The organism is Caballeronia choica (assembly GCF_001544535.1).
Lineage (GTDB): Bacteria > Pseudomonadota > Gammaproteobacteria > Burkholderiales > Burkholderiaceae > Caballeronia > Caballeronia choica.
In genome coordinates this window covers 1-57,352 of the sequence record NZ_FCON02000001.1, presented here as the reverse complement: position 1 = coordinate 57,352, position 57,352 = coordinate 1, and the positions used below count along the sequence as shown (strand labels likewise).

Genomic DNA, 57,352 nt, shown 5'->3' with positions numbered 1-57,352 from the left:
TGCGGGTCCGTGGCGGGAGGTGGGCCACCGTGAGGATTCGGAAGGGAGGCGAGTCGAACAAAACTCTCTCCGAATATTCTTCGAGTTTCATCAAAATTCGGCCCACCCTCATTCATGCCGAAATTTATACCAGCTGTGGTCAATCCAGATTCGCTTTGCTTTTTACCACCAACAAAACCCGCACTCGGTACCGATCCACCGAAAAATTCTGATGCCTTTATCCGTGGAAATATCGAAGCGGGCGGGTTGGCCGCAATAGAGATATCGCGCTCCAACTTATTACCGCTGTCGACGATACTGACCTCTTCGAGATTGAAGACATCTTTCAGGTTAGCTTCCACATAAAACTCATCCTGCAACAGAAGATCATGATCAAAAATGAATTTGAGATTCCTGGCGTATTCAGTCGGGGTTTTCGGTCGGGAAATCATATGACTCACCTCTTCGCCCGCTTGTGGGGAAACGGACTGCATTGTCGGAGGGGCTGTCGGCTGCGCAAAGACCAGGCTGCTCGTCATTGTCGCTGCCGCCATAACGGTTGTTGCGATGTATCTCATCTGCAATGGTTCTCCTTGGAGTAAATTGGACTGCCAGTCATTTATCCGCACTAGTTGTATTTCCTACCGTGCCGCCCGACAAGACCGCACGCCGCTATTTCTGCACAAGCTTTCCATCCCTCTGTCTATCTTTTGTCTATTTCAATAATCACAGCGTCAAGCTGACCAGCCGGATTAAAGCCAATCGTGGTTGATTTTTCAGTTTTATCCTCGGCCCAATGACGTTTCCATGTTTCGTTTCCATGGGGAGCTGTGGCGGGAAGAGGTCCGCCATGAGGAGACGGCGTAGGTGTGAGACGAATAAATTCATCCCCGAAGATTCTCTGCGTTGCAGCGAAGTCAGGACCGCCCTCAAACATGCTGAAATTTACGCCGGCCTTAATCGAACCGTCATCATGAATTGTTCTTCCAGCCGTCAATTGAGCGGTTGGAGTAAAATCAGTACGCCCCGGAATCGGCACCCACGGGAATATCGATACGAAGTGGCTCGACGAAACGGAAATCCGACGATTCCCGCTGCCATCATTGTCTTTGAAGAGACCAACCTCTCCGAGATTGAAAATGTCTTTTAAGTTAGTTTCCGTATAATACTCATCCTGCAAGAGCAAATCGTGATCAAAAATGAACTTGAGATTCCTAGCGAATTCAACCGGTGTTTTCGGTCGGGAAATCATATGACTCACCTCTTCGCCCGCTTGCGGGATAACAGACTGCATTGCCGGAGGAACCGCCGGCTGCGCATAAGCCAGGCTGCTTGTCATTGTCGCTGCCGCCATAGCGGTTGTCGCTACGTGTCGCATCTGTAGTAGTTCTCCTTTGGACAAAAATGGATTGAGAGCACTTGTTTCTAATTACCCGTTCTGTTGGAGCTTTGCCTCCCGTGCCGCCGGGTAAAAGTGTGTCCCAGTTCATGGACGGGCATGGTGGCAAAAAAAGACTGTCATGATTTTCCATTCATTAAAATTTAGTTTTGGCTCAATTTAACATTAACGCCGGACAGCTCGCCAGCCGCGTTGAAACCCAGCGTTATCATGCTTTTTTTGCTTCCCCCAATAAATTCATATCGCCATGTTTCATTTCCATGAGGTGCTGTCGCGGGAATGAATATGCGGTGAGGGTTGGGTTCGGGCTGAAGTCGAATAAAGTTATTTCCGAATATGCTTCGGGTTTCATCGAAATTCGGCCCGCCCTCACTCATGCCGAAATTTATGCCCGCTATAATCGATCCAGATTCATTATTCTTCTTACCGCCAACAAAGACCGCACCTGGGAGTGAACCATCGAACATTTCCGACGCCTTTATCCGTGGAAAGATCGACGAGGGCGGGTTGGCCGCAATAAAGATATCGCGCTCCAACTTATCACCGTTATCGACGATACTGACCTCTTCGAGATTGAAGACGTCTTTCAGGTTAGCTTCCGTATAGAACTCGTCCTGCAAGAGCAGATCATGATCGAAAATGAACTTTAGATTCCTCGCAAATTCAATCGGTGTCTTAGGTCGAGAAATCATAAGACGCACCTCTTCGCCCGTTTGGGGGGAAACAGACGGCATTGCCGGAGGCGCCGTCGGCTGCGCAAAGACCAGACTGCTAGTCATTGTCGCGGCTGCCATAACCGTTATTGCTGCGTGTCTCATCTCGCATCCAAGTAGGAGTTCACGCGGACACTGACGCCGTCGTTCGGCTCGTCCGACTTCGGTGCGATCGCACGCGATTTCACGGCAGCCACACGAGCGCCCAACCGCGCCAGACGTCCCGTTTCGCCAAGATATGCATCTACCGCCGCGAAGTCGGCACTACATTCCGTTGCATGGGCCATGTGAGTGGCTTGCCCCCCGGCCACCTCACCGATCCGGCGCGCAACACACCGCGGCACCTCGAATTGCTCGACGTTCAATTTCACAGGTTGATGTCTCGCTGATTGTTTTTCGTATCCTTCGTAAACTAACCATGCGTCCCCGTTTTCCTAACCAGAAAATTCCTATTTACCAACAAGACCCTTGGCCACCCCCCGCCCATGAATTCCCCGCCCCCGCGGTGATACACTCCCACGACACTTTCCCTCTCCTTTTTCCATGAAATTCTGTTCCGTCTGCGGCCACGAGGTCGGCCTGAGCATTCCGCCCGGCGACAACCGCGAACGCTTCGTGTGCGGTAACTGCGGCACCGTCCATTATCAGAATCCGCGCAACGTCGTCGGCACGGTGCCGGTCTGGGACGACAAGGTGCTGCTTTGCCGGCGCGCAATCGAACCGCGCTACGGCTACTGGACGCTGCCCGCGGGCTTCATGGAAATGGACGAGACCACGAGCGAAGGCGCCGCACGCGAGACGCTGGAAGAAGCGGGCGCGCGCGTCGAGATCCAGAGCCTCTTCACGCTGCTCAACGTGCCGCACGTGCATCAGGTGCACCTCTTCTACCTCGCGCGTCTGCTCGACATCGACGTCGACGCGGGCGAGGAAAGTCTCGAAGTGAAGCTCTTCGACGAAAGCGAAATTCCCTGGGACGAGATCGCGTTCCCCACCGTGGGCCAGACGCTGCGCTTTTTCTTTGCCGACCGCGCCGCCGGCACCTACACGCTGCATACCGGCGACATCTTCCGCACCCTGCGCGACGGCTGACGGAACCGAACATGGTCCCGTGGCTCGCCTCCGACGATCCGTTTCCGCCCGTCGAGCGCGCGCTCGGCGCGATGAGCGGCGCGCCGGGCCTGCTTGCGGCGAGCGCGGACTTGCTGCCGTCGCGGCTCATCGATGCCTATCAGCGCGGCATTTTCCCGTGGTATTCGGACGGCCAGCCGGTGCTGTGGTGGAGCCCCGATCCGCGCATGGTCCTCTTTCCGGCCGAATTCAAGGTCTCCGCTTCGATGCGCAAGACGCTCAGGCGGGTGCTGCGCGATCCACAGTGGGAAGTGCGGGTCGACGACGATTTCGCCGCGGTGATGCGCGCCTGCGCCGATACGCTGCGCGAAGGCCAGCGCGGCACCTGGATCACCGCCGATATCGTCGAGGCGTACTCGTCGCTGCATCGCGCGGGCAATGCGCACAGCATCGAAGCGTGGTTCGACGGCAACCGCGTGGGCGGTCTCTACGGGGTGTCGTTCGGCAAGATGTTCTTCGGCGAATCGATGTTCGCGCACAGGAACGATGCATCGAAAATCGCGCTCGCCACACTCGTCGGACACTTGCGCCGCCATAAAATTGAGATGATAGACTGTCAGCAGAACACGTCGCATCTGGCGTCGCTGGGCGGCCGCGAGATACCGCGCAGGGGTTTCGTTTCGCACTTGCGCCGCGCTGTCGTCGAGCCGCCGATCCCCTGGCGCTTCGACAAATCCGTCCTCCTCGAGGTGCTCGCGCGCTAATGCACTGCTAACGCACGCGAAGGCGCCAGCCAGATACGACGCATGACTCGATGACTCCCTCGCGCGGATGGCGTATCCGCGCAGTGTCCGCGACCGAGAGAAGACGCCTGCGAGAGCCGCCAACGTGACTCACCCCAACGAGCTGCCGCTTTCACCGCTTTCCGCGCTGCAATTCTATGCAACAGCGCCCTACCCTTGCAGTTACCTGGAAGGGCGGGTCGCGCGCTCGCAAGTCGCCACGCCGAGCCACCTGATCAATTCCGATGTCTACACCGAACTCGTCAAGGCCGGCTTCCGGCGCTCGGGCGTGTTCACCTATCGCCCGTATTGCGATGGCTGCCGCGCGTGCGTGCCGGTGCGCGTGCCGGTCGAGCGCTTCATGCCGAACCGCACGCAGCGGCGCGTGTGGAAGCAGCACGGCAGCCTGGTCGCGAGCGTCGCGCCGCTGCATTACGACGAAGAACATTACGCGCTCTACATGCGCTACCAGTCGGCACGGCACGCGGGCGGCGGCATGGACCGCGACAGCCGCGACCAGTACGAGCAGTTCCTGCTGCAAAGCCGGATCAACTCGCGGCTCGTCGAATTCCGCGAGCCGGTGCATCCGGGTCATCCGGATACGCCCGGCGAATTGCGGATGATCAGCATGATCGACATCCTCGGCGACGGGCTCTCTTCGGTGTACACGTTCTTCGAGCCGGGGCTCGCGCGCACGAGTTTCGGCACCTACAACATCCTCTGGCAGATCGAGCAGGCGAAGAGCCTCGATCTCCCGCACGTCTATCTCGGCTACTGGATCCGCGAAAGCGAAAAGATGGCATACAAGGCGAATTTCCGGCCGCTGGAAGGTCTCGTCGACGGCAACTGGTCGCTGCTCGATCCATCGACGATGCACTCCGCCGGGACGCCGCCGATGCCGGGGAAGATGTCGCGTAACGAGCGCGGAGTGCCCTGAGTCGTGGTGGCGTAAACACCCCCCACCCCCGACGCGCCAGCAGACAGGGGCAACGCCCCCAAAGCCGCTAAAATAGCGGGTCTCAATTTTCGCCGTCGCCGGCTCATTCCCTCGTGTTCAGTTCTCTTTATCCGCTCGCGCGCGCCCGGCTCTTTCGCATGGACGCCGAAGACGCCCACCACCTGACGCTGCGCATGCTTGGCGCCGCGGGCCGCACCGGGCTCGCGGGCATGCTCGCGAAGCAGGTGCCCGAAACCCCGCGCACCGTCATGGGCCTCACTTTCCGCAATCCCGTCGGGCTCGCCGCGGGTCTCGACAAGGACGGCGCGTGCATCGACGGGCTCGCCGCGCTGGGCTTCGGCTTCGTCGAAGTGGGAACGGTCACGCCGCGCGCGCAAGCCGGCAATCCGCGCCCGCGCATCTTCCGCCTGCCCGACGCCGAAGCCCTCATCAACCGGATGGGCTTCAACAACGGCGGCGTCGATCAGTTCGTCGCGAATGTGAACGCTGCGCGCTACCGGGGCATCCTCGGGCTGAACATCGGCAAGAATGCCGATACGCCGATCGAGCGCGCCGCCGACGACTATCTCTACTGTCTCGAACGCGTCTACCCGTTTGCGAGCTATGTGACGATCAACATCTCGTCGCCGAACACGAAGAATCTGCGCCAGTTGCAGGGTGCCGACGAGCTCGATTCGCTGCTCGGCGCGCTGAAGGAGAAGCAACAGCGCCTTTCGGATATGCACGGCAAGCTCGTGCCGCTCGCCCTGAAAATCGCGCCCGACCTCGACGACGAGCAGATCAAGGCGATTGCCGACACGCTGCTGCGTCACAAGATCGACGGCGTGATCGCGACCAACACCACGCTCTCGCGCACCGCCGTCGCCGGCATGAAACACGGCGACGAAGCCGGCGGCCTGTCGGGCCGGCCGGTCTTCGAGGCGTCGAACAACGTGATCCGCAAGCTGCGCGCGGAAGTCGGGACCGAGGTGCCGATCATCGGCGTCGGCGGGATTTTTTCGGGCGCGGATGCGCGCGCGAAACTGGCGGCGGGCGCGTCGCTCGTCCAGCTCTACACGGGCCTCATCTACCGCGGACCGGCGCTCGTGACCGAATGCGTCGAGGCGCTGGCGTAATATAGAAATAAACAAACGATATTTAATGAGCGATTGTAGTTTGACTATCATCGCCTCACTTGAAGCTTCACAGAACCAACCAAGAGGGAATCAACATAATGAAACTGTCTCTGCTGAAGAAAGTGCTGGTGGCCGGCCTGATCGGCGCGTCGCTGTCGGCGGTCGCGCATGCGGAAGACCTGCTCGACACGGTCAAGGCGCGCGGCACGCTGCGCGTGGGCCTCGAAGGCACCTTCCCTCCGTTCAACTCGAAGTCGCCGCAGGGTGAACTGGTCGGCTTCGACGTCGATATCGCCAAGGCGGTCGCCGCCAAGCTCGGCGTGAAGCCGGAATTCATCACGACGGAATGGAGCGGCATCATCGCGGGCCTGCAGGCCGGCAAGTTCGACGTGATCGTGAACCAGGTCGGCATCACCGATGCCCGCAAGCAGACGCTCGACTTCTCGCCCGCGTACACGTATTCGAACGCACAACTGATCCAGCGCAAGGACGACACGCGCGAGTTCAAGTCGCTCGAGGAACTGAAGGGCAAGAAGCTCGGCGTCGCGCTCGGCACGAACTACATGGACATGGCGAAGGCCGTGCCCGGCATCGACGTGAAGACGTATCCGGGTGCGCCCGAATACTTGCGCGATCTCGCGGCCGGGCGTCTGGATGCGGCGCTCAACGACCGCCTGATGCTTGCGTACCTGACGAAGAACTCGCAACTGCCGCTGCGTCCGGGCTCGAACGTCGGCGCGGGCAATCCGTCGGGCATTCCGTTCAAGAAGGGCAATCCGAAGTTCCAGAAGGCCATCGACGATGCGATGACCCAGCTCGAACAGGACGGCACGTTCAAGAAGATCTCGGAGAAGTGGTTCGGCATCGACGTGACGAAGCCTGCCTGACGCGCCTGATCGCCCAGGGCCTGCGAAGTCGCATGGCACGGCAAGCCCGTCAGGTCTGAAGGAACCGGAGGGCGGCATCCGCTGACGATGCCGCCCTGCTCTTTTTTGCGCCCGGTTTATGATGTGCGCTTTCTCGCGTGAGAGCGCCATCGCTGGCTAACGTTACCTCTACATGTCCACGACATCCCTGCTCGTCCAATCCGTCCCGGCCCTCGCACAGGGCGCGCTCCTGACGATCAAGTTCGCGCTCTATTCGATGTGCTTCGGCCTGATCGCGGCCGTCGTGCTGGCGCTGATGGGCATCAGCCGCAGCCGCGTGATGAACGCGATCGGACGCTGCTACGTGAGCGTGATGCGCGGCACGCCGCTGCTCGTGCAGATCTTCGTCATCTATTACGGGCTGCCGAGCCTCGGCATCTCGCTCGAACCGACGCCTGCCGGCGTGATCGCGCTGTCGGCGAACGTGGCGGCGTATCTGTCGGAAAGCATGCGCGGCGCGATTCTCGGCGTGCACAGCGGGCAATGGCTCGCGGCCTACAGCCTCGGACTCTCGCGAACGCAGACGCTGCGCTACATCATCGCGCCGCAAGCGCTTCGGATTGCGGTGCCGAGCCTGTCGAACAGCCTGATCAGTCTTATCAAGGACACGTCGCTCGTCTCGGTGATCACAGTGACCGAACTCTTGCGCAGCGCGCAGGAAGTGATCGCAGCGACCTATCAGCCGCTGCCGCTCTATCTCGCGGCGGCGTTCGTCTACTGGGTGCTGTGCAGCGTGCTCGAATTCGTGCAGCGGCGCTTCGAACGGCGTCTCGCGTTGCCGGGGCGGCATTGATCGCGCTTTTCAATCGCAGTAGTTGCTCATGAAAAAACCCCAAAGATTGGACGTGCGTCCAACCTTTGGGGTGCGGGCTTTTTCGTTTGTACGGGAAGCGCGTGAGCGTTATCGGGTCGCGGACAGAACGAACGCGCTCGAACGCTGCGGCGTCACGCCGGCGAATGTCAACTGACCGTTGATCACGGTCGCCTCGATCGGCATCGCAACGCCATTGCCGGCCGAGCATGCCGCGCTCGTGAAGAGGAGCGAACCGTCGAGCACGTGCTTGCCCGTCGAACGCGGCTTGACGCTGCCCGTGAACGTGCAAGCGCCCTGCGATCCGGTCAGTGAACCATCGGCGGCGAAGGTGACGGTGGTCGCCGTCGTCACGGTCGCGGGATTGGTCCAGGTGCCGAGCACGTCGGAGACGGCGAGCGGCGTGTCGTAGACGGTGTTGTAGGTGCCGTTGAAGACGAGCGGCGGGACGGCGGGCAACAGGTTGACGTTGGTCGTCGCGGCCAACGATGTCTTCGCGGTGAACGAACCTGTCACGGTCGCGGCGATCAGCGCGCCGCTGCTTGCAAGCGCGACCGTCGCGGGATCGGTGAATGAACCGTCAGCCGCGGTGACGATGCCCTGCGTCATCCACACGAAGTTGCCGCTCGACGTGTAGACGCTGAAGTATTCCCCGTTTTCGAGAACGAGCGTCTGCGCGGCGAGTCCCGAAGTGGTAGCGCCGTTCCAGATACCTTCCGGCAATGCGTGAGACGTCTTCGGCACACAGTTCTTTTCGAGGTTCGCGCCGCCCGTGCAGACCTGATCGCTCGAACCGCCCCCGCACGCAGCGAGAACGGGCAATGCCAACAGCATGAGTTTCGACAGAATTTTCATAGGGACGTAGGTTCGACGTTGGCTGCGCGAGCGGGATACGGTTGGGCAGCGCCGCCGTCAGAAATGAACGCGGCGCCGGTACGCGAAGTTAACGGCGAACGACGCCGGAACTTTAGGAGGACCTGCTGGACAGGCAATAGCTGGCGCTTGCAGAACCTCACTCAGTCTCGAAAGGAAACCGCACGCCAAGATCGCGCCGCGCCGCATCGGTAATCGCGATCATGCGCATCGAGGTTGCGTGCGACATCACCGGCGATTCGATCGCCCCGGCGCGCAGCAACTCGCAGAAATGCGCGGTCTCGTAATTCAGGCCGCCACCTTCGAACGGCGCATCGAGTTCCACCTTGCGGCCGTCGAGATACATGATCGTTGCGCGGGCCGGGTTCCACCAGTTCTCGTGGATCGTCACGGTGCCGCCCGTGCCGGCGATCAGCGCATCGCCGCGGCCCTGCAGGTCGAGCCCGCAGAAGAGCTGCGAGATGCCCCGCTCGTGGCGCACGTTCAGGCTCGCGAAGGTGTCGACACCGGTTGCACCGATCCGTCCGATGGTCTGCACGTCGAGCGCTTCCCCGAGCCAGTCGACGGCGAGAAACGCCTCGTAGATGCCGATGTCGAGCAGCGCGCCGCCGCCGATGTCCATCGAGAACGACGGATGCGTGGCGGGGACGTTCGCGATCGAGCAGCCCGCGCGCACCAGCCCGATGTCGCCGATCGGATCGGCTGCCAGATGCGCGCGCAGTTGCGTGTAGAGCGGATAGAACGGCGGCTTCATCGCTTCCATGAATAGCCGCTTTGAAGCGCGCGCTGCGTCGATCATCGTCTGCAGGGCGCGCGCGTTCACGGCCGCCGGCTTCTCGCACAGCACGGGCTTGCCCGCCGCGAACGCCCGCAGCGCGTACTCGGGATGACTGTCCTGATGAGTCGCGATATAAACCGCATCGACTTCGCCGAGGAGCGCATCGAAGTGCTCGAAGGCGCGCGCGCCGAACGGCGCGGCCAGCGCTCCGGCGCTCTCGGCACGCCGCGACCAGACGCCCGCGAGCACGGTGCCCGGCACATGGGCCAGTCCGTCGGCGAAGCGCCGCGCGATGCGGCCCGCGCCGACGATGCCCCAGCGGATCGTATTGTCGTTGCCCATCGAAAGTTCTCCCGGTGTTGTGAAAATCGTTGCGCCGCATTGTGCCCGAAAGGCGGGCGCGGACGACGGGGAGAAAGTGGCGCGCCAAAAACAAAAAACCGGGGCAGGCCCCGGTCGTCGCATCCAGCGAGGGAAGAATCGGGCAGCGGCCTCAGATGCCCGCTGGCGCCCCTACGGCCGGCGGATTCTCGCCGCTTCTCTCCAGCGAAAACGCGCGCCCGACTTCCTCGGCGGCGAGATCGATGAGCGCGAGCGTAGCCCGCTCGGCACCCGGCGCGTCCTTGGCTTCGATCGCCTCGACCACCTTGCGCTGCGCCGCCAGCGTGGCCTCGCGCACGGCCTCGATGCCGTCGACGATCGGGTTCACCGTCACCAGCGCGCCGCGCACGATCGCGGTCATCTGGCGGAAGAACTGGTTGCCGCTCGCCGCGACGATGCGCGTGTGCAGCATTTCATCGGCAGCCTGGTATTCGGGCTCGCCGACGGTCAGCCGGGCGAGCGCGTCGAACGCATCGCGAATCCCGGCGACCTCGTCAGGCGCCGCCCGCACGGCGGCAAGCGCGGCCGCCCGCGGCTCGATCAGCATGCGGAATTCGATTACATCGCGAAGAAACATCTGGTCGGGCTTGGCACGAAAGCGCCAGCTCACGACATCCTCGTCGATCAGCCGCCAGTCGCTCATCGGCCGGATGCGCGTGCCGGTCTTCGGCCGCACGTCCAGCATGTGGCGGGCGAGCAGCATGCTGAGCGCCTCTCGCATCACGGTGCGGCTCACGTCGAATTCCTTGGACAAAATGTCCTGTGGCGGCAGTATCGCGCCATATTTCTGCTCGACGATTCCGGAGACGAGTCCGTCCATCACTTTCGCCACCAGCGATCGCTCTTTGTTTTCATCCATCACGCTTCTCCCCTTGCGCCTGACCGTAGCCGTATGCCTCTCGCGCATCGCCTTCGCGCTTCCCCAAGCTGTGAAGGGCACGGCGAGAGCCCGTACGGGCATTCGCCGCGCTAGATACGTTGCGTCTTCGTTGAGCCGAAAGCCAGTTGGGAAAGTCCTGACAGGGTATTCCCTCTGGATTGCCCGCGCTCAAGCGTCATCCGCTCATATCGCCCCGCGCTCTTTGTGTATCCATTACCGTTTTGCACTATCGACCGCACTCGACACGACCGGCAGCCACACTCGCGCTTCATCCAGTTCATCGGACGATTGGCGGCGTTTCATCCGCGCACGCGCCGCCGTTCGTCAGGGAACCTGAAGAACGACAGCGCGATTGTTCCGCTTGCGAGGGGACCGCCGGATCATTTCGGAAATCGAACCGGTGACGCAATCATTTGAACAAGCATCCAGCAGGCCTTCTGTGCGCACCCGAACGCTTCCGTGTGCTGAACGCTGTATTGTCCGATCAAGATGTGCTTGACGCACTGCGGCGACGGGGCGATGAGCGCTTCGTGGGACCGGGCGCGAAATGGCCGTCCTTGTAGATGGCGCGAAGATGGCGGCGCAATGACAATGGGTATGAGCAATGAAGCAATCGGTATGAGCAATGAAGTCGAGGTCGCGATGGAGCCGGTGTCCGCCGCTCACACCGCACCGTCCGGCGCGCGGTGCGTGCGCGGCGCGCCCTGCCTGCGCTCGATCGACGCGCGCTCGGCGAGCGTGCGCTGGTAGATCGCCATGTACTCGTGCGCCACGCGATCGACCGACAAGCCCTCCAGGTTGCGCTTCGCGCGCGCCCCGAGTTCGGCCCGCGCGTGCGTGTCCATCAGGAGCCAGCGCAGCTTCACCGCAAGCTGCTCGGGGTCGCCAGGCGCGACGAGCACGCCGGCCGTGCCGCCGTCGAGCAACTCGGGAATCCCGCCGACGCGCGTCCCGACGATCGCGCAGCCCGCCTCGCGGGCCTCGCTCAGCACGAGCGGACACGGGTCCTCGAGCGAGGCGAGCGCGAACACATCGGTCTGGGCGAGATACGGACGCGGATCGGCAACGAAGCCGGTGAAATGCACCGACTCCGCGATGCCGAGTTGCGCGGCAAGCTCCTCCATCGACACGCGTTCGGGACCGTCGCCCACGAGGTACAGATGCGGCTCCTTGATAAATTCGCGCTCCAGTTCCGCTTGCGCGTGCACCCGTTCGAAAGCGTGCAGCAGATCCGCGATTCCCTTGCGCCGAAACATGCCCGCCACGCTCAGCACGTTGGGATGCTTCAGGCGCACGGGACGCGCGGGCGGCCGGCAGATCAGGCGCGGCGCGTCGACGGCGCCGTTGCGCACGACCGAGAGCCGCTCCGGCACGACGCCGCGCTCGAGGAGCGCGGTCGCGACGGCATCGCTCACCGCGACCATGCGGTCGCCGGTACGCACGATCGACGGGCTTTTATGGAATTCGTGATGCACCGTCGTCACGAGCGCGAAGCGCCGGCGCATGCCCGCGAAACGCGAGACGAGCGCGCCGGTCATCATGTGGGCATGGACGATGTCCGGATCGAAACGATCGATGAGACGATTGAAGCCCGCGACCATCGACGGCACGCGCCACGGCTGGCGCGACTGCTGCAACAGCACATGATTGATGCCGTGGCGCCGCAACAGCGGCTCGAAGCCGCCGCCGGACGAGGCCACCACGACGTCATGGCCCGCGCGCGCCTGCACGCAGGCAAGGTCCACCATCATGTTGACGGTGCCGTTGCCGATCGTTTGCGCATGGTTGGCGAGGTGGACGATTTTCATTGAGGTCCGGATCGAGCGACGCGGAACCTCGTCGCTGCGGATCGTTCAGAGGAGTTCGAAGGTGTCCTTGTAAGCGCCCGGTCCGGCGCTCTGCGTTTTCATCAGGCCCGCCGTGTCGCGCGACTGGCGACTCTTGCGCGTGAGTCCGATGTACGGCATGCCGTGCTCGAGGAACGGCCCTTCTGTCTTCCGAAAACCGAACGCTTCGTAGAAGCCGCGCAGGCTGACCGGCGCCGACAGCCGCACGCCGCGTCCCGGCCAGCGCTCGGCGGCAACCGCGAGCACGCGCTCGATCAGCACCTCCGCGGTGCCGTCACCGCGCCGCAGCGGGCTTGTCAGGATCTTGTCCACCACCACTTCGGGATCTTCGGCATCGCCTTCGTGAATGCGCGCATAGGCGAGCACCGGCATCGGCCGCGTCATGTCCTCGGCGGCGAAGACATGCACGCCGGTCTCGTCGCGGCCATCGGCGTCGAGATGCACATGCGACTGTTCGACCACGAACACCGCGCTGCGCGCGCGCAGGATCACGTACAGCTCGCGTGCCGTCAGTTGTTCGAAGTCCAGCGTTTTCCAGTTCATCTGATGGTCTCCATGCAGCCGGCGACACGCCGACGTAGCGACGTTCACACGTTACGTCCGCCACTCCCGGCTTTCAGTGCGCCATCGCACCGACGCTCCAGCATGCGGCTTCGTTAAATAGGCCGACCGCACACGGGCCGCGGGGAACGGCGCGTCGCGCGAACCACCCGTCACGTATGACTTATCGGCATGCCAACTGCGCCCTCGCAGCGCATCGCCGATGCGCGATTGCGCTCGCGCAACCCTCCCCCTTCATGGGAAACTCCACATGAACACCGCCACCGATGAAGGCAGCGTCGCGCATGCGAATGGCTCGCGCTGCGGCATCGAGATCACGACGGTTCGCCTCGAGGTACCTGCATGAGTGCGTTCCATGTCACGGGTGCATCCGGCTCCGACGAGAGCCGCGCGCGCGTGATCCGTCTCGACCCATTGCGGTTGCGCGCGCGGCGCCATCACGCGCATGCGCTGCATCGCGGCGAGCGCATCTGGCACGACACCGACAGTCACGTCGACCTGTGGATCGAACTCCTGCACGGCTATGGCTTCGAACCGCGCGCGGCACTCGCGTTCACGGTGACGCAGGACTTCGAGGACGACCAGTTCACGCTGCCAAGACTCCCGCTCGACGACATCGACAAGCTCTACGGCCTGCAGGTGCAGGAGCTTTCCATCTTCGATTCGCTTGAGGAGCGCGCGCTCACGCAGACGCGCCGCGCGAACACGGTGCTGATCGAAGTGGATGCGTTCTACCTGCCCGACACGCGCGCAATCTCGTATCACCGCGCGCATGCCAAAACGACGATCGGCATCGACGTCATCGATCCCGACACCCGGCGGCTCGGGTACTTCCACAACACGGGCTATCACCTGCTCGGCGGCGACGACTACGACCGCGTGCTGCATCGGCCCGGCGGCAATGGCGCGCCGCCTGACGCGCTCTTTCCGCATGTCGAGTTCGTCAAGCGTGCGCGGCCGCCGGTCGCGGGCACGGCGCTCGCCGAAACGTCTGCGGATATCCTCTGCACGCATCTGCCGCGGCGGCCCGCGAGCAACCCGGTGAGCCGCTGGCGCGCGGCGTTTCCCGGCCACGTCGAGACCATGCTCGAACGTGGCGAACCCTATGTGCGCGACTACGCACTCAATGTGATGCGGCAACTGGGGTCGAACTTCGAGTTCCTCGCCCAGTATCTGCACTGGATGCGCAAGCAGGGCTTCGACATTCCGGGCGATGCGCATGCGGCCGCGCAGAAGATCGCGAGCGAATCGATGGTGCTGCAATGTCGTCTCGCCCGTTCGGTGTCGCGCCGACGACGCGATCATTGCGAGGCATCGTTCGACCTGCTGGAAGACGCTTACGAGCGGGTCGTGCCGTCGCTTGCGGGTATCGTCTGCTGATTGGAGCCGGCAGTCTCTCGACGGTCACGAAAGCGGCAAGATTCGCGTCGCGCGAAGGGGTTGTCGCCAACTGAAACATTTCCGCACGGGTCCAGGAAACCCCGACCGATCCATGGGCTTCGATTCAGTGTGCACTGCGCAAACGTTATGTCATCGCGCGTCGTCGTTCTGGAACGCTCGCGAGTGCGTTCCCGAGCTGGCACCGAAGCTGGCGCCGTTACGTTCGGCGTGCGCCGTGACGCGCGCGACCCGGTGACCTTTCGCAGACGTACTGGTCGCGCGCATCGGGAAAGCGCCCCTCACGCAACGTTTCGGGGCCGGTCCGCAAGCGGCGAAACAGCACGCCAGGCACCGCGCTCAGCTTACTGCCACGGGCGTTCGCCCGTATCGCGTGCGACCAGCCAGCGCAGGGGTCGGATAGTGCGCGAAGATGATGGAACACGAATGAATCAATTTTCAATATCCCTACAAATGTCGGTATCGCTCAGAAGGGACGCATGCTCCTCAGGCTTATCGGACGGGCAGGCAAAAACTGTAGGGCACGCGAATCGGACATTGCGCAGAGGAAATAAGGGGTAAAGCACATCGATTCGTAAGACCACCGATGTTCAAGACTGAAACAAAAACGCTTCGCTGCGCTGCGTCACGGATGGCCCGCTTTTAATGGCGCCATGGTGGCATTGGCGTTGCCCCGACTGGCACGGTCCTCGCTAAAAGAGGTTCGCAGCCAAGGCACGACGCAAACAACATCCTCTTACAAGCGATCGGGCTGCGAAACGGGGCTGGCGATGAAATGTTTCAGATGCGGTCGCAACCGACACTTCTCGAAACGCGTCGCGCCAGTAATAAAAAGTGAAGCGCACTGCGCGAAGTTACGAGAGAAAAAATCATGCTGACCCTTCAGTCCGACCTGCATGGAAACCATTTACTGGGGGCGCTTCCGGCGCACGAATGGCAAGCACTCACACCGCATCTTGAACTCGTCCAGCTCCGTACCGAACAACTGCTGTGTGATTCGGGTCAGCGCATTCACCACGTTTATTTCCCCACCACCGCGATCGTTTCGCTGCTGCACACGATGGAAGACGGCGGTTCCGTCGAGATCGCGGCAGTGGGCCGCGAAGGCATGACGGGCGTGCCGGTTCTCACGGGCGGCGAAACGATGCCGACGCGCGTCCAGGTTCAATGCCCGGGCTTCGCCTACCGCATGAGCGCCCAGGCGCTGCGTGAGCAGTTCGCCCGCTCGGACTTCCTGCGCCGCCTGATGCTGCTCTACATGCAGGCGCTTCTCACGCAAGTCGCGCAGACGGCCGCCTGCAATCGCCATCACTCGCTGAACAAGCAACTGTGCCGCTGGCTCCTGATCGAGATCGACCGCACCGCATCGAACGAGCTGCAAGTGACGCAGCAACTGATCGCCGACATGCTCGGCGTGCGCCGCGAAGGCGTGACGGAAGCGGCCGGCAAGCTGCACGACGCGGGCCTGATCCATCACAGCCGCGGCTGCATCAAGGTGATCGATCGCGAAGGGCTGGAAGCGCGCGCATGCGAATGCTACGGGCTCGTGAAGCGCGAGTTCGACCGCCTGCTGCCGCGCCTGCGCGCGACGGAACCCGCCCAGTCCACGACCAGCGCCTGAGAACGTGCATCCATGAGCGGCCAGCCTGGAGCGACCATGATGTTCAACCGGACGGCGCGATGCCTGGACGTTGCCTTCATCGTCGCAGGCGGATTGATCGCGCACACGATGCGCTTTTCATCGTCGCTCGATTTCAGCGACACTGAAAAGCTCCTCATCGCGTTCAACTGCGTCCTGGCGCTGCTGCTGTTCCCGACCTTCGGCGTGTACGAAACATGGCGCGGCAAGGCGTTGCCGGCGATGCTCGCACGCGTCGCGCTGGCCTGGATGTCGGTCGTCGCGACGGCGCTCCTGCTCGCCTTCACGCTGCACCGGATGGACGCCGTCTCGCGCCTCTGGTTCGCCTACTCGACGTTGTTTTCGGGCGCGCTGATCATCGTGTCGAAGTGCGTCGTCTATCTCGCGTTGCGCGTGATGCGCAGTCACGGATTGAATCAGCGCACGGTGGCGATCGTCGGGGCGCAGGGCTTCGCGCGCACCCTGCTCGCGCACCTGAACCGCACGCCGGGGCAAGGCTTCACGCCCGTGTGCCTGCTCGATACGAGCGGCAACGAAGCGCTGCATGCGAGCGGACTCGGCAATGCCCGTTCGGGGCGCCTGCCGGTGCTGAACGACTTCGACGAATTCGTGGCCAAGGTGCGCGCCGAAGGCATCAACGAAGTGTGGCTCGCGTTGCCGCTGTCCGAGGAGCATACGATCTACCGCTTCGTCCACGCGATGCGCCACGATTTCGTGAACCTGCGCCTGATTCCGGACACGCGCAGCATGACGCTCTTCAATCATTCGATGACCGACGTCGCCGGCCTGCCGACGATCAATCTCACGACATCGCCGGTCAGCACGCTGCAGATGTGGCCGAAGCTGCTCTTCGACCGCTGCTTCGCGGCGGCCGCGCTTACCGCGCTCGCACCGCTTTTGATCGGCATCGCGATCGCGATCAAGGCGACGTCGAAGGGGCCGGTGCTGTTTACGCAGTTTCGCAAGGGCGCGGATGGCCGGCCGTTTCGGATCTACAAGTTCCGCTCGATGGCGATGCACACGGAGCACGACGGCCGCGTGACGCAGGCAACGCGCAACGATCCGCGCGTGACGAAAGTCGGCGCGTTCCTGCGCCGCACGAGTCTCGACGAGTTGCCGCAGTTTCTGAACGTGCTGTTCGGGCAGATGTCGGTGGTGGGACCGCGTCCGCACGCGATCGAACACGACGACCTGTACAAGGATCTGGTGTACGGCTACATGTCTCGGTATCGCATCAAGCCGGGCATCACCGGCTGGGCGCAGGTGAACGGCTATCGCGGCGCCACGACGAAGGTCGAGAAGATGGAAAGCCGGGTGAAGTTCGACCTCTTCTATATTAACAACTGGTCGTTCTGGTTTGACATCAAGATCGTGGCGATCACGATGTTTAAAGGATTTATCAACCGCAACGCGTATTGACCGCATCGGGCGGACAAAGCGAAAGGCCCGGCAGGAAACTGCCGGGCCTTTCGCTTTTTGCTTTCTCCCTCGCTTTCTTCCGTCTCAACGGCCGAGGTCGCTCCGCACGCCGAGCAGGATTTCGTACAGCGTCGCGAGCATCGACAGGCGGGCGCGCTCCACCGCCGCTTCGTCCTTCGACATTCCCCCGCAAGTCCGCCCGCCCATGATCATGCCGAGACACACCGCGTAACTGCTGGCGAACGCCGCCGGTGACGGTTCCGGTCGGCTCATTCGTTCGTAGGCTGTGTCGAGTGCGTGGCGGAGATCGGTATGCATGGAGTGGCCAAATTCAGGGCAGCGGTTGTGCGGGGAACATTCGGACGCTCACGTTCGAGCGCGGCCCGCATCGTAGCGGGCGACCCCAGCGGCCCTCCATCAGCGCCGCCCGAAATCTTCTCCCGATCCAGCAATAAAAAGTCCTTGTCAAAAGATATATCTTTACTAAGATATATCTAGTCAATCTCCAAAAGGAACCGATCATGTTCGGCAGACATCGCAGACACCTCAATTTCGAATCCGCAGCCGAGCACATCCCGCACGGCCATGGCGGTCACGGCGGGCGCGGCATGCGCCACCGGATGTTCGACTCGGGCCATCTGAGGCTCGTCATCCTCGATCTGATCGGCGAGACGCCGCGTCACGGCTACGACGTCATCAAGGCGCTCGAGGCACGCTGTGGCGGCCTGTACAGCCCGAGCCCGGGCGTCGTCTATCCGACGCTCTCGCTGCTGGAGGATCAGGGGTTCGTGACGGTGGAGGTTTCGGCGGGCAACAAGAAGCGCTACACGATCACCGACGAAGGCCGCGCGCATCTGGCGGAAAACCAGGCGTTTCTCAACGCGATCAACGCGCGGCTCGCGATGGCGCGGTCACAAGAGGCGCACGGTGAAGCCAGCAACGACGGCCATCCCGACGTGCGCGCGCGTTCGCCCGAACTGCGCGAAGCGTTTCACCGGTTGAAGGGCGCGGTCCTGCAGCGGGTTCGGGCAGGCGACCTGGATGCCGCACGCGTCGCGCGCATCCGCGAGATCCTCACGCAGGCAGCAGACGACATCGACAAGCTTTGAGGCAGGGGAAAACAGCATGAGAGCGCATCACTACCGCATTACGGTCGAGCACACGGCCAACCCGAAAGGCACCGACGAACTGCACGCGCCGCTCGTTTTCGAGGCGACCAATCACGATGAGGTGCTTGCCATCGTCGACCGGGCGCAGGCGAATTCCGGCTTCTCGTCCGACGAAGCCGCGCAACTCGCGATGGGATTGAAACTGCTCGGCGAAGTCATGCTGAAGCATCGCGACGATCCGCTTTTCGAGGACCTGCGCGTGCCTTATCGCGCGTTCATCGGCAAGGTGAAGGCGCGCAATGCGGGCGCCGAGCCGAAGTGAGATGAATGCGTCAGCCGCAGATGCGCAGCCGCGCGATGAAGCGCGTGCCGGCATCGGCCGATGAAGCGACTTCCAGCACGCCGCCGTGCGCCTGGACGATCTGCGAGCAGATATAGAGGCCCAGGCCGAGCCCGCCGCCCGGCTTGCTCGTCACCGGCCGCCAATAAGGTTCGAAGACCCGGTGCAAGTCGTCGGCTTGGATCGGCGCGCCGCCGTTCGTGACCGAAAGCACCACGCAGTCGCCGTCGACCGACGCGTCCACCCGCACCGGCTCATCGAGCGCGCCGTGCGTGAGCGCGTTGCCGAGCAGATTCGACAGCAGTTGCTGCATGCGCGTGCGGTCGCAGAAAACGCGCTGGCCGATCGCGATGTTTTCCAGCACCGCGCGGCCCGGATTGGCATCGCGCAGTTCGGACACCACGTCGCACAGCGCGGTGTGCAAGTCGTCGTCGGGCTGGAGCGTCACGCCGATGCCGGAACCGAGCCGGCCGCGCGCGAAATCCATCACGTCGTCGATCAGGCGCGACATGCGGCGCGTCGTCGCCTGCAGGCGCTTGCCGATCGAAACGGTCTCGGGGTCCTTGCTGCGTCGCGTGAGCAGGTCTGCGCTCGCGCTCACCGCCGCGAGCGGATTGCGGAGGTCGTGGCCGAGCACGGCGATGAACTGCTCGCGCAGCTCCGCCGTCGCGCGTTCGTCCATCAGCGCCGATTCGGCCGCGTGCTGGCGCCCTTCGCTTTCCAGTTGCAGCGCGATCAGTTCGGCGAACAGCGTGAACATCGTCACCGTGCGCGGGTCGGAGACGGCGCGCGGACGCGGATCGATCGCGCACAGATTGCCGAAGTACTCACCGTTCGACAGCACGATCGGCACCGAGATGTAACTCTCGATGTTGTAGAGGCGCGGCGTGTGATGGTCGCGATAGACGGGGTCCTGGCTCGCATGATCGATCACGACGGGCATGCGCGCCGCGCGGGCTTCGATGCAGAGCGTTGTGTTGACGTCGAGCTGGCCGCCCGGTTTCAGCCCGAACTGGATGTCGTCCTGCACGGCGCAGGCGGTCCAGTTCCCTTCGGTGACGCGCGCCACGGCGGCGAACCCCAGGCCCGTGTTCCGGCAGATGACGCGCAGCATCGCGGGGACGGCGCTGATGCGGCTGATCGCCTCGACGTCGCGTGCGATGGCTTCTTCGCTATCGTTCATCGTGGGCTGGTGGCGAGGCATTTCGTGTAGGTGTGATCCGGCAATGCTACCCCAGGTTCTCGTCGTTCGATCAGTTTCCGCGCCGTGCGTGTCTTCCTGCGAGCGTTGGCTCGGCGGCCAAAAAAATAACGCGCGGACGGCGCTCCCCGTCCGCGCGTTTTGCCGTCATGTGCCGGACTTAGCCCTGCTGCTGCGTGTAGTCGATCCGCTCGACGCCGCTTTCCGTCCCGAGCAGACACAGATTCGCCCCGCGCGCCGCGAACAGCCCGACCGTCACGACGCCCGGCCACGCGTTGACCTGCGCCTCGAGCGCGCGCGGATCGGTGATCTTCAGTCCCTTCACGTCGATGATCTCGTTGCCGTTGTCGGTGATGAACGGCAGCCCGTCTTTCTGCACGCGCACGATCGGCACGCCGCCGAGCGCAGTGACGCGCCGCCCGATCGCCGTGCGCGCCATCGGCACGACTTCGATCGGCAGCGGAAAGCCGCCCATCACGGCGACGCGCTTGCTCGCGTCCGCGATGCACACGAACACGTCCGACACCGACGCGACGATCTTCTCCCGCGTCAGCGCCCCGCCGCCGCCCTTGATCATCGCGCCGTGGGCGTCGATTTCATCGGCGCCGTCGACATACACCGGCAGCGAGTCGATTTCGTTCAGGTCGAACACCTTGAAACCGTGGGATTCGAGCCGCGCGGTGCTCGCGAGCGAACTTGAAACCGCGCCGCGATAGCGGGCCCGCGAGCGTGCTATTGCATCGATGAAACAATTTGCCGTCGAGCCGGTGCCGACGCCGATCACCGAGCCTTCGGGCACGGTCGCGTTGACGTAGTCGGCTGCGGCCTGGCCGACGAGTTGCTTGAGTTCGTCTTGAGTCATGGGAATGGGGAACGGGCCTGCGAATAAGGGAAACTGAAGGAAACCGAGGGGAACCGTGATTTTAGCGGACCTTTGTGCGCGCTTCGTCGGTTCTTGGTCCGTTCAGGAGATCATCCGAAAAAAACCGAGCGGATCGTGCGAGCGCGCCACCGACGCAATGAACGCGAACGTGACGATCGCAAGAACGCCGAACACGGCGCGCGCGGATTTAGTGCGGCCGCGCTTGAGCGCGAACGTGCCCAGCGCGATATAAACGACGAGCCCGGCGATCTTCGCCGACAGCCACGCCGCATTCGCGCCGAACCCGACGATCCCGACAAGCAGGATCGCGCTCAGCAAAAGCGCCGTATCGACGATGTGCGGTGCGATTTTCGTCGCGCGCTTTTGCAGGAGCGGCGAATCGCGCAGCATCCAGATCCAGCGCAGGATAAAGCCCGCGATGCTCAGGCCGGCGCAGGCCATGTGGAATGTGCGGAGCGGGAAGTAGTAGTCGGCCATCAGGGGAAGTATTTGTCCAGCAGCGCGGCGGCGATCGCGTCGCTTTCGGCGTCCGCGTTGCCGGCGTAGTCGGCTGGGCGAAAGTGCATCTGGAACGCGCTGAAGACGTGGCGCGTCTTGTCGTCGAGGACGCCGTCGGTGGCGACTGCGTAGCCGTAGCGCTGCAGCTTCTCCTGCAGCGCCTTGACGTCGGCGGGCGACTTCGGAGCGCGGCCCGCAAGGTGACGGGCGATGTCCGCTTCGTCCGGCCATGCTCCGACGCCCGCCCCGTACAGCGTGCGCCACGGAAAGAGCGGTCCGGGATCGATCTTGCGTTGCGGCGCGATGTCACTATGTCCGACGACGCGCGTCGGCGGGATGCCGTAGCGGGTCACGATGTCTTTCGAGAGCCGGACGAGCGCATCGACCTGCGCGGGCGGATACGGCTGCCAGGCGCGGCCTTGCGGGGTATCGACGGGACCGAGGTTCACATTCTCGATCCCGATCGATGCCGCGTTGAGTTCCGTCGTGCCCTGCCACTCGCTCGCGCCCGCATGCCACGCGCGCATTTCCTCGGGCACGAGCTGGTAGACGACCGGCTCGCCGTGTTCGAGCGGCGGCGCATCCGGGACGACGTAATGCACGCTGACATGGGGGCCGGTCAGGACGTCGAGCGAGCGCGCCTCGCCGATCTCGGTGTAATGCATCACGAGGAAACGCACGCGCGAGTCGACGCTCGTAGCGCGATGGCTCGTGTCGGCGATGTAGGTGCCGCGATCGATTTTCGTCACGGTGCAGGCGGCCAGGAACGCGCTGATGAGTGCGGCGGCGATGAAGCGGAACGTCATCGACGCGCTATTTCTTCACCGACCGCTGCCGCACCGCTTCGAACAGGCAAACGCCGCTCGCCACCGAAACATTCAAACTCTCCACCGTCCCCGCCATCGGAATATTCATGATCTCGTCGCAGGTTTCGCGCGTGAGCCTTCGCATGCCCTCGCCTTCCGCGCCGACGACGATGGCGATCGGACCATCGAGCTTCGTCTCGTAGAGACTCGTGGTCGCCTCGCCCGCCGTGCCGACCACCCACACGCCCGCGTCCTTCAATTCGCGCATCGCACGCGCGAGGTTCGTGACGGTGATGTACGGCACCGTCTCGGCGGCGCCGCTCGCGACTTTCGCCGCCGTCGCGTTCAAACCGGCCGAACGGTCGCGCGGCGCGATCACCGCGTGCGCGCCAGCGGCGTCGGCCACGCGCAGGCACGCGCCGAGGTTGTGCGGATCGGTCACGCCATCGAGCACGAGCAAGAGCGGCGTGCCGGAGACGCCATCGAGCAGTTCCGCGAGGTTTTGCGCGAGCGGCATGTCGTGCGCGCGTGCCACCACGCCCTGGTGCCCGACGTTGCCGGCCAGGCCCCACAGACGCGATTCGTCGGCGGCGATCAGGCGCACGCCGGCTTCCTTCGCCGAGCGCAGGAAATCCTGCATGCGACGGTCCTTGCGCGTGGGGTCGTACAGCACCTCCTCGATCGTCGATGCATCCGCCCTGAGGCGCGCGGTCACCGCGTGAAAACCGTAAAGAACCTTGAGACGTGACATGACTGACAAACCTTGATTGAGAAAACCCAAAACCAAAACGCGGCCCGAGGCGCCATCGCGCATCGGGCCGCGCAGATTGAAATGACGCGCGACGCTTAAAACAGCCCGGCCCGGCGCCTAGCGCTTCTTGCGCGCGAGCCGCCCCTGCGACGCCGACTTCGGCGCCACGCCGCGCTTTTTCGCGACGCCGTTGCTGTCGCTCGCCGTCGCCGCCAGGGCCGATGCGCCTCGCTTGCTGCCGCCGCGACGCCGCGTGCTGGGCGTTTCGTCGGCGGTAATCGACCTGACGCGCGGCCCCGCCGCCGCGACATTGCCCGCGTGCTCCGGCGTACTCGCCGCGATGCGGCCCGACGGCGGCTTCACCGGCGTATCGCGCACGAGCCGGAAATCGATCTTGCGCGAATCCAGGTCGACGCGGCTCACCTGCACGCGCACCCGATCCGACATCCGGTAGCGGATGCCCGTGCGTTCGCCGCGCAGTTCGTTCTTGATCTCGTCGTACTGGAAGTAGTCGGCGCCGAGTTCGGTCACGTGCACGAGCCCTTCGATGAACAGCGAATCGAGCTGCACGAAGATGCCGAACGACGTCACGCCGTTCACCATGCCGCCGTATTCCTCGCCGAGCTTGTCGCGCATGAAATAGCACTTGAGCCACGCTTCGACGTCGCGCGAGGCTTCATCGGCGCGCCGCTCGTTCGACGAGCAATGCAGCCCCAGTTCTTCCCAGATCGCGACGTTGTTGCGCGAGCGGCTGCGCGATTCGTCGTCGGACTTCTGCATTTCGCGCGCGGCTTTCGTGAGACCCGTGCTGAGCGAAATGTCGTGGCCGACGGCCGGCTGGTACTTCTTGCCCTGCAGGATCGCGTAGATCGCGCGGTGCGTGAGCAGGTCGGGATAGCGGCGAATCGGGCTCGTGAAGTGCGCGTACGCCTCATACGCGAGACCGAAGTGGCCGATGTTGTCCGGACTGTAGACGGCTTGCTGCATCGAGCGCAGCACCATCGATTGCAGCATCTGCGCGTCGGGCCGGTCGCGGACTTGCGCCATCAGCGCGGCGTAATCGCTGGCGTGCGGCTTGTCGCCGCCCGTGAGCGTGAGCCCGACGCCGCGCAGGAAAGCGCGCAGGTTCTCGAGCTTTTCCGGCGTCGGGCCCGCGTGCACGCGATACAGCCCCGGATGCTTGTGACGCTTCAGGAAGTCCGCCGCGCAGACGTTCGCGGCGAGCATGCATTCCTCGATCAGCCGGTGCGCGTCGTTGCGATGCCGCGGCACGATCTGCTCGATCTTGCCCTGCGCGTTGCAGACGATGTACGTCTCGGTCGTATCGAAGTCGATCGCGCCGCGCTTCTGGCGCGCCGCGTGCAGCGACTTGTAGACGCCGTAGAGGTTCTGGAGATGCGGCAGGAGGTCGGCGCGGCGGGCGGCTTCCGGTCCCTTCGTGTTGGTCAGCACGGCCGCGACTTCGGTGTACGTGAGCCGCGCCGACGAGTGCATCACGCCCGGATAGAACTGGTACGCCTTGATCTCGCCGCGCGCGGTGATGACCATGTCGCAGACCAGCACGCAGCGGTCCACTTGCGGATTCAGCGAGCACAGCCCGTTCGACAGCTTCTCCGGCAGCATCGGAATCACGCGGCGCGGGAAATACACCGACGTGCTGCGATCGAGCGCATCGACGTCGAGCGGCTCGTTCGGGCGCACGTAGTGCGAAACGTCCGCGATCGCGACCAGCAGCCGGAAACCCGTGCCGCGTCCGACGTTCATCGGCTCGCAGTAGACGGCGTCGTCGAAGTCGCGGGCGTCTTCGCCGTCGATCGTGACGAGCGGCACGTCGCGCAAGTCCACCCGATGACGGATGTCCGCGGGCCGCACTTCGTCCGGCAGCTTCGATGCGGAGGCGAGCGCCGCGTCGCTGAACTCGTGCGGCACGCCGTACTTGCGCACCGCGATTTCGATTTCCATGCCCGGATCGTCGATATCGCCGATCACTTCCACCACGCGGCCGAGCGGCTGCGAATGACGGCTCGGGAAATCGGTGAGCTCGACCGACACCACCTGCCCGACCTTCGCCTTCTTCGGATTCTGCGTGATGAGGATGTCGTGGCCGATGCGCTTGTCTTCCGGCACGAGGATCAGCGCGCCGTTCTCGTTGATGAGCCGGCCGATGATGCGCTTGTTCGCGCGGTCCGTGACCTCGACGATATGCCCTTCCGGCCGCCCGCGCCGGTCATAGCCGACGATGCGCGCCAGCACGCGGTCGTTGTGCATCACCTTCTGCATTTCGCCGTTGGGCAGGAACAGGTCGTCCTGGCCGTCGTCGCGAATCAGGAAGCCGAAGCCGTCGCGATGGCCCTGCACGCGGCCCGCGACGAAATTGGAAGGATGAGTGAGCTGATAATGGCCGCGCTTGTCGAGCCGGATTTGCCCGTCGCGCTCCATGGCGCCCAGTCGCTTGAAAAATCCTTCGCGCTCCTGGCGCTTGATCGACAGAGCCTCGGCGATGTCGTTTGCAGCGAGCGGTGCTTCGCTCGTGCGCAACACGCCGAGAATTTCTTCGCGGCTCGGTATCGGATAGGGATATTTGCTCAAGGGCTTATCGATGATTTCTTCTCGTTGGACTGGACGTCGCGGTGGGATAGCCAACGCCCAAGCGGGCTATATCTGCGGGTCATTCTAACACCCGTGATCGAGGCTACACGGGGCTTGCAGACCGGCCCGGCGTGGCCCGGGGCGAGATCCTCCGCCGAATCTCAAAATGCTTGACAGGGCGATTGGGCCCGATATAATTACGTTCTTTGCTGCACACGCACCTTGCCCAGGTGGCGGAATTGGTAGACGCACTAGGTTCAGGTCCTAGCGGTGGCAACATCGTGGAGGTTCGAGTCCTCTCCTGGGCACCAAGATGTTTTGAAAGAGCCACCTTCGGGTGGCTCTTTCATTTTGTGCGGGAGCTTCGATGTCGTCGACGCTTCTTACGATTGACACGGTTTCACAACTCGATACAATAGCTGGCTCGCTGTACCCCTTGGCCCAGGTGGCGGAATTGGTAGACGCACTAGGTTCAGGTCCTAGCGGTGGCAACATCGTGGAGGTTCGAGTCCTCTCCTGGGCACCAAGATGTTTTGAAAGAGCCACCTTCGGGTGGCTCTTTCATTTTGTGCGGGAGCTTCGATGTCGTCGACGCTTCTTACGATTGACACGGTTTCACAACTCGATACAATAGCTGGCTCGCTGTACCCCTTGGCCCAGGTGGCGGAATTGGTAGACGCACTAGGTTCAGGTCCTAGCGGTGGCAACATCGTGGAGGTTCGAGTCCTCTCCTGGGCACCAAGGTCCTTCAGCAGTGGCAGTAAAAGCAGCAAGACAGCAGCAAGCGATCAACCCCATAGAACTTCGTTCGTGGGGTTTTTTGTTTTTGCGGCGCAAATTTCCAATACGGAATTAATTCGACCAGCTTTCAAATTCATTGCCCGACGGGATAATCGAATCGATTATCCCGGGCGCGATACGGGTTAATGCTGAACGCCGTCCGCTTCGGCAGCAGCTTATTAAACACCGGCGTACACTCGCTCGTGCCCGCTCAGTCGGGCATCCTGTGCGGCCGGTCCGTATTGGCTCGTCGGCCGCATCGCTATTCAGTCAAATCAATTGAACGGGAGACCCGGGCGATGAGCTGGACGCGAGAACAAAGAAACGTGACGATTGCCGCCTATCTGGGCTGGACACTCGACGCATTCGATTTCTTCCTGATGGTTTTCGTATTGAAGGACATAGCCGCCGAGTTCAATACGAATATCCCCGAAGTGGCATTCGCGATCACGCTCACGCTCGCGATGCGTCCCATCGGCGCGTTGATCTTCGGTCGCCTCGCCGACAAGTTCGGCCGCCGTCCGACGCTGATGATCAACATCGCGTGCTACTCGCTGCTGGAATTGCTCTCCGGCCTCTCGCCGAACCTGATGACGCTGCTCGTGTTGCGCTCGCTCTTCGGCATCGCGATGGGCGGCGAATGGGGCGTCGGCTCCGCGCTCACGATGGAAACCGTGCCGCCAAAATCGCGCGGCTTCGTCTCGGGGCTGTTGCAAGCGGGTTATCCAAGCGGTTACCTGCTCGCGTCGATCGTGTTCGGCGTGCTTTATCAGTACGTCGGCTGGCGCGGCATGTTCTTCATCGGGGTCGCGCCCGCGCTGCTCGTGCTCTACGTGCGCGCGCACGTACCCGAATCGCCCGCGTTCACGGCGATGGAAAAGCGCCCGCGCCCCGGACTCATCAAGACGCTCAAGCAGAACTGGGCGCTTTCCGTCTACGCGATCGTGCTGATGACCGCGTTCAACTTCTTCTCGCACGGCACGCAGGATCTCTATCCGACGTTCCTGCGCGAGCAGCATCACTTCGACCCGCACACGGTCTCGCTGATCACGATCGTGCTGAACATCGGCGCGATCGTCGGCGGACTGTTCTTTGGCTCGATGTCGGAGAAGATCGGGCGGCGCTGGGCGATTTTCATCGCGTCGCTGATCGCGTTGCCGGTGCTGCCGCTGTGGGCGTTTTCGAGCGGGCCGGTCGCGCTGGCGGCAGGGGCGTTTTTGATGCAGATCTCCGTGCAGGGCGCGTGGGGTGTTATTCCTGTGCATTTGAACGAGATTTCGCCCGACGAGATTCGCGCGACATTTCCGGGGCTTGTGTATCAGTTGGGGAACTTGCTGGCTTCGATCAACGCGACGATGCAGGCATCGATCGCGGTGAGCCACGATAACAACTACGGCATGGCGATGGCGATCGTCGCGGGGACGGTGGCGGTTGTGATCGCCGCGCTTATTCTGTTTAGTCGAGAGCGGAGGGGGATCGATATGACGCAGTCGGCGCAAGGGGTGGGAGCGACGACGTAGGCGCCCATCTGGCGTGAACGGTACGAGCGAAAGGCGCCCGCGGGCGCCTTTCGGCGTTTTGAACGCTCACACGGACTAGAGGAATAATTCAGTTGACCGACTACAGGGCCTCCAAGACGATCCCCTGCCGCACTCTCGCACCAGTTCTGTAGTAGAACAACAAAAGGACACCGCAAAAGGGGAACCGACATGACAGCAGGCTTCGTGGTCGCCTTCATCGTCGTGAGTGGCGCGCTCGTCTACATGCAGGCAAGCGCCATTGCGTGGCTCGCGTGGACGATCACATGGGTGGCTATCGGCTGGCTCGCCGGCATCACAGGCCCGATAGCGACAACCCTCCTCACCCTGCTCTTCGTCGTCCCCACCCTCGTGCTGGCGATCAAACCCCTGCGCCGAACGCTCCTCACCCAACGCGTCCTCAACGTCTTCCGCAAGATCCTCCCCGAGATGTCCCCGACCGAGCGCGACGCCATCGAAGCCGGCACCGTCTGGTGGGACGCCGCCCTCTTCTCCGGCCGGCCGCACTGGGACACATTGCTCGCCCACGGCCCGCCGAAGCTCACGCCGGAAGAACAGCACTTCATCGACCACGAATGCACGCGCCTCTGCGACCTCGCCAACGACTGGGACACGACCGCCGTCTGGCAGGACCTGTCGCCCGAAACATGGCGGTACGTCAAGGACCACGGCTTCCTCGGCATGATCATCCCGAAGCAGTACGGCGGCCGGCAGTTCTCCGCCTACGCTCACTCGCAGGTGATCATGAAACTCTCGACGCGCTGCTCGGCCGCAGCCGTCTCGGTAATGGTGCCGAACTCGCTCGGCCCCGCCGAATTGCTGATGCACTACGGCACCGAGGAACAGAAGAACCACTATCTGCCGCGCCTCGCGCGCGGCGACGAAATCCCCTGCTTCGCGCTGACGAGCCCGTACGCCGGATCGGATGCCGCCGCGATTCCCGATATCGGCATCGTCTGCCGGGGGCTGCATGAAGGCCGCGAGACGCTCGGCTTCAGGCTCACCTGGAACAAGCGCTACATCACGCTCGGACCGATCGCGACCGTGCTCGGCCTCGCCTTTCGCGCGCTCGATCCCGATCACCTGCTCGGCGCGAACGATGAACCCGGCATCACCTGCGCGCTGATCCCGACGAGCCACCCGGGCGTCAACATCGGCCGACGCCACTGGCCGCTCAACGCGGTCTTCCAGAACGGCCCGAACTGGGGCCGCGACGTCTTCATCCCGATCGACTGGGTGATCGGCGGGCGCGCGCAGGTCGGCAACGGCTGGCGCATGCTGATGGAATGCCTCGCGGCGGGCCGCGCGATTTCGCTGCCGTCGTCGAATGTCGGGATGGCGAAGCTCGCGGTGCGCGGCACGGGCGCATATGCCGCCGTGCGGCGGCAGTTCCGCACCGCCGTCGGTAAGTTCGAGGGCGTGCAGGAAGCGCTCGGCCGCATGGGCGGCAACCTGTACGTGATGGACGCTGCGAGAAAGCTCTCCGCGCAGGCGGTCGACCTCGGCGAAAAGCCGTCCGTGATCTCGGCGATCGCCAAATACCACATCACCGAGCGTGCCAGGAAGGTCATCAACGACGGCATGGATGTCGTCGCGGGCAAGGGCATCTGCATGGGGCCGTCGAATTTCCTGGCGCGCGCCTATCAGCAGATACCCATCTCGATCACCGTCGAAGGCGCGAACATTCTCACGCGCTGCCTCATCATCTTCGGACAAGGCGCGATCCGCTGCCATCCGTATGTGTTGAAGGAAATGGCCGCGACCCGCGAGCCCGACCGCGCGAAAGCGCTGCGCGACTTCGATGCCGCGTTCTTCGGCCATGCGAGCTTCGTCGCGTCGAACGCGATGCGCGCCCTCGTGTTCGCATTCGGCGGCAGCGCGCTGATTCCGAAGCCGACGCGCGCCGATGCGCGCCTCGTCCCCTGCTATCGCGCGGCCACGCGTCTCTCGACGGCGTTCGCGCTGCTCGCCGATGTCTCGATGTTCGTGCTCGGCGGCGAACTGAAGCGCCGCGAGCGGCTGTCGGCGCGGCTCGGCGACGTGCTTTCGCAGCTCTACCTGATCTCCGCGACGCTCAAGCGCTTCGAGGACGACGGCCGTCCCGAGAGCGACCTGCCGCTCGTGCGCTGGGGTGTCGAGGATGCGCTGCAGCAAGCGCACGCCGCGCTGGAAGGCGTGCTCGACAATTATCCGCACCGCGCGGCGGCGGGCATCGTGCGCGCACTGGCCTTTCCGTTCGGCATGCGGCATCGCGTGCCGCGCGACGCGCTCGCGAGCGCCATCGCCGAGCTGATGCAGACGCCGGGCGAGGCGCGCGAGCGCCTGATCGCCGATTCCTACGCGCCGTCCGCCGACGCCGATCCGCTCGGCTATGGCGAACTGGCCTTCGCGCTCAATCCGCGCTACGCGGAGATCGAGCGCAAGCTGCGCGATGCGGTCAAGTCCGGCGCGCTGCCGGCGATGCCGCAGAGCTTTCCCGAACTCGAAACCTGGGCCGCCGACGCCGGACAGCGCGGCCTGATCGACGCAAACGATCGCCAGGTGCTCGCCGACTACGCGCGTTACGGCACCGAAGTCGTGAAGGTCGATGACTTCCCCGCCGATTTCGGTATGCTCGAAGCATTGCAACGGCGCTTGCAAGCGCTCCAGCAAGAACCGGAAGAGGTCATTGCCTGAGATCATGAAAGACCGCTATCTCGACTTCGTGAATTCATCGTTCGGTGCGGGTGTCGCTCGCTCTATCGGCTTGCCGAGGCCGGAAGTGCTGCGTCGCCATCGCGCGGACCAGCCCGAATTCGGCGGCATGGCCGCGATCGGCGCGGGACCGTCGCCGGCGCTCTTCGACGCGCTGGTCGATGTGCTCCACGCGATCGGCATGACGAGCGTCGCGCACGAGAGCGCGCACGGCTGGCTGCCGGTTGCCAACCGGCACGGCGCGATGAGCGGCCGCTTCGAGCCGCACGCGCGCGACTCGGTCGCGAGCGATCGCGTGCAGGCGCTGCTCTTCGACGCGACCGGCATCGCCGACAGCAGCGATCTGGCGTCGCTGTATGGCTTCTTTCACGACGCGCTGCGCTCGGTTGCGAGGAGCGGCCGGATCATCGTGCTCGGGCGGCCGCCCGAAGCGTGCGCGAACCCGCGCGCGTGGACCGCGCAGCGCGCGCTCGAAGGCATGACGCGTTCGCTCGGCAAGGAGGCGCGCGGCGGTATCTCGTCGAACCTGCTGCAAGTGGCCGAAGGCGCCGACATCGAAGCGACCTTGCGCTTTTTTCTCTCGCCGCGTTCGGCCTATGTGTCGGGACAAGTGGTGCGCATCGCGGCTGTGCCCGTTGAAAAGCCCGCCGACTGGACCAAGCCGCTGGCTGCCAAACGCGCATTGGTGACGGGCGCGGCGCGCGGCATTGGCGCCGCGATCGCCGCCGTGCTCGCAGCCCAGGGCGCGCACGTGATCGGCCTCGACGTGGCGCAAGCCCGCGACGCGCTCGACCAGACGATGCTCGCGATCGAAGACGCGTCGCCTTCGGGCGGCGCACACGCCGCGCTTCTCGCCGACATCGCCGCGCCCGAAGCGCCCGCCGAGATCGCGTCGGCGCTCTTGGCGATGGGCGGCATCGACATCGTCGTGCACAACGCCGGCATCACGCGCGACAAGACCATCGCGAAGATGGCGCAGGACGCGTGGGACAGCGTGATCGACATCAACCTCTCGGCGCAAGAACGCATCGACGATGCGTTGCTCGCGCAGAACGTGCTGCATGAAGGCGGGCGGATCATCGGCGTGTCGTCGATCAGCGGCATCGCGGGCAATCTCGGGCAGACCAATTACGCCACCTCGAAAGCCGGCGTGATCGGGCGCGTGGAAAGCATGGCGAGCGTGCTGCGCGCACGCGGCATCACGATCAACGCGGTCGCGCCCGGCTTCATCGAAACGCAGATGACCGCGAGGATTCCGCTCGCCATCCGCGAGGCCGGACGCCGCATGAATTCGATGAGCCAGGGCGGCCAGCCGGTCGATGTCGCCGAGACGATCGCGTGGCTCGCCAATCCCGCATCGGCCGGCATCAGCGGGAACGTGGTGCGCGTGTGCGGCCAGAGCCTGATCGGAGCATGACGATGCAGGCTCTTTCGACTCAGCGCGCGCGCACGGTCGTGGTCGATGTATTGCCGCCGCCCGCGAAGCTCTATGGGCGCGCGCTGCCGGGGCTCTTCAAGCGGCCGCACGCGTCGGCCGAGTTGCCGGCGCTGCGGCTCGTGCGGCCCGACGTCGTGCTCGACTCCGAGCAGATCGGCCGCTATGCGCGCGTGTGCGGCTTCATCCCCGAGCACGGCGTGCCGCTCACCTTCCCGCATGTGCTCGCGTTTCCGCTTCACCTGATGCTGCTCACCGATCCGGCGTTCCCGTGGCCCGCGGTCGGGCTGGTGCATCTGGCGAATACCGTGCGTCTGCGGCGCGCGCTCTCGGCCGGCCAGAGCCTGCGCGTCGAAGTGGAAAGCGGTGGGCTCGTCGCGCACGAAAAAGGCCAGGCATTCACGCTGCATACACGGATCTACCGGCGCGGCGAAGCGGTATGGGACGGCGACAGCGTGTACCTGAAGCGTGGCGCGCGCGGCCAGAGCGCGGTTCCCGCCGACGCAAGAACGCCCGCGCCCTTGCTCGCCCGCGAAGCGCGCTGGCAGTTGCCGGCGCAACTCGGTCGCGACTACGCGAAGGCGTCGGGCGACTTCAACCCGATCCACCTGCACGCGCTCAGCGCCAAGGCGTTCGGCTTTCCGCGCGCCATCGCGCACGGCATGTGGACGCTCGGGCGCACCCTCGCGGCGCTGCATCCGTCGAAAGCGCTTGCTACGGCCGTCGCGCACGGCGACTTCAAGCTGCCGATCTTCCTGCCCGCCGACACCACGCTCTGGAGCGCGGCGCCCGCGCCGACGAAGCGCGACTTCGAGGTGCGCGATCTGGCGGGCGACAAGCCGCATCTGCGCGGACAGTTCGAATGGGAACTGCCATGAACCCTGAAGCGTGCCGACCCGCCTGCGCGCCAGCGCGCCAACCGACGAGACCTGAGCCATGACTGCCTCCGCCCTTCCCGTCGTGCGCCGTGTCGCAATTGTCGGCAGCAACCGGATTCCGTTCGCGCGCTCGAATACGGCGTACGCGACCGCGTCGAACCAGGACATGCTGACCTTCACGCTGCAGGGCCTGATCGACCGCTACGACCTGCACGGCTTGCGTCTCGGCGAGGTCGCGGCGGGCGCGGTCATCAAGCATTCGCGCGACTTCAATCTCACGCGCGAGGCACTTCTGTCGACCACGCTCGCGAAGGAAACGCCCGCCTACGACGTGCAGCAGGCCTGCGGCACCGGGCTCGAAGCGGTGATCCTCGTCGCGAACAAGATCGCGCTCGGACAGATCGACGCGGGCATCGCGGGCGGCGTCGACACGACATCCGATGCGCCCATCGGCGTGAACGAGCGCATGCGCAAGATTCTCCTCGAAGCGAATCGCGGGCGTTCGGCGGGTCAACGCGTCGGCGCGCTCGCGAAGCTCAGGCCCGGCATGCTGTTCAAGCCGCAGTTGCCGCGCAACGCCGAGCCGCGCACGGGGCTTTCGATGGGCGAGCATTGCGAACTGATGGCCAAGCGCTGGAAGATCGCCCGCGAGGCGCAGGACGAACTCGCGTGCGAGAGTCATCGGAAGCTCGCGGCCGCCTACGATCGCGGCTTTCTCAACGACCTGATGACGCCCTACAAGGGCCTCGCGCGCGACAACAACCTGCGTCCCGACATCACGGTCGACAAGCTCTCCGCGCTGAAGCCGGTTTTCGATCGCGACGCCGGCACGCTCACCGCCGGCAACTCGACGCCGCTCACCGACGGCGCCTCGGTCGTGCTGCTCGCGTCCGAGGAATGGGCCGCCGCGCGCAATCTGCCGGTGCTCGCGTGGTTGAGCTTCTCGGAGACGGCCGCCGTCGATTACGTCGACCAGAAGGAAGGCTTGCTGATGGCGCCCGCCTACGCGGTGCCGCGCATGCTGACGCGCGCCAGGCTCGCGCTAGAGGACTTCGACTTCTACGAGATCCACGAAGCATTCGCCGCGCAGGTGCTGTGCACGCTGACGGCCTGGGAAGACGACGAATACTGCCGCACCCGGCTCGGTCTGGGCGGACCGCTCGGCCCGGTCGATCGCGCGCGGCTGAACGTCAACGGCAGTTCGCTCGCGACGGGCCATCCGTTCGCCGCGACCGGCGGGCGCATCGTCGGCAATCTGGCGAAGATGCTGGCGAAGGCACCCGCTCGCGGCGACGGCCGTCCGTTGCGCGGCCTGATTTCGATTTGCGCGGCGGGCGGCCAGGGCGTCGTCGCGATCCTGGAACGATAGGCGCACAGACAACTACTCAACGCGGCTTCGAGCCGTGGACCACGATGCGAGAACACCGCGTCAATGGAGACAGCAGATGAATCCGGCAGAGGTGCCGCCCCGTCCGGGCGCGTCCGATCCGCACAGCACCGACGGTATCTGGTACGCGTCGTATCCACCCGGCGTGCCGCATGACATCGACCTGTCGCGCTATCGCTCGCTGGTGCATTTCTTCGACGAATGCGTCGAGCGCTATCGCGAGCGCGTCGCCTACGTGAGCGTCGGCTCGAACCTCACTTACGAAGCGCTCGGCCGCAAGGCGCGTGCGTTCGCCGCCTATCTCCAGGGCCTCGGCGTGAAGCCCGGCGACCGCGTCGCGCTGATGATGCCCAACACGTTTCAATATCCCGTCACGCTGTTCGGCACGCTGCTGGCGGGCGCGATCGTCGTGAACGTCAATCCGCTCTACACGATTCGCGAACTCGCGCATCAACTGAAGGACAGCGGCGCGCGGACGATCGTCGTCTTCGAGAGCTTCGCGAAGACGCTGCAGGACGCGCTGCCGGGCACGCGCGTGAAGAACGTTGTCGTGACCGCGCTCGGCGACCTGCTGTCCGACAGCATCAACGTGAAGGGCCATACGCTCAACTTCATGCTGCGCCATGTGCAGAAGGTGGTGCCCGAATACAAGCTGCCGCAGGCGGTGCGGCTGCTCGATGCGCTCGCGAGCGGCAAGAAGCGCAAGCTCGAACCGGTACGCGTCGGACAGGGCGACATCGCGTTCCTGCAATACACCGGCGGCACGACCGGCGTTGCGAAGGGCGCGATGCTCACGCATCGCAACGTCATCGCGAACCTGCTGCAGGCGAAGGCGTGGGCCGAGGAGCAACTCAAAGGCGACATCGAAACCGTGCTCACGCCGCTGCCGCTCTATCACATCTATTCGTTGACGGTGAACGCGCTGATCTTCATGGGCATCGGCGGGCGCAACATCTTGATCGCGAATCCGCGCGACACGAAGCGCGTCATGCGCATCCTGCGCCACGAGACCTTCACGAGCATCACCGCGCTCAACACGCTCTACAGCGCGCTGCTCGACAACGAGGAATTTTGCCGCCGCGACTTCTCCCGGCTCAAGCTCGCGATGGCGGGCGGCATGGCGACGCAGAAGGCCGTCGCGGACCGTTTTCGCGAAGTCACCGGCCAGCCGATCATCGAAGGCTACGGGCTCACCGAATGCTCGCCGATCGTCGCAATGACACCCATCGAGCTGAAGCACCAGAAGGAATTCGACGGCTCGGTCGGCCTGCCCGCGCCCTCGACGCTCGTGCGCATGCGCCGCGACGACGGTTCCTGGGCCGGCATCGACGAACCGGGTGAACTGTGCGTGAAAGGTCCGCAAGTGATGAAAGGCTACTGGAACCGGCCTGAAGAGACGGCGAAAGTCATCGGCGCGGACGGCTGGCTCGCGACCGGCGACATCGGCGTAATGAACGCGCAGGGTTTCATCCGCCTGATCGACCGCAAAAAGGACATGATCATCGTGTCGGGCTTCAACGTGTACCCGAACGAGATCGAGGACGTGCTCGCGATGCATCCGAAGGTGCGCGCGGTCGCGGCGATCGGCGTGCCGGATCCGGTGGTCGGCGAGCGTGTGAAAGTGTTTGTCGTGCCCCGCGAAAAGTCGTTGAGCGCGGAAGAAGTGATCGCGTTCAGCCGTATACATCTGACGGGCTATAAGGTGCCTGCTGTCGTGGAATTCCGCGACTCGCTGCCGCAATCGAACATTGGCAAGATACTTCGTCGTGAACTGCGCGACGCGGAAGCGGCCAAAGTGAAGGGCTAGAGGGTGTGGCGTGGTGTTTACACCGTTTTTGCATGGAAGCCTGAGCGGGTCAAACGGTGTATTCAACACAGCACCATCCAGGTCACGGAGAATCCCTTCATGCCGCATGCGCGCCATCGATCGTCGTTGCCAGGAACCCTTCTGCTCGCTTGCGCCAGCTTATGTTTCACCGCAGTGCATGCACAGACGCCCACCATTGCGCTGCCCGCGTCGGCCGCGACTTCAAACGCCGCACCCGCGCTCGATGCAAGAGCGCCCTCCCCGCCGACAATACCCGCCTCGCAAGCCGGCACGCTCGCCCTCGACCAGCAGGTCCGCTGGCTATCGCGCGCCGCGCGCAGCGGCCTGCTCGCGAGCATGCCCGATGCGGAACTCGTCACGCTCTTCGAGTCGCTCGATCCGCTCACGCTGCCGCATTACCTAAGGCAAGGACCGAACGGCTACGCGTCGTATGAATTCACGCTGGTGCGGCGCGAGCGCATCCGCGGCGTATGGCCGAACCGGCCCGACCACATGCTCGTGCGCCTTACGCGCGACCCGCTGCGCATCTACGCGAAGTGGCTGCCCGACGGCGCGCACGCAGGCCAGGAACTGATCTACGACGATTCGAAACGCCCCGACCAGATCTACGGGCATCTCGGCGGCGTGCTCGGCGTCGTGCCGATGTGGGCGTCGCTGCATGGCCCGCTCGCGCGGGCGCAGTCGAATCATTCGGTGCGCGATCTCGGCGTCGAATACATCACGCGGCAGTTTCTCGCGGAGGGCCAGAAGTTCGCTGACGCCGGCGTCACGCGACCGAGCCGGATCGAAGTGAAGACGATCGAAGGGGAGCGGGTTGTCGCGTTCACTTACGAAACGCCGATCGGCCAGCCCGAGTTCTATGCGAAGAAGGAGATCCTCGGGCTGGACTTGCATCGGCCCTACTTCCGCTCGGCCGAATCGTTCGACAACGACGGCAATATCTTCGAAAGCATCGTCTTTCAGGAAATCGTGCCTAAAACCTTCGATGATCTGACGTTCGATCCGCACAACCCCGACTATCGTTTTTGAGCCCGGAAGCGCTTTGTCAGGCCTTGACATCTTTTGAAATAATCGGGGCGGCGGTCCTTAAGCTTCGCCTAAGAATCGGCCGATACATTGCCCTCACCCCATCCGAAATTGCTCGTGGCTCCCGCCACCCGGATCGGCGTGCCGGATCCGGTGGTCGGCGAGCGCGTGAAGGTCTTTGTCGTGCCGCGCGAAAAATCGCTCAGCGCGGAAAAAGTGACTGCGTTCAGCCGTTTGCACCTGACGGGGTACAAGGTGGCCGCTGCCGTGGAATTCCGCGACTCGCTGCCGCTATCGACATCGGCAAGATACTTCGTCGTGAACTGCGCGACGCGGAAGCGGCCAAAGCGAAGGGCTAGAGGGTGTGATGTGGTGTGGCGTTTACACCGTTTGCATGGAAGCCTGAGCGCATCAAACGGTGTAATCAACACCGCACCATCCTGGTCACGGAGAGTCCCTTCATGCCGCATGCGCGCCATCGATCGTCGTTGCCAGGAGCCCTTCTGCTCGCTTGCGCCAGTTTATGTTTCACCGCAGCGCATGCGCAGACGCCCACCACTGCGCTGCCCGCGTCGTCGGCCGCGACTTCAGACGTCGCACCCGCGCGCGATGCACGAGCGCCCTCGCCGCCGACAATACCCGCCTCGCAAGTCGGCACGCTCCCACTCGACCACCAGGTCCGCTGGCTATCGCGCGCCGCGCGCAGCGGCCTGCTCGCGAGCATCCCCGACGCGGAACTCGTCACGCTCTTCGAGTCGCTCGATCCGCTCACGCTGCCGCATTACCTGAAGCAAGGACCGAACGGCTACCCGTCATACGAGTTCACGCTGATGCGGCGCGAGCGCATCCGCGGCGTGTGGCCGAACCGGCCCGACCACATGCTCGTGCGCCTCACGCGCGACCCGCTGCGCATCTATGCAAAGTGGCTGCCCGACGGCGCGCACGCAGGCCAGGAACTGATCTACGACGATTCGAAACGCGCCGACGAGATCTACGGACATCTCGGCGGCCTGCTCGACGCGGTGCCGATGTGGGCGTCGCTGCATGGTCCGCTCGCGCGGGCGCAGTCGAATCATTCGGTGCGCGATCTCGGCGTCGAATACATCACGCGGCAGTTTCTCGCGGAGGGCCAGAAGTTCGCTGACGCCGGCGTCACGCGCCCGAGCCGGATCGAAGTGAAGACGATCGAAGGGGAGCGGGTTGTCGCGTTCACTTACGAAACGCCGATCGGCCAGCCGGAGTTCTACGCGAAGAAAGAGATCCTCGGGCTGGACCTGCATCGGCCCTACTTCCGCTCGGCGGAATCGTTCGACAACGACGGCAATATCTTCGAAAGCGTCGTCTTTCAGGAGGTCGTGCCGAAAACCTTCGATGATCTGACGTTCGATCCAAGCAATCCCGACTATCGTTTCTGAGTCCGGAAGCGCTTTGTCAGGCCGTGACATGTCCTGAAACAGTCGCGGTGGGGGTCTTAAGTTTCGCCTAAGAATCGGCCGATACTCTGCCCGCACTCCCTCCGAAATTGCTCGTGGCTCCCGCCACCCATCGCCATGTAAATCAAAGGAGTTCGCCATGAACCCCCGGCCAAAATCGGCTCCCGTGCGAGCCATCAGGCGCCTTCTGAGTCACCACGAAATCGCCACGCTGCTCCTGCTCTGGCACGCGCCGATCGACGCGATCGCCGCGACGCCCGACGTCGCATCGCTGCAGGAAATCGGCTATGTCGAGACGGTGTCGCAGGCGGCTGGCGAGGCCGAAGTGCGGCTCACCGAGGATGGCAACGCCGTCTTGCGCGGACTCGGCGTCAAGTAGCCCAGGCGGCACGCAAGCTTGCGATCTCTGCAATAATCGATCGGCCCCTCAACCGACCGAAGGAGAGATTCGCGATGTCCGCACGACCCACTGTTCAACGTGTGCTGCTCACCAACGACGACGGCATCGACGCGCCCGGCCTCGCCATCCTCGAAGCCGTCGCGGCCGAGCTCGCGCACGAAGTCTGGGTGATCGCGCCCGAACACGACCAGAGCGGCACCTCGCATTCGATCAGCCTGCATTCGCCGCTGCGCGTAAGCCGCCAGGGCGAGCGGCGCTTCGGCGTGCAGGGCACGCCCGGCGACTGCGTCGTGATGGCGGCACGCCACCTGATGAAGGACGCGCCCCCGACGCTCGTCCTCTCCGGCATCAACCGGGGCGCGAATCTCGGCGTCGAGACGATGTTCTCGGGCACCGTCGGCGCGGCGATGACCGGCCTCTTGCTCGGCTTGCCGTCGATCGCGCTTTCCCAGACCTTCACCGATCGCGAAAACGTACGCTGGGACACGGCCCGCGCGCTGGCGCCGGGCGTCATCCGCCAGTTGCTCGAAATCTCGCACGACGCGCCGACGTGCCTCAACGTCAACTTCCCCTCCTGCGACGCGTCCGCCGCCGGCCCGCTCACGCCGACGAAGCAAGGCACCGGACTCGTGGAAGGCATCGACGTGCTGACCGAGACCGACCCGCGTGGCCTGCCGTATCACTGGCTGCGCTTCCAGCGCGGTCCGCGCGCCAATGCGCCGGACAGCGAAACGGCGGTGGTCATGTCGGGGCGGGTGTCGGTGACGCCGCTGCACTTCGATCGCACCGATGAACGCACGTTCGCGATACTCGCGACGGCGCTTGAGCGCGGCGCTTGACGCATTGGTCGCTGGCGGGCGTTTTTTGGCGCGCTGTGCTGCGAGTCGCGCGTGAAACGCTGGTCGGTGACAAACGTTTTTGCGCGCCCGCCATCGCGGGTTACGCGCACCGCAACATTCCTAGAGGACTTCCTACAAAACGGCGCCAGTACATTCACGTATTCTGGCCGCCCCAGGACGCGCCAACGGAATCGTCCACGCGCGCCAGAGACCCTGTTGCACTTCAAGGAGGAAGCATGACCCGTTTCACGGCAAGCGGCTTTGCGCGCGCGGCGCTGGCCTGCACGCTGTTCGCATCGGCGACCATCGCGATGGCGCAGTCGAATTCGCCCGCGGGCCTCTGGCAAACCATCGACGACAGCACCGGCCAGGCGAAAGCGCTGGTCCAGATCATCGACGACGGCAGCGGCACATTGTCGGGCAAGATCGTGCAGGGACTCGGCCAGAACAACCAGCCCGAGCGCCGCTGCACCGCGTGCACGGATTCACGCAAGGACCAGTTGATCAAGGGCATGACGATCATCACCGGCATGAAGCCGGACGGCAGCAATTGGGACGGAGGCCAGATCCTCGACCCGGAAAGCGGCAAGCTCTACAAGTGCAAGATGCATCTCGAGGACGGCGGGCAGAAGTTGGTCGTGCGGGGGTATATGGGTGTATCGCTGCTTGGACGGTCGCAGACCTGGGTGCGTCAGCAGTAGGTGCCCGGAAGCCCCGTGCGGGTCAAAAAAAAGCCGGCCAAAGACTTCGTCTTTGGCCGGCTTTTTTACCTGCCGCATTCAGTTCGGCGAGAATTCAAGCCGCGCGGCGGATCACACCCGGCATGTAACGCGGCGGCACGAGTTCCGGGCTCACCGGCAGAATCTCGTGCACTTCGGCCTGTTCGCTTTCCAATGCCTCGGGAACGCTGCCCGGCACTCGCATGCGCGACGTCATCAGCGAATACAGGCTTTCACCCGCCGGCCCGAACAATTGCAGCATCACGCGCGCCAGGACGCCGGAGTCGTGCCACGTCTTGAAGCGCCGGTGACACGTCTGATACGACGGATATTTGCGCGGCAACGTAGACCACGACGCCCCGCTGTACATCACCCACAGCACGCCGTTCAGCACGGCACGCGTGTTTGCCAATGGCCGCCCACGCAACTCCGCGCGGGGACGCAATTCGGGAAGCAGCGGTGCGACCATCTGCCATTCTTCATCGGTCATGTCGCGATAGGGCTTCATGATTCTCTCCATACACAAATAGGTGTGGATGGAAGATACCGATCGGCCCAAGCGCCCGACATCAGATGTGTCCGAATCTTGAAATAGAGCCAAAGCCTTTTGCCGATTGGCACTGGCCGCAATTTTGATACTCGTATTCAGGTTAGCGAGGTATCGACCATGCGTCGTGGCGTCTCCAGATATTCCTTCGACTGCATCTCGACGATGCGCGAAACCGTGCGCGCGAACTCGTTCGCCATCGGACCTTCGACATACAGTTGCTCCGCCGGCACCGCCGCCGACATCAGCAGCTTCACCTTGTGGTCGTAGAACACGTCGATGAGCCATGTGAAGCGGCGCGCCTCGGATGCCATCCGCGGCGACATCTGCGGCACGTCGGACAGGATCACTGCATGGAAGCGGCTCGCGAGTTCCAGATAGTCGTTCTGCGAACGCGGTCCGCCGCACAGCGTGGCGAAGTCGAACCAGACGACGCCGTCGGCCTTGCGCAAGGCCTTCAACTCGCGCTTCTCGATGTGCAGCAGCGGGCTTTCGTCGGGGACGGCGGCGAGCTTCGCGAAATCGGCGCGCAACGCCTGGTCGGCGGCGGCGCCGAGCGGCGTGTGGTACGCCGTGACCTGCGACAGCGTGCGCTTTCTGTAGTCGGTGCCGGCGTCGACGTTGAGCACGTCGAGGTTCGACTTGATCAACTCGATCGCGGGCAGCAGGCGGTCGCGGTGCAGGCCGTCGGGATACAGCGTGTCGGGATGGTAGTTGGACGTCATCACGAACTGCACGCCGTTGTTGAACAGGCGGTCGAGCAGACGGTACAGGATCATCGCATCGGCGATATCGGAGACGTGAAACTCGTCGAAACAGATCAGCCGATAGCGCTTTGCGATGCGTCGCGCGAGTTCGTCGAGCGGATCGGCCTGACCTTTCAGGTCTTCCAGTTCGCGATGCACTTCGCGCATGAACTCGTGAAAATGCAGGCGCGTCTTGCGCTGCACGGGCACGACCGCGAAGAAGCTGTCCATCAGGAAGCTCTTGCCGCGCCCGACGCCGCCCCACAAGTACACGCCGCGCGGCAGATCGGGATGCACCAGGAATTTCTTGATCGCGTTCGAACGGCGCGCCTTGTACGCGACCCATTCGTCATAGCAGCGCTGCAGCCGTGCGACCGCCGTGAGTTGCGCCTCGTCCGACTGATAACCCCGTGTCAGCAGTTCGTGTTCGTAGTATTCGTTGACGTTCATGATGCCGCGATTGTGGCCCCGAAGTGATGGCCATCTATATGACGAAGGCGAGCGGGAAAGCTCCCGCCCGCCTTCGCGGTGCTGCCCGGGAGCCGCCGGGAGTTACATGTTGAGCGCGCGCTTGTCGACGGCGAGCGCCGCTTCGCGCATCACTTCCGACAGCGACGGATGCGGGTGGCAAATCCGGCCGATGTCTTCCGACGCCGCCTTGAACTCCATTGCCACGACGGCTTCGGCGATCAGGTCGGACGCGTCCGCCGCGATGATGTGCACGCCGAGGATCTCGTCGGTCTTGGCGTCGGCGATCATCTTGATGAAGCCCTCGGCCTTGTTGATGCCGAGCGCGCGGCCGTTCGCCATCATCGGGAACTGGCCGGACTTGATCTCGCGGCCTTCGGCCTTCAACTGCTGCTCGGTCTTGCCGACCCACGCGATTTCCGGCTCGGTGTAGATCACCCACGGAATGCAGTTGTAGTCGATGTGCGGCTTCTGTCCGTCGATGATTTCGGCGACCAGCACGCCCTCGTCCTCGGCCTTGTGCGCGAGCATCGGGCCGCGCACCACGTCGCCGATCGCGTACACGTTCGGCACGCTCGTCGCGCAGTGGTCGTCGACGGGGATGAAGCCGCGCTCGTCCGCCTTCAGGCCGATCGCTTCCAGCCCGAGGTTGTCGGTGTTCGGCACGCGGCCGATCGACACGATCAGGCGGTCGGCTTCCAGCGTCTGCGCGTTGCCGTCCTTGTCCGTGTAGGCGAGCGACACGTTGCTGTCCGTCGCCTTCACTTCGCCCACCTTCACGCCGACGTGAATGTCGAGACCCTGCTTCTTGAACTGCTTCGCGGCTTCCTTCGACAGCGCCTGGTCGCAGGCGCCGAGGAATTCCGGCAGCGCTTCGAGCACCGTCACATCCGAGCCGAGACGCCGCCACACCGAGCCGAGTTCCAGGCCGATCACGCCCGCGCCGATCACGGCGAGCTTCTTCGGCACGGCGTCGAACGAGAGCGCGCCTTCGTTGTCGGCAACGATCTTGTTGTCGACCGGAATGTTCGGCAGATGGCGCGCCTTCGAGCCCGTCGCGATGATCACGTTCTTCGCGGTGACCGTTTCCGTCTCGCCTTCGCCCGACACTTCGATCTGCACGCCGGCATCGGTCTTGCCGGTGAACGTGCCGTGGCCCTTGAGCCAGGTGATCTTGTTCTTGCGGAACAGGAACTCGATGCCCTTCGTCATCTTCTCGACGATGCCTTCCTTGCGGGCCAGCATCTTCGTGATGTCGAGCTTCACGTCCGACACGCTGATGCCGTGATCGCCGAGATGCTTCGTCGCGTTCTCGAACTCTTCCGACGACGCGAGCAGCGCCTTCGACGGAATGCAGCCCACGTTCAGGCACGTACCGCCGAGCTTCAGCGTGCCGGCCGGGTTCTTCCACTTTTCGATGCACGCAACCGATTTGCCGAGCTGCGCGGCACGAATCGCCGCGATATAGCCGCCGGGGCCGGCGCCAATCACGACGACGTCAAATTCCTTGGACATGACTTTCCTTCTCTTGTTGGCGTCGCGGCGCGCGCGAGTCTATCGAGCGCGCCGTGCGTCCCTGAATGTTTTTTACAGATCGAGCAGCAGGCGGGCCGGATCTTCCAGCGCGTCCTTCATCGCGACGAGCGACAGCACGGCTTCGCGGCCGTCGATGATCCGGTGGTCGTACGAGAGCGCCAGATAGTTCATCGGACGGATCACGATCTGGCCGTTTTCGACCACCGCGCGTTCCTTGGTCGCGTGCACGCCGAGAATCGCGGACTGCGGCGGGTTGATGATCGGCGTCGAGAGCATCGAGCCGAACACGCCGCCGTTCGAGATCGAGAACGTGCCGCCCGTCATTTCCTCGATCGACAGCTTGCCGTCCTTCGCCTTCTGGCCGAACTCGGCGATCTTCTTCTCGATGTCGGCGAGGCTCATCTGGTCCGCGTTACGCAGGATCGGCACCACGAGGCCACGCGGCGAACCGACCGCGATCCCGATGTCGAAATAGCCGTGATAGACGATGTCGTTACCGTCGATCGACGCGTTCACCAGCGGGAACTTCTTCAGCGCGTGGACGGCGGCCTTCACGAAGAACGACATGAAGCCGAGCTTCACGCCATGTTCCTTCTCGAAGCGGTCCTTGTACTTGTTGCGCAGGTCCATGACCGGCGCCATGTTGACTTCGTTGAACGTCGTCAGGATGGCGTTGGTCTGCTGCGATTCGAGCAGGCGCTCGGCGATGCGCGCACGCAGGCGCGACATCGGCACGCGCTGTTCCGGGCGGTCCTTGAGCCATTGCTCGGCCGAGCCCGGCGCGCGCACATCCGGCAGCGACGGCTTCGCGGCCTTCGCCGCGGGTGCCGGCGCGGCCCTGGGAGCGGGTGCGGACGGAGCCGGCGCCGCCGGAGCCGCCGGTACTGCCGGCGCGCCTTGCGTCGCGGCGAGCGCGTCGCCCTTGGTGATGCGGCCGTCGCGGCCCGAGCCCGCGACCTGGTCGGCACCGATGCCCTTCTCCGCCAGGATCTTGCCCGCAGCCGGCGATGCCGTGCTGCTCGAAGCCGTGGCTTGCGCAACTTGCGAGGCCGGTGCGGCAACTGCTGCGACTGGCGCCGGTTTCACTTCGGCGTCGCCGGCAGCGGCAACGGCGGCAGGCGCCTGGCCCGCTGTCGCTTCCGTGTCGATCCTGGCGATGATTTCTTCGGCGGTGACGATGTCGCCGTCATGCTTGATGACTTGCGCGAGCACGCCGGCGGACGGCGCCGGCACTTCCAGCACGACCTTGTCCGTTTCGATTTCGATGAGGATTTCGTCTTGCGCGACGGCTTCGCCGGGCTTTTTCTTCCACTGCAGCATGGTGGCTTCCGAAACGGATTCCGAGAGCTGCGGGACTTTGACTTCTACGATAGCCATTCTGAATTGTCCTAATACGTGTCTTTGTGAGTACGAACCCGGTGGCCCGTGCGCGCTTCGATCGATTGCGAGCGCCGCGACGCGGCCACACGAGAGGACCGGGAAAGTTTGTCTGAAACCCGCCCGGCCCTGCGCCCTTCAGTCTTGCACTTACTTCGCGATCGTCTGCGCGCCCTTCAGGCGGCCGAACGCACCTTCGACCAGCGCCTTCTGCTGCTCGTAGTGCTTCGCGTAGTAACCGACCGCCGGCGACGCCGAAGCCGGACGTCCGCTGTACGCCAGCTTCTGTCCTTCCTTCATGCCGTCGCGCAGATGGTGCTCGACGTAGAACCAGGCGCCCTGGTTCTGCGGCTCGTCCTGCACCCAGACCACTTCGGTCGCGTTTTCGTACTTCTTCAGTTCCGCGTCGAACTGCTTGTGCGCGAACGGATAAAGCTGCTCGATACGCACGATCGCAACGTCGTTCGACTTCGACTCGCGGCGATGCGCGACCAGGTCGTAGTACACGCGGCCCGAGCAGACCACGACGCGCTTGACCTTCTTCGGCTCGATGGCGCCGTCGACTTCGCCGATCACCGGCTGGAACGAACCCTTCGACAGCTCCGACAGATCCGACACCGCTTCCTTGTGACGCAAGAGCGACTTCGGCGTCGCGATGATCAGCGGCTTCCTGAACAGGCGAATCATTTGGCGGCGCAGCAGGTGGAACATCTGTGCCGGCGTGGTCGGCTGGACCACTTGCATGTTGTGATCCGCGCACAGTTGCAGGAAGCGCTCGATGCGCGCCGAAGAGTGCTCCGGACCCTGGCCTTCGTAGCCGTGCGGCAAGAGCATCGTGAGGCCCGACACGCGGCCCCACTTCACTTCGCCCGACGAGATGAACTGGTCGATCACGACTTGCGCGCCGTTCACGAAGTCGCCGAATTGCGCTTCCCACGCGACGAACGTATTCGGTTCAGCGGTCGAATAGCCGTACTCGAAGCCGAGCACCGCTTCTTCCGACAGCACCGAGTCGATCACGTTGAACTTGGCCTGGCCTTCCGCGATGTTCTGCAGCGGAATGTAGGTGCCGTCGTTCCAGCGCTCGCGGTTCTGGTCGTGCAGAACGGCGTGACGGTGCGTGAACGTGCCGCGCCCCGAGTCCTGGCCCGTCAGACGCACCGCATAACCGGATGCAACCAGCGACGCGAACGCCAGATGCTCGCCCATGCCCCAGTCGAGCTTCGCTTCGCCTCGGCCCATCGCGCGACGATCGTTGATCACGCGCTCGACGAGCGGATGCAGCTTGAAGTTCTCGGGGATCGTGGTGATGCGCTCGGCGAGGCGCTTCAGTTCCGCGAGCGGGACGGCCGTGTCGGCGGCGTCGGTCCACTTGCGGTTCAGGAACGGCACCCAGTCGACCGCGTACTTGCTCTTGTAGTTCGAGAGCACCGGGTCGATGGTGTGATGGCCTTCGTCCATCGCGTGACGGTATGCCTTGACGTAGTCGTCGGCGTCCTGCGCCGTGATCACGCCCTGCTGCACGAGCTTTTCCGCATACAGCGCGCGGGTGCCCGGGTGCTTCGCGATCGTCTTGTACATCAGCGGCTGGGTGACGGCCGGCGTGTCCTGCTCGTTATGGCCGAGCTTGCGGAAGCAGATGATGTCGATCACGACATCCTTGTGGAACTGCATCCGGAAGTCGATGGCAAGCTGCGTGGCGAGCACGACCGCTTCGGGGTCGTCGCCGTTCACGTGCAGCACCGGCGCCTCGATCATCTTGACCACGTCCGAGCAATACAGCGTCGAGCGCGAGTCGCGCGGGTCGGAGGTCGTGAAGCCGATCTGATTGTTGATGACGATGTGCAGCGTGCCGTGCGTGCCGTAGCCGCGCGTCTGCGCGAGGTTCAGCGTTTCCATCACGACGCCCTGGCCGGCGAAGGCCGCGTCGCCGTGGATCTGCACCGGCAGAACCTGCATGCCGTTTTCGTCGCCGCGACGGTCCATCCGAGCCTTCGACGACCCTTCCACCACCGGGTTGACGATTTCGAGGTGCGACGGGTTGAACGCGAGCGACAGGTGCACCGGGCCGCCATCCGTCGACACGTCCGACGAGAAGCCCTTGTGGTACTTCACGTCACCGGCCGGCAGGTCGTCGACGTGCTTGCCTTCGAATTCGGCGAAGAGATCGGCCGGCATCTTGCCGAGCGTGTTCACGAGCACGTTCAGACGCCCGCGGTGCGCCATGCCGATGATGATCTCCTGCACGCCGTTCTTGCCGCCGTGACGCACGACTTCGTCCATCGACGCGATGAAGCTTTCGCCGCCTTCCAGCGAGAAGCGCTTCTGGCCGACGTACTTGGTGTGCAGGAAGCGCTCGAGGCCTTCGGCGGCCGTCAGGCGATTCAGAATGTGCTTCTTCTTTTCGGGCGAGAAATTCGGCGTCGAGCGGATCGACTCGAGCTTTTCCTTCCACCAGCGCTTTTGCTCCGGATCGCTGATGTACATGAACTCGGCGCCGAGCGTGCCGCAGTATGTATCGCGCAGCGCCTTGACGATCTCGCGCAAGGACGCCTGTTCGAAGCCGAAGTAGAGGTTCTGGGCATGGAACGTCTGGTCCATGTCCGACTCGGTGAAGTCGTAGAACGCGGGTTCGAGCTCGGGGATATGCGGACGTTCGCGACGCTTGAGCGGATCGAGATTGGCCCACAGCGAGCCGAGGAACCGGTACGCACCGATCAGCGACTGGACGTAGACCTGCTTTCGCGCGGTGGCAAGGTCGCCGGTGCCTTCGCGCGGAATGAAGGCATTGGCCTTCGCGCGCTGGGCAAACGATTCGACGATCGGGCCATGGGCCACGTCGTTGTGGTTCGTGCCATCGGAGGCCGGCACGTTCTGCAACGCGTCGAAATAATCACGCCAGGTGTCCGGGACGGACGCGGGATTATCCAGGTAGGCTTCGTACAATTCTTCGACGTACGGAGCATTGCCGCCGAACAAATAAGAGTTCAGCTGGAATTGCTTCATCATTTTTACGCTCACCTTTCTTCGAGTTTCTCGAGAAATAGCGGGTTAAGAAACCTTCCGCGACACGGCCTGACCGTTTAGCGGATTGCGCGAATCAAGTCTGCTTGGAAGGACCTAAAAATCGGCAACACATTTGTCTAGCATAGCACAAACGCATAGTCGATATAGCCGATGGTCGCAGTCACAGTCGCAGGCAAACGCGGCTGCAACAGGCATCTGAGGGCGATCGGTCGATTAAGCAAGAGCCTTTCGCAGAACGCGGCGCGCACAAAAAAGCCGCCCGAAGGCGGCTCTCTCTCTCTGGCATCACGCGAGGCGATCGACTCAGTCGACCGCGCCTTCGCGGCTCGCGCGACGGCGCTCGTGTTCCTTCAAATGACGCTTGCGCAGGCGAATCGACTGCGGCGTCACTTCGACGAGTTCGTCGTCGTCGATGAATTCGACCGCGTATTCCAGCGACATCTGGATCGGCGGCACGAGGCGCACGGCTTCGTCGGTGCCCGACGAGCGCACGTTGGTCAACTGCTTGCCCTTGATCGGGTTCACGACGAGATCGTTGTCGCGGCTGTGAATGCCGATGATCATGCCTTCATAAAGCGCATCGCCCGGCGACACGAACATGCGGCCGCGATCCTGCAGCTTCCACAGCGCATAGGCGACAGCCGCGCCGTCGTCCTGTGAGATCAGCACGCCGTTGCGACGCTCGCCGACCGAGCCGTCCTTCACCGGCGCGTACGAATCGAACGTGTGGCTCATCAGGCCCGTGCCGCGCGTGAGCGTCAGGAACTCGCCCTGGAAGCCGATCAGGCCGCGCGCCGCGATCTTGTATTCGAGACGCGTGCGGCCACGGCCGTCGGACGCCATGTCGAGCATTTCGCCCTTGCGGCGGCCGAGTTCTTCCATCACGCCGCCCTGGTGCGCATCTTCCATGTCGACGGTCAGGTTTTCATACGGCTCATGCTTCACGCCGTCGATTTCCTGCATCACCACGCGCGGACGCGACACCGCAAGCTCGTAGCCTTCACGACGCATGTTCTCGACGAGAATGGTCAGGTGCAGTTCGCCGCGGCCGGCTACTTCGAACGTGGTTTCGTCGCCGGTTTCCTTCACCCGCAGCGCGACGTTGTGGTTCAGTTCCTTCATCAGGCGGTCGCGAATCTGGCGGCTCGTGACGAACTTGCCTTCACGGCCGGCGAGCGGCGACGAGTTCACGAGGAAGTTCATCGTGAGCGTCGGTTCGTCGACGGTGATCATCGGCAGCGCTTCCGGCGTTTCCGGCGCGCAGATCGTGACGCCGATGCCAATTTCATCGATACCGTTGATCAGCACGATGTCGCCGGCCTGCGCTTCCTCGACCTGCACGCGCTCCAGGCCACGGAACGACAGCACCTGGTTAATCTTGCGATTGATGATCGCGCCGTCCGGACCCGAACGCACGGCGACCGGCATGCCCGGCCTGATGCGGCCGCGCGCAACACGGCCCACGCCGATACGGCCGACGTACGTCGAGTAATCGAGCGAGGTGATCTGCAACTGCAGCGGCGCATCCGGATCGGACGGACGAACCGGCACGTGTTCCAGAATGGCTTCGAAGAGCGGGCGCATCGTGCCTTCGCGCAGTTCCGGGTCGAGGCTCGCGTAGCCGTTCAGGCCCGACGCGTAGACGATCGGGAAATCGAGCTGCTCTTCGGTCGCGCCGAGCTTGTCGAAGAGATCGAACGTCTGGTTGATCACCCAGTCGATGCGCGCGCCCGGACGGTCGACCTTGTTGATCACGACGATCGGCTTGAGACCGAGCGCGAGCGCTTTCTTCGTCACGAAGCGCGTTTGCGGCATCGGGCCTTCGACAGCGTCGACGAGCAAGAGCACCGAGTCGACCATCGACAGCACGCGCTCCACTTCACCGCCGAAGTCCGCGTGTCCCGGCGTGTCGACGATGTTGATGTGCGTGCCTTCGTATTCGACCGCGCAGTTCTTCGCAAGAATCGTGATGCCACGTTCCTTTTCGATGTCGTTCGAGTCCATGACGCGTTCGACGACGGCCTGGTTTTCTCGGAACGTGCCCGACTGGCGAAGCAGTTGGTCGACGAGCGTAGTCTTGCCGTGGTCGACGTGGGCAATGATGGCGATGTTGCGGAGGGCGCGAGTCATAGGATGTATACAGTTGGGCGCCGTCGGTGCGAGCCTGAGTAGCTCGCCTGGTAGCTCACTCGGTGACTCGAGCAAGGAAACTCGATGTCTGAATCGAGCACTTGGCGCAATGGGAACCCAAAATTATAGCACGCGGATGTGTCCGCTTCTCAGCGCTTTTGGCGGCGCATGGCAATAGGACATAACCCGCAATGTTCTCGCAGAGTTTGATCTTGCGCAAAGCCGGAGCAAGGCGCGCCCTCCACAGCACGAAACTTTCGATCCGGGCCGCGCTTTTAAGCGTCTCCATAAACTCCTTGCCGCGTCAAACAACCGCACCTATAATCCTGCCTAGTCAACTATTGCAATCGCACGAGAATCCATGAGCGACGCGCCCACTCCTCCCACTCGCATCGGCGACTACCAGCTCGGCGAGAGCGTCGGCTATCTGCTGAGCCGGGTGCGCTCGACGTTGTGGAACATGGTCACGCAGCACACCACGGCCGAACTCGGCATCACCAGCACGCAGGCGAGCATCGTGTTCATGCTGGCGGCTGGACAAGGCGTCACGGCTGCCGATCTCGCGCGCGAATACGGTATCGATGCAAGCGCGGTGACGCGACTGATCGACCGGCTGGAAAAGCGCGGCCTGCTGTCACGCGTGCGCAGCGAGGAAGACCGGCGCGTCGTGCGCCTGGCGCTCACACCAGAAGGCTACGCGCTCGCCGAGAGAATTCCGGCTATCTTCACGCGCGTCCTGGACAAGCTCCTGATGGGCTTCACGCCCGAAGAAGTCGGCTTCCTCAAGAGCATGCTGAGACGCGTCCTCGCGAATTCGTGCGATCCGGGATGCGCCGTCCTCGCGGGCGCCACGGCTGACAAATCGTCTGGCGCACCATTGCGCTGACAATAAACTTTCGTCATGAATCTGAAAGAAATTGATTGCAACGTCCATCATCCGTCCAACCAGACGAGCCGAGCGATGAAAGACCTCTCCTCCGCTTCTTGCAGCACGGCGCGCGGCGCGATCGCGGCGGCAGTCGCGGCGCTTGCGCTGGCCGGCTGCGCGAACTACGCCGGAATCAGCAGCGACAAGCAGCTCGCCGCGCCCGAAACCTTCGAAAGCACGCAGAGCCTGCCCGTGCAAGGCGGCCAGTGGCCGACGCTTAACTGGGCAACGCAGTTCGGCGACCCGCAATTGCCGCAACTGATCGACGAGGCGCTCGCCGGCAATCCGTCCATCGCGCAGGCCCAGGCACGGATCGCGAAGGCTTCGTCGTATATCGAGACCTCGCGCTCCGCGCTCTATCCGAAGGTCACGGGCTCGTACTCGTGGACCCGCGAACTCTACTCGGCCAACGCCCTCTTCCCGCCGCCCTACGGCGGCACGTGGTACAGCGAGAACAATGCACTCGTGAGCGCATCGTGGGATCTCGACCTCTGGGGCAAGAACCAGGCGCGGCTCGCCATGGCCGTGTCGCAGGAAAAGGCCGCGGAAGCCAACATGCAGCAGGCGCGCGTGACGCTCGCCGCATCGGTGGCGAGCACCTATAACCAGCTTGCGCTCCTCTACGCGCTGCGCGACGTTGCCCAGCGCGAGATCGCCAATCGCAACGACGTCGGCCGCATCACGAACGGTCGCGTTGCCGCGGGCCTGGACACGAACGTCGAGCGCCGCACCGCCGAGGGCAACGTGGCGACCAGCCAGTCGAACCTCACCGAGCTCGACGGCCAGATCACGACCACGCGCTACCAGTTGGGCGCGCTGCTCGGCAAGGGCCCGGATCGCGGCCTCTCGATCGCCAACCCGATCGTGAATCCGAAGTTCGACGTGGCGCTGCCGGACAACGTGCCCGCCGATCTCGTCTCGCGCCGTCCCGACCTCGTGGCCGCGCGCTGGCAGGTCGAATCGGCGACGCACAACATCAAGGAAGCGAAAGCCGAGTTCTTCCCGGACATCAACCTCGCCGCGGCGTTCGGCTTCGATGCGTTCGGCTGGAGCAAATTCCTCCAGGCGAGCAGCCGTCAGATCCAGGCGGGCCCGGCGATCCACCTGCCGATCTTCGACGCCGGCTATCTCCGTTCGCAGTTGAAGGGCCGCTACGCCGACTTCGACCTCGATGTCGCGAACTACAACCAGACGCTGATCAACGCGCTGAACGACGTCGCGACGCAAGTCGCCGCGATCCGTTCGCTCGACCGCCAGATGGGCGACGCCGAGCGCGCGCTGGCCGCCGCGACGAGCGCCTACAACCTCGCCGTGATCCGCTACAAGGCGGGGTTGTCGCCGCAGTTGCAGGTATTGTCGGCGGATGAAAACCGGCTTTCGAACGAGCAGACCGTCACGAACCTGCGGATGAAGCGCCGCGATCTCCAGATCGGCCTCATCAAGGCACTGGGCGGCGGTTTCGATGCGACGAGCACGAATCTCGCCATCGACGGCAGCGGCGAAACGCACGCAGCCGCCGCGGCGCCGGCTCAACAGCCGGCCCCAGCCCAATAAGCAGCGAATCAAGAACAAAGCACTACCGAACAGGACAGGAAACGGAGCCATCCATGAGCGACCCTCAACAAACCGCCGCCGCGCCGGCGTCCGCGCCGAAGACGAACACGACCAAGCGCCGCACGCTGATGACGCTGATCGTGCTCGTCATCATCATCGCTGCCGTCGCGTACGGGCTGTATTACTTCCTGGTCGCGCGCTTTCACGAAAGCACCGACGACGCCTACGTGAACGGCAACGTCGTGCAGATCACGCCGCAAGTGGTCGGCACGGTGACTTCGGTGAACGCCGACGACACGCAGACGGTCAAGGTCGGCGATCCGCTCGTCGTGCTCGATCCGGCCGACTCGAAGGTCGCGCTCGATCAGGCCGAAGCGAATCTCGCGCAGACGGTGCGCCAGGTCCGTACGCTGTTCGTGAACGACAACCAATACGAAGCGCAAGTCGCGCTGCGCAAGTCGGATTTGTCGCGCGCGCAGGACGACCTGCGCCGCCGCATGACGATCGCGCAAACGGGCGCCGTGTCGCAGGAAGAAATCTCCCACGCGCGCGACGCCGTGCGCAGCGCACAGGCCGCGCTCGACTCCGCCCAGCAGGAACTCGCGTCGAACCGCTCGCTCACGTCGAACACGACGATCGCGAGCCACCCGAACGTGCTCGCGGCCGCCGCGAAAGTCCGCGATTCGTATATCAACTACGCGCGCAACACGCTGCCGGCACCGGTCACGGGCTACGTGGCGAAGCGTTCGGTGCAGGTCGGCCAGCGCGTGTCGCCGGGCAATCCGCTGATGGCGATCGTGCCGCTGAACGCCGTGTGGGTCGATGCCAACTTCAAGGAAGTGCAACTGAAGCACATGCGCATCGGCCAACCGGTCGAACTGACGGCTGACCTGTACGGTTCGAGCGTCGTGTTCCACGGCAAGGTGATCGGGTTCTCGGCAGGCACCGGCTCGGCGTTCTCGCTCTTGCCGGCGCAAAACGCCACCGGCAACTGGATCAAGGTCGTGCAGCGGCTGCCCGTGCGCGTCGCGCTGGACCCGAAGGAACTGGAACAGCATCCGCTGCGCATCGGCCTCTCGATGAACGCCGACGTGACCATCAAGAGCGAAGAAGGCGGCCAGCTCGGCACCGCGCCGAACACGGTCTACCAGACGAACGTCTTCGACAAGTACGGCGACCAGGCCGACGCGGAAATCGCCCGCATCATCCAGGAGAACGCCGGCGCGGCTGTCGGCGCGCAAGGCTCGGTGTCGCGCACTGCGAAGCCCGCTGCATCGAAGCTGATGTAAGCGCCGCCGCGACTCGAGGTTTCTCACATGTCACAGCAAAACGTCGTTCATCCGCCGCTCGAAGGCGCGAAACTCGTGATCGGCACGATCGCGGTTTCGCTCGCGGTGTTCATGAACGTGCTCGACACGTCGATTGCGAACGTCTCGATTCCGTCGATTTCGGGCGACCTCGGCGTTGCGTCCGACCAGGGCACGTGGGTCATCACGTCGTTCGCGGTCGCCAACGCGATCTCCGTGCCGCTCACCGGCTGGCTCACGCAACGCTTCGGCCAGGTGCGCCTGTTCCTCTCGTCGATCGTGCTGTTCGTGATCGCGTCGTGGCTGTGCGGGCTCGCGCCGTCGCTGCCGTTCCTGCTCGCCGCGCGCGTGTTCCAGGGCGCGGTCGCGGGGCCGATGATCCCGCTCTCGCAGACGCTGCTGCTCGCGAGTTATCCGCGTGCGAAGGCGCCGATGGCGCTCTCGATGTGGTCGATGACCACGCTGATCGCGCCGGTCGCCGGCCCGATTCTCGGCGGCTGGATCTCCGACAACATCTCGTGGCCGTGGATCTTCTACGTCAACATTCCGGTGGGCATCGTGGCGGCAATTGCGACGTTCGCGATCTTCCGCGAGCGCGATTCGGCGATCCGCAAGGCGCCGATCGACACGGTCGGGCTCGCGCTGCTCGTGATCTGGGTCGGCTCGCTGCAGATCATGCTGGACAAGGGCAAGGACCTCGACTGGTTCAACTCGACCACCATCGTCGTGCTGACGCTCGTCGCGGTGATCGCGCTGGCGTTCTTCATCGTGTGGGAGCTGACGGCGGAGCATCCGGTCGTCGACCTGTCGCTCTTCAAGCTGCGCAACTTTACCGGCGGAACGGTCGCGCTTTCGATCGGCTACGGGCTCTACTTCGGCAATCTCGTGCTGCTGCCGCTGTGGCTGCAGACCGACATCGGCTACACGGCAACCGACGCCGGGCTCGTGATGGCGCCCGTCGGCGTGTTCGCGATCCTGCTCTCGCCCGTGACCGGCAAGTTCCTGCCGCGCACCGACCCGCGCAAGATCGCGACCGCCGCGTTCCTCATCTTCGCGCTGTGCTTCTGGATGCGCTCGCGCTACACGACGGGCGTCGACACGTTCGCGCTGACCATGCCGACGCTGATCCAGGGTATCGCCATGGCCGGGTTCTTCATCCCGCTCGTGTCGATCACGCTGTCCGGCCTGCCGGGGCACCGGATTCCGGCGGCTTCGGGCCTGTCGAATTTCGTGCGGATCATGTGCGGCGGCATCGGCACGTCGATCTTTTCGACGGCGTGGGAACATCGGTCGATCGTGCATCACGCGCAGCTCGTCGAGCAGGCGAATGCGTATAACCCGATCTTCGCGAATTCCATCGGACAGATGGGCGCGGCCGGCTTCGACCAGTCGCAGGCTTACGGGCTCTTCAACAGCATGGCGACGCAGCAGGCCGCGCAGTTGGGCGTGAACGACCTGTTCTATCTGTCAGCGGGGATTTTCGTCGCGCTGATCGCGCTGATCTGGATCACGAAGCCTGAGCGTTCGGGCGGCGGGGACTCGGCGGCGGCGGCATCGGCGGCGCATTGACGACGCGTTGACCGCTTAGCCGCACGCACGCGAAAAAAAGCCCGGATCGATCCGGGCTTTTTCTTTTCAACGCGCTTAGTTCGCCGTCGCGGTGACGACCAGCCGTTCCGGCGCGAGCACGCCTTCGCCGGCCTTCGCGACGCCGAGTAGCCGAGCGTCTGCCTCCGCATACACGCGCACGCGGCCATCTTCGAGCGGTTCCACCGACACTTCCGACAGCTTCAGCCGCTGACCATGCAGAAAGCGCCGCGTGGCATCGGCATCGAGACGGACGGCGGGGAACGTCGAAAGCAAAGCGTCGACCGGTTGCAGCCACGTGTCGCGCTCAGCTTCCGCGGCATCCGACAGCACATCCAGCGTGACCGCATGTTCCAGCGTCAACGCGCCGACGCCGGTGCGGCGCAGCGCCACGAGATGCGCGCCGCAGCCGAGCGCCTCGCCGATGTCTTCGGCAAGCGTGCGCACATACGTGCCCTTGCTGCACAGCACGCGAAACGTCACGTCCGGCAGCGCGCACGCGATCAGTTCGAGCGCGTGAATCGTCACCTGCCGGCCCTCGCGTTCCACCGTCTGTCCGGCGCGGGCATATTCGTACAGCGGCTTGCCATCGCGTTTCAGCGCCGAATACATCGGCGGCACTTGCGTGATTTCACCGCGAAACTTCGCGAGCGATGCGAGAACCGCCGCTTCGTCGCACGTCACGTCGCGAGATTCAAGCGCCTCGCCTTCGGCATCGCCCGTCGTCGTGCGGATGCCGAGGCGCATCGTCGCTTCATAGGTCTTGTCGGCTTCGAGCAGGTCTTGCGAGAACTTCGTCGCCTCGCCGAAACAGAGCGGCAAAAGCCCCGTCGCGAGCGGATCGAGCGTTCCCGTATGCCCCGCCTTCTTCGCGAGATACAGACGCTTCGCGCGGATCAGCGCGTCGTTGCTGGAAAGCCCGAGCGGCTTGTCGAGCAGCAAAACGCCGTCGAGCGCGCGGCGCGGAATCTTCGGACGCGCCGGTGCATTCGAACCCTTCATCGGTCAGGCGCCTTCCTCGTCGTCCTTCGCGCGCGTGGCGTTGGCCTCGTCGATTAGCTTCGACATCTCGACCGCGCGCTCGATCGTCTGGTCGTAGTGGAAATGCAGCGTCGGCACGGTATGGATGTGGAGGCGCTTGAACAACTGGTTGTGCAAATGCCCGGCCGCGTGATTCAAGCCGTCCTGCGTCTGCTGAGGATCGCCCGTCAAGGTCGTGAAATAGACTTTCGCGTGCGCGTAATCGGGCGTCAGTTCAACGCTTTGGATCGTCACCATTCCGACGCGCGGGTCCTTCACCTCGCGCATCAGCGCCGACAAATCGCGCTGGATCTGATCCGCGATCTGCACGTTACGGTTCGGGGAAGTACGTTTCTTGGCCATGATGGTTTCCTTATATTGCTGCGCCCGCGCCCATAAAAAAAAGCGGAGCGGACCGAGAGGCCCGCTCCGCCTTGTTTTACGGCGGGCAATCTTACAGCGTA

Annotated in this window: 49 protein-coding genes, 3 tRNA genes and 1 pseudogene (1 of these 53 cut by a window edge); 30 read left to right on the top strand and 23 right to left on the bottom strand. The window is 63.9% G+C overall.

Annotated elements, in window-relative coordinates:
* The 3 genes from AWB68_RS00265 to AWB68_RS00260 all read right to left on the bottom strand — a co-directional run.
* Positions 1 to 557: the 5' portion of a hypothetical protein gene (locus tag AWB68_RS00265; RefSeq protein WP_087642362.1), read on the bottom strand. The gene continues 121 nt to the left of window position 1, outside the view; 557 of the gene's 678 nt are visible here — the first part of the coding sequence; its start codon is at positions 555 to 557; its stop codon lies off the left edge, out of view.
* Between the two features lie 125 nt (positions 558 to 682).
* Positions 683 to 1,357, bottom strand: a complete 675-nt coding sequence (locus tag AWB68_RS46210) for a hypothetical protein (protein ID WP_125482836.1) — start codon at positions 1,355 to 1,357, stop codon at positions 683 to 685.
* A gap of 164 nt (positions 1,358 to 1,521) precedes the next feature.
* Positions 1,522 to 2,196 (bottom strand): hypothetical protein, encoded by a 675-nt coding sequence (locus tag AWB68_RS00260; protein WP_087642361.1) that lies wholly within the window; start codon positions 2,194 to 2,196, stop codon positions 1,522 to 1,524.
* A gap of 438 nt (positions 2,197 to 2,634) precedes the next feature.
* Here AWB68_RS00260 and AWB68_RS00250 point away from each other — a divergent pair, with 438 nt between their 5' ends.
* From AWB68_RS00250 to AWB68_RS00225, 6 genes are all read left to right on the top strand, one after another.
* Positions 2,635 to 3,180 (top strand): NUDIX hydrolase, encoded by a 546-nt coding sequence (locus AWB68_RS00250; protein ID WP_087642359.1) that lies wholly within the window; start codon positions 2,635 to 2,637, stop codon positions 3,178 to 3,180.
* An 11-nt stretch (positions 3,181 to 3,191) separates the two neighbouring features.
* Complete coding sequence (gene aat / locus AWB68_RS00245) at positions 3,192 to 3,923, top strand: leucyl/phenylalanyl-tRNA--protein transferase (protein WP_087642358.1); 732 nt, start codon at positions 3,192 to 3,194, stop codon at positions 3,921 to 3,923.
* Between the two features lie 124 nt (positions 3,924 to 4,047).
* Positions 4,048 to 4,878: an arginyltransferase gene (locus tag AWB68_RS00240; protein WP_087642508.1), complete on the top strand. Its 831-nt coding sequence runs from the start codon at positions 4,048 to 4,050 to the stop codon at positions 4,876 to 4,878.
* 113 nt (positions 4,879 to 4,991) lie between these two features.
* Positions 4,992 to 6,014, top strand: coding sequence for a quinone-dependent dihydroorotate dehydrogenase (locus tag AWB68_RS00235; RefSeq protein WP_087642357.1), 1,023 nt, complete (start codon positions 4,992 to 4,994; stop codon positions 6,012 to 6,014).
* Positions 6,015 to 6,112: 98 nt separating this feature from the next.
* A complete protein-coding gene (locus tag AWB68_RS00230; RefSeq protein WP_087642356.1) occupies positions 6,113 to 6,901 on the top strand; it encodes a cystine ABC transporter substrate-binding protein in 789 nt (262 codons plus the stop codon).
* 172 nt (positions 6,902 to 7,073) lie between these two features.
* Positions 7,074 to 7,733 (top strand): amino acid ABC transporter permease, encoded by a 660-nt coding sequence (locus AWB68_RS00225; protein ID WP_087642355.1) that lies wholly within the window; start codon positions 7,074 to 7,076, stop codon positions 7,731 to 7,733.
* 108 nt (positions 7,734 to 7,841) lie between these two features.
* Here the strand turns inward: AWB68_RS00225 and AWB68_RS00220 are convergent, their stop codons facing one another.
* The 5 genes from AWB68_RS00220 to AWB68_RS00200 form a co-directional block, all read right to left on the bottom strand.
* The gene (locus AWB68_RS00220) at positions 7,842 to 8,606 is read right to left on the bottom strand and encodes a hypothetical protein (RefSeq protein WP_087642354.1); all 765 of its coding nucleotides are present in this window, start codon (positions 8,604 to 8,606) and stop codon (positions 7,842 to 7,844) included.
* A gap of 157 nt (positions 8,607 to 8,763) precedes the next feature.
* A complete protein-coding gene (locus tag AWB68_RS00215; RefSeq protein ID WP_087642353.1) occupies positions 8,764 to 9,744 on the bottom strand; it encodes a Gfo/Idh/MocA family protein in 981 nt (326 codons plus the stop codon).
* A 151-nt stretch (positions 9,745 to 9,895) separates the two neighbouring features.
* Positions 9,896 to 10,642 (bottom strand): FadR/GntR family transcriptional regulator, encoded by a 747-nt coding sequence (locus tag AWB68_RS00210; RefSeq protein ID WP_087642352.1) that lies wholly within the window; start codon positions 10,640 to 10,642, stop codon positions 9,896 to 9,898.
* Between the two features lie 683 nt (positions 10,643 to 11,325).
* Positions 11,326 to 12,471, bottom strand: coding sequence for a glycosyltransferase family 4 protein (locus AWB68_RS00205; RefSeq protein WP_087642351.1), 1,146 nt, complete (start codon positions 12,469 to 12,471; stop codon positions 11,326 to 11,328).
* A 45-nt stretch (positions 12,472 to 12,516) separates the two neighbouring features.
* Positions 12,517 to 13,053: a GNAT family N-acetyltransferase gene (locus AWB68_RS00200; protein WP_087642350.1), complete on the bottom strand. Its 537-nt coding sequence runs from the start codon at positions 13,051 to 13,053 to the stop codon at positions 12,517 to 12,519.
* Between the two features lie 360 nt (positions 13,054 to 13,413).
* Here AWB68_RS00200 and AWB68_RS00195 point away from each other — a divergent pair, with 360 nt between their 5' ends.
* From AWB68_RS00195 to AWB68_RS00185, 3 genes are all read left to right on the top strand, one after another.
* Positions 13,414 to 14,451 (top strand): DUF1839 family protein, encoded by a 1,038-nt coding sequence (locus AWB68_RS00195; RefSeq protein ID WP_087642349.1) that lies wholly within the window; start codon positions 13,414 to 13,416, stop codon positions 14,449 to 14,451.
* An 889-nt stretch (positions 14,452 to 15,340) separates the two neighbouring features.
* Complete coding sequence (locus AWB68_RS00190; protein WP_087642348.1) at positions 15,341 to 16,090, top strand: Crp/Fnr family transcriptional regulator; 750 nt, start codon at positions 15,341 to 15,343, stop codon at positions 16,088 to 16,090.
* 39 nt (positions 16,091 to 16,129) lie between these two features.
* Complete coding sequence (locus tag AWB68_RS00185) at positions 16,130 to 17,527, top strand: undecaprenyl-phosphate glucose phosphotransferase (RefSeq protein WP_087642507.1); 1,398 nt, start codon at positions 16,130 to 16,132, stop codon at positions 17,525 to 17,527.
* An 84-nt stretch (positions 17,528 to 17,611) separates the two neighbouring features.
* On the opposite strand, the gene AWB68_RS00180 is transcribed toward AWB68_RS00185, so the two are convergent.
* Entirely contained in the window at positions 17,612 to 17,845 is a 234-nt protein-coding gene (locus AWB68_RS00180; RefSeq protein ID WP_087642347.1) for a hypothetical protein, read from the bottom strand.
* Between the two features lie 203 nt (positions 17,846 to 18,048).
* Here AWB68_RS00180 and AWB68_RS00175 point away from each other — a divergent pair, with 203 nt between their 5' ends.
* Positions 18,049 to 18,636, top strand: coding sequence for a PadR family transcriptional regulator (locus tag AWB68_RS00175; protein ID WP_087642346.1), 588 nt, complete (start codon positions 18,049 to 18,051; stop codon positions 18,634 to 18,636).
* Between the two features lie 16 nt (positions 18,637 to 18,652).
* A complete protein-coding gene (locus AWB68_RS00170) occupies positions 18,653 to 18,958 on the top strand; it encodes a DUF3861 domain-containing protein (protein ID WP_087642345.1) in 306 nt (101 codons plus the stop codon).
* Between the two features lie 10 nt (positions 18,959 to 18,968).
* Here AWB68_RS00170 and AWB68_RS00165 read toward each other — a convergent pair whose 3' ends face one another.
* From AWB68_RS00165 to rnr, 6 genes are all read right to left on the bottom strand, one after another.
* Positions 18,969 to 20,159, bottom strand: coding sequence for a GAF domain-containing sensor histidine kinase (locus tag AWB68_RS00165; protein WP_087642344.1), 1,191 nt, complete (start codon positions 20,157 to 20,159; stop codon positions 18,969 to 18,971).
* Between the two features lie 178 nt (positions 20,160 to 20,337).
* Positions 20,338 to 21,039 carry a ribose-5-phosphate isomerase RpiA gene (gene rpiA, locus AWB68_RS00160; protein ID WP_087642343.1) on the bottom strand — a complete coding sequence of 234 codons (702 nt, stop codon included), beginning with the start codon at positions 21,037 to 21,039 and terminating at the stop codon, positions 20,338 to 20,340.
* 102 nt (positions 21,040 to 21,141) lie between these two features.
* The gene (locus AWB68_RS00155) at positions 21,142 to 21,537 is read right to left on the bottom strand and encodes a SirB2 family protein (protein WP_087642342.1); all 396 of its coding nucleotides are present in this window, start codon (positions 21,535 to 21,537) and stop codon (positions 21,142 to 21,144) included.
* A complete protein-coding gene (locus tag AWB68_RS00150) occupies positions 21,537 to 22,364 on the bottom strand; it encodes an N-acetylmuramoyl-L-alanine amidase (protein WP_087642341.1) in 828 nt (275 codons plus the stop codon). The genes AWB68_RS00155 and AWB68_RS00150 overlap by 1 nt, the downstream gene beginning before the upstream one ends.
* Positions 22,365 to 22,371: 7 nt before the next feature.
* The gene (rlmB, locus tag AWB68_RS00145) at positions 22,372 to 23,115 is read right to left on the bottom strand and encodes a 23S rRNA (guanosine(2251)-2'-O)-methyltransferase RlmB (protein WP_087642506.1); all 744 of its coding nucleotides are present in this window, start codon (positions 23,113 to 23,115) and stop codon (positions 22,372 to 22,374) included.
* A 117-nt stretch (positions 23,116 to 23,232) separates the two neighbouring features.
* Positions 23,233 to 25,704, bottom strand: coding sequence for a ribonuclease R (gene rnr, locus AWB68_RS00140; protein WP_200828599.1), 2,472 nt, complete (start codon positions 25,702 to 25,704; stop codon positions 23,233 to 23,235).
* A 224-nt stretch (positions 25,705 to 25,928) separates the two neighbouring features.
* On the opposite strand from rnr, the gene AWB68_RS00135 reads away from it, so the two are divergent.
* From AWB68_RS00135 to AWB68_RS00065, 15 genes and pseudogenes are all read left to right on the top strand, one after another.
* Positions 25,929 to 26,015: transfer RNA gene (locus tag AWB68_RS00135), tRNA-Leu, on the top strand.
* 128 nt (positions 26,016 to 26,143) lie between these two features.
* Positions 26,144 to 26,230: transfer RNA gene (locus AWB68_RS00130), tRNA-Leu, on the top strand.
* A gap of 128 nt (positions 26,231 to 26,358) precedes the next feature.
* A tRNA-Leu gene (locus AWB68_RS00125) sits at positions 26,359 to 26,445 on the top strand.
* A 338-nt stretch (positions 26,446 to 26,783) separates the two neighbouring features.
* Positions 26,784 to 28,004, top strand: a complete 1,221-nt coding sequence (locus AWB68_RS00120; protein ID WP_087642340.1) for an MFS transporter — start codon at positions 26,784 to 26,786, stop codon at positions 28,002 to 28,004.
* A 189-nt stretch (positions 28,005 to 28,193) separates the two neighbouring features.
* Positions 28,194 to 30,698: an acyl-CoA dehydrogenase gene (locus AWB68_RS00115; protein ID WP_087642339.1), complete on the top strand. Its 2,505-nt coding sequence runs from the start codon at positions 28,194 to 28,196 to the stop codon at positions 30,696 to 30,698.
* Positions 30,699 to 30,702: 4 nt separating this feature from the next.
* Entirely contained in the window at positions 30,703 to 32,133 is a 1,431-nt protein-coding gene (locus tag AWB68_RS00110) for a 3-oxoacyl-ACP reductase (RefSeq protein ID WP_087642504.1), read from the top strand.
* Positions 32,130 to 33,029, top strand: coding sequence for a MaoC family dehydratase (locus tag AWB68_RS00105; RefSeq protein ID WP_087642338.1), 900 nt, complete (start codon positions 32,130 to 32,132; stop codon positions 33,027 to 33,029). Before AWB68_RS00110 ends, AWB68_RS00105 begins: the two co-directional genes overlap by 4 nt.
* A 58-nt stretch (positions 33,030 to 33,087) precedes the next feature.
* Entirely contained in the window at positions 33,088 to 34,398 is a 1,311-nt protein-coding gene (locus AWB68_RS00100) for an acetyl-CoA C-acetyltransferase (protein WP_087642337.1), read from the top strand.
* Positions 34,399 to 34,474: 76 nt separating this feature from the next.
* Positions 34,475 to 36,223 (top strand): AMP-binding protein, encoded by a 1,749-nt coding sequence (locus AWB68_RS00095; RefSeq protein ID WP_087642336.1) that lies wholly within the window; start codon positions 34,475 to 34,477, stop codon positions 36,221 to 36,223.
* Positions 36,224 to 36,322: 99 nt separating this feature from the next.
* A complete protein-coding gene (locus tag AWB68_RS00090; RefSeq protein WP_087642335.1) occupies positions 36,323 to 37,273 on the top strand; it encodes a DUF1571 domain-containing protein in 951 nt (316 codons plus the stop codon).
* Between the two features lie 72 nt (positions 37,274 to 37,345).
* Positions 37,346 to 37,629 (top strand): annotated as a pseudogene (locus tag AWB68_RS00085) (AMP-binding enzyme); the annotation flags it as partial.
* Positions 37,630 to 37,731: 102 nt separating this feature from the next.
* The gene (locus AWB68_RS00080) at positions 37,732 to 38,685 is read left to right on the top strand and encodes a DUF1571 domain-containing protein (RefSeq protein ID WP_087642334.1); all 954 of its coding nucleotides are present in this window, start codon (positions 37,732 to 37,734) and stop codon (positions 38,683 to 38,685) included.
* Positions 38,686 to 38,842: 157 nt separating this feature from the next.
* Positions 38,843 to 39,082 (top strand): hypothetical protein, encoded by a 240-nt coding sequence (locus AWB68_RS00075; protein ID WP_087642333.1) that lies wholly within the window; start codon positions 38,843 to 38,845, stop codon positions 39,080 to 39,082.
* A gap of 74 nt (positions 39,083 to 39,156) precedes the next feature.
* Positions 39,157 to 39,942 carry a 5'/3'-nucleotidase SurE gene (gene surE, locus AWB68_RS00070; RefSeq protein WP_087642332.1) on the top strand — a complete coding sequence of 262 codons (786 nt, stop codon included), beginning with the start codon at positions 39,157 to 39,159 and terminating at the stop codon, positions 39,940 to 39,942.
* A 236-nt stretch (positions 39,943 to 40,178) separates the two neighbouring features.
* Positions 40,179 to 40,643: a DUF2147 domain-containing protein gene (locus tag AWB68_RS00065; RefSeq protein WP_087642331.1), complete on the top strand. Its 465-nt coding sequence runs from the start codon at positions 40,179 to 40,181 to the stop codon at positions 40,641 to 40,643.
* A 94-nt stretch (positions 40,644 to 40,737) separates the two neighbouring features.
* On the opposite strand, the gene AWB68_RS46205 is transcribed toward AWB68_RS00065, so the two are convergent.
* The 6 genes from AWB68_RS46205 to typA all read right to left on the bottom strand — a co-directional run bounded on the left by AWB68_RS46205 (position 40,738) and on the right by typA (position 50,492).
* A complete protein-coding gene (locus AWB68_RS46205; protein ID WP_160109938.1) occupies positions 40,738 to 41,169 on the bottom strand; it encodes a transposase in 432 nt (143 codons plus the stop codon).
* Between the two features lie 137 nt (positions 41,170 to 41,306).
* Entirely contained in the window at positions 41,307 to 42,404 is a 1,098-nt protein-coding gene (gene zapE / locus AWB68_RS00055; RefSeq protein ID WP_087642330.1) for a cell division protein ZapE, read from the bottom strand.
* Between the two features lie 102 nt (positions 42,405 to 42,506).
* Complete coding sequence (gene lpdA, locus AWB68_RS00050) at positions 42,507 to 43,937, bottom strand: dihydrolipoyl dehydrogenase (protein WP_087642329.1); 1,431 nt, start codon at positions 43,935 to 43,937, stop codon at positions 42,507 to 42,509.
* Positions 43,938 to 44,009: 72 nt separating this feature from the next.
* Complete coding sequence (gene odhB, locus AWB68_RS00045) at positions 44,010 to 45,335, bottom strand: 2-oxoglutarate dehydrogenase complex dihydrolipoyllysine-residue succinyltransferase (protein ID WP_087642328.1); 1,326 nt, start codon at positions 45,333 to 45,335, stop codon at positions 44,010 to 44,012.
* Between the two features lie 150 nt (positions 45,336 to 45,485).
* A complete protein-coding gene (locus tag AWB68_RS00040) occupies positions 45,486 to 48,344 on the bottom strand; it encodes a 2-oxoglutarate dehydrogenase E1 component (RefSeq protein ID WP_087642327.1) in 2,859 nt (952 codons plus the stop codon).
* A gap of 321 nt (positions 48,345 to 48,665) precedes the next feature.
* Complete coding sequence (typA, locus tag AWB68_RS00035; RefSeq protein WP_087642326.1) at positions 48,666 to 50,492, bottom strand: translational GTPase TypA; 1,827 nt, start codon at positions 50,490 to 50,492, stop codon at positions 48,666 to 48,668.
* Positions 50,493 to 50,853: 361 nt separating this feature from the next.
* Between typA and AWB68_RS00030 the strand changes: the two genes are divergently transcribed.
* The 4 genes from AWB68_RS00030 to AWB68_RS00015 all read left to right on the top strand — a co-directional run bounded on the left by AWB68_RS00030 (position 50,854) and on the right by AWB68_RS00015 (position 55,850).
* Positions 50,854 to 51,378, top strand: a complete 525-nt coding sequence (locus tag AWB68_RS00030) for a MarR family winged helix-turn-helix transcriptional regulator (protein WP_087642325.1) — start codon at positions 50,854 to 50,856, stop codon at positions 51,376 to 51,378.
* Between the two features lie 75 nt (positions 51,379 to 51,453).
* A complete protein-coding gene (locus AWB68_RS00025; protein WP_087642503.1) occupies positions 51,454 to 52,974 on the top strand; it encodes an efflux transporter outer membrane subunit in 1,521 nt (506 codons plus the stop codon).
* A 53-nt stretch (positions 52,975 to 53,027) separates the two neighbouring features.
* Positions 53,028 to 54,263, top strand: a complete 1,236-nt coding sequence (locus AWB68_RS00020; protein ID WP_087642324.1) for an HlyD family secretion protein — start codon at positions 53,028 to 53,030, stop codon at positions 54,261 to 54,263.
* 27 nt (positions 54,264 to 54,290) lie between these two features.
* Entirely contained in the window at positions 54,291 to 55,850 is a 1,560-nt protein-coding gene (locus AWB68_RS00015) for a DHA2 family efflux MFS transporter permease subunit (protein WP_087642323.1), read from the top strand.
* 75 nt (positions 55,851 to 55,925) lie between these two features.
* Here the strand turns inward: AWB68_RS00015 and truB are convergent, their stop codons facing one another.
* Entirely contained in the window at positions 55,926 to 56,870 is a 945-nt protein-coding gene (gene truB / locus AWB68_RS00010) for a tRNA pseudouridine(55) synthase TruB (protein ID WP_087642322.1), read from the bottom strand.
* A gap of 3 nt (positions 56,871 to 56,873) precedes the next feature.
* Positions 56,874 to 57,251: a 30S ribosome-binding factor RbfA gene (rbfA, locus tag AWB68_RS00005; RefSeq protein WP_087642321.1), complete on the bottom strand. Its 378-nt coding sequence runs from the start codon at positions 57,249 to 57,251 to the stop codon at positions 56,874 to 56,876.
* Positions 57,252 to 57,352: the final 101 nt, after the last annotated feature.

What these genes read in the sequence shown, in the direction of transcription:
- AWB68_RS00165 (WP_087642344.1), bottom strand. Translation starts at nt 20,159, where the DNA reads ATGAACGATAGCGAAGAAGCCATCGCACGCGACGTCGAGGCGATCAGC.
- AWB68_RS00040 (WP_087642327.1), bottom strand. Translation starts at nt 48,344, where the DNA reads ATGATGAAGCAATTCCAGCTGAACTCTTATTTGTTCGGCGGCAATGCT.
- AWB68_RS00150 (WP_087642341.1), bottom strand. Translation starts at nt 22,364, where the DNA reads ATGACGTTCCGCTTCATCGCCGCCGCACTCATCAGCGCGTTCCTGGCC.
- AWB68_RS00190 (WP_087642348.1), top strand. Translation starts at nt 15,341, where the DNA reads ATGCTGACCCTTCAGTCCGACCTGCATGGAAACCATTTACTGGGGGCG.
- aat (WP_087642358.1), top strand. Translation starts at nt 3,192, where the DNA reads ATGGTCCCGTGGCTCGCCTCCGACGATCCGTTTCCGCCCGTCGAGCGC.
- AWB68_RS00110 (WP_087642504.1), top strand. Translation starts at nt 30,703, where the DNA reads ATGAAAGACCGCTATCTCGACTTCGTGAATTCATCGTTCGGTGCGGGT.
- AWB68_RS00105 (WP_087642338.1), top strand. Translation starts at nt 32,130, where the DNA reads ATGACGATGCAGGCTCTTTCGACTCAGCGCGCGCGCACGGTCGTGGTC.
- AWB68_RS00090 (WP_087642335.1), top strand. Translation starts at nt 36,323, where the DNA reads ATGCCGCATGCGCGCCATCGATCGTCGTTGCCAGGAACCCTTCTGCTC.
- AWB68_RS00155 (WP_087642342.1), bottom strand. Translation starts at nt 21,537, where the DNA reads ATGGCCGACTACTACTTCCCGCTCCGCACATTCCACATGGCCTGCGCC.
- AWB68_RS00030 (WP_087642325.1), top strand. Translation starts at nt 50,854, where the DNA reads ATGAGCGACGCGCCCACTCCTCCCACTCGCATCGGCGACTACCAGCTC.
- AWB68_RS00260 (WP_087642361.1), bottom strand. Translation starts at nt 2,196, where the DNA reads ATGAGACACGCAGCAATAACGGTTATGGCAGCCGCGACAATGACTAGC.
- rbfA (WP_087642321.1), bottom strand. Translation starts at nt 57,251, where the DNA reads ATGGCCAAGAAACGTACTTCCCCGAACCGTAACGTGCAGATCGCGGAT.
- AWB68_RS00095 (WP_087642336.1), top strand. Translation starts at nt 34,475, where the DNA reads ATGAATCCGGCAGAGGTGCCGCCCCGTCCGGGCGCGTCCGATCCGCAC.
- AWB68_RS00175 (WP_087642346.1), top strand. Translation starts at nt 18,049, where the DNA reads ATGTTCGGCAGACATCGCAGACACCTCAATTTCGAATCCGCAGCCGAG.
- AWB68_RS00100 (WP_087642337.1), top strand. Translation starts at nt 33,088, where the DNA reads ATGACTGCCTCCGCCCTTCCCGTCGTGCGCCGTGTCGCAATTGTCGGC.
- typA (WP_087642326.1), bottom strand. Translation starts at nt 50,492, where the DNA reads ATGACTCGCGCCCTCCGCAACATCGCCATCATTGCCCACGTCGACCAC.
- AWB68_RS00215 (WP_087642353.1), bottom strand. Translation starts at nt 9,744, where the DNA reads ATGGGCAACGACAATACGATCCGCTGGGGCATCGTCGGCGCGGGCCGC.
- AWB68_RS00015 (WP_087642323.1), top strand. Translation starts at nt 54,291, where the DNA reads ATGTCACAGCAAAACGTCGTTCATCCGCCGCTCGAAGGCGCGAAACTC.
- AWB68_RS00025 (WP_087642503.1), top strand. Translation starts at nt 51,454, where the DNA reads ATGAAAGACCTCTCCTCCGCTTCTTGCAGCACGGCGCGCGGCGCGATC.
- AWB68_RS00075 (WP_087642333.1), top strand. Translation starts at nt 38,843, where the DNA reads ATGAACCCCCGGCCAAAATCGGCTCCCGTGCGAGCCATCAGGCGCCTT.
- AWB68_RS00230 (WP_087642356.1), top strand. Translation starts at nt 6,113, where the DNA reads ATGAAACTGTCTCTGCTGAAGAAAGTGCTGGTGGCCGGCCTGATCGGC.
- AWB68_RS00250 (WP_087642359.1), top strand. Translation starts at nt 2,635, where the DNA reads ATGAAATTCTGTTCCGTCTGCGGCCACGAGGTCGGCCTGAGCATTCCG.
- rpiA (WP_087642343.1), bottom strand. Translation starts at nt 21,039, where the DNA reads ATGACTCAAGACGAACTCAAGCAACTCGTCGGCCAGGCCGCAGCCGAC.
- AWB68_RS00210 (WP_087642352.1), bottom strand. Translation starts at nt 10,642, where the DNA reads ATGGATGAAAACAAAGAGCGATCGCTGGTGGCGAAAGTGATGGACGGA.
- AWB68_RS00200 (WP_087642350.1), bottom strand. Translation starts at nt 13,053, where the DNA reads ATGAACTGGAAAACGCTGGACTTCGAACAACTGACGGCACGCGAGCTG.
- AWB68_RS00185 (WP_087642507.1), top strand. Translation starts at nt 16,130, where the DNA reads ATGTTCAACCGGACGGCGCGATGCCTGGACGTTGCCTTCATCGTCGCA.
- zapE (WP_087642330.1), bottom strand. Translation starts at nt 42,404, where the DNA reads ATGAACGTCAACGAATACTACGAACACGAACTGCTGACACGGGGTTAT.
- AWB68_RS00170 (WP_087642345.1), top strand. Translation starts at nt 18,653, where the DNA reads ATGAGAGCGCATCACTACCGCATTACGGTCGAGCACACGGCCAACCCG.
- AWB68_RS00020 (WP_087642324.1), top strand. Translation starts at nt 53,028, where the DNA reads ATGAGCGACCCTCAACAAACCGCCGCCGCGCCGGCGTCCGCGCCGAAG.
- AWB68_RS00225 (WP_087642355.1), top strand. Translation starts at nt 7,074, where the DNA reads ATGTCCACGACATCCCTGCTCGTCCAATCCGTCCCGGCCCTCGCACAG.
- AWB68_RS00220 (WP_087642354.1), bottom strand. Translation starts at nt 8,606, where the DNA reads ATGAAAATTCTGTCGAAACTCATGCTGTTGGCATTGCCCGTTCTCGCT.
- odhB (WP_087642328.1), bottom strand. Translation starts at nt 45,335, where the DNA reads ATGGCTATCGTAGAAGTCAAAGTCCCGCAGCTCTCGGAATCCGTTTCG.
- AWB68_RS00065 (WP_087642331.1), top strand. Translation starts at nt 40,179, where the DNA reads ATGACCCGTTTCACGGCAAGCGGCTTTGCGCGCGCGGCGCTGGCCTGC.
- AWB68_RS00195 (WP_087642349.1), top strand. Translation starts at nt 13,414, where the DNA reads ATGAGTGCGTTCCATGTCACGGGTGCATCCGGCTCCGACGAGAGCCGC.
- AWB68_RS00180 (WP_087642347.1), bottom strand. Translation starts at nt 17,845, where the DNA reads ATGCATACCGATCTCCGCCACGCACTCGACACAGCCTACGAACGAATG.
- truB (WP_087642322.1), bottom strand. Translation starts at nt 56,870, where the DNA reads ATGAAGGGTTCGAATGCACCGGCGCGTCCGAAGATTCCGCGCCGCGCG.
- AWB68_RS00115 (WP_087642339.1), top strand. Translation starts at nt 28,194, where the DNA reads ATGACAGCAGGCTTCGTGGTCGCCTTCATCGTCGTGAGTGGCGCGCTC.
- AWB68_RS00080 (WP_087642334.1), top strand. Translation starts at nt 37,732, where the DNA reads ATGCCGCATGCGCGCCATCGATCGTCGTTGCCAGGAGCCCTTCTGCTC.
- AWB68_RS00205 (WP_087642351.1), bottom strand. Translation starts at nt 12,471, where the DNA reads ATGAAAATCGTCCACCTCGCCAACCATGCGCAAACGATCGGCAACGGC.
- lpdA (WP_087642329.1), bottom strand. Translation starts at nt 43,937, where the DNA reads ATGTCCAAGGAATTTGACGTCGTCGTGATTGGCGCCGGCCCCGGCGGC.
- surE (WP_087642332.1), top strand. Translation starts at nt 39,157, where the DNA reads ATGTCCGCACGACCCACTGTTCAACGTGTGCTGCTCACCAACGACGAC.
- AWB68_RS46205 (WP_160109938.1), bottom strand. Translation starts at nt 41,169, where the DNA reads ATGAAGCCCTATCGCGACATGACCGATGAAGAATGGCAGATGGTCGCA.
- AWB68_RS46210 (WP_125482836.1), bottom strand. Translation starts at nt 1,357, where the DNA reads ATGCGACACGTAGCGACAACCGCTATGGCGGCAGCGACAATGACAAGC.
- rlmB (WP_087642506.1), bottom strand. Translation starts at nt 23,115, where the DNA reads ATGTCACGTCTCAAGGTTCTTTACGGTTTTCACGCGGTGACCGCGCGC.
- AWB68_RS00120 (WP_087642340.1), top strand. Translation starts at nt 26,784, where the DNA reads ATGAGCTGGACGCGAGAACAAAGAAACGTGACGATTGCCGCCTATCTG.